General features: G+C 58.7%; 55 protein-coding genes (1 of these 55 running past the window's edge). 20 read left to right on the forward strand and 35 right to left on the reverse strand.

The annotated features are described in order from the left end of the window. Window positions 1-410 (reverse strand): transposase (locus tag LC354_RS04405; protein ID WP_223421634.1); only part of this gene is annotated, 410 nt, incomplete at its 3' end. A gap of 299 nt (window positions 411-709) precedes the next feature. Between LC354_RS04405 and LC354_RS04410 the strand changes: the two genes are divergently transcribed. Further along, on the forward strand, window positions 710-3,826 hold the full coding sequence (locus tag LC354_RS04410) for an ATP-binding protein (protein WP_223421635.1): 3,117 nt from the start codon (window positions 710-712) through the stop codon (window positions 3,824-3,826). 266 nt (window positions 3,827-4,092) lie between these two features. On the opposite strand, the gene LC354_RS04415 is transcribed toward LC354_RS04410, so the two are convergent. The 9 genes from LC354_RS04415 to LC354_RS04455 all read right to left on the reverse strand — a co-directional run bounded on the left by LC354_RS04415 (window position 4,093) and on the right by LC354_RS04455 (window position 14,378). After that, window positions 4,093-5,790: a thiamine pyrophosphate-binding protein gene (locus LC354_RS04415; protein ID WP_399202943.1), complete on the reverse strand. Its 1,698-nt coding sequence runs from the start codon at window positions 5,788-5,790 to the stop codon at window positions 4,093-4,095. A 244-nt stretch (window positions 5,791-6,034) separates the two neighbouring features. Beyond that, on the reverse strand, window positions 6,035-6,478 hold the full coding sequence (locus tag LC354_RS04420) for a GAF domain-containing protein (protein ID WP_223421636.1): 444 nt from the start codon (window positions 6,476-6,478) through the stop codon (window positions 6,035-6,037). Next, on the reverse strand, window positions 6,475-8,067 hold the full coding sequence (locus LC354_RS04425; RefSeq protein ID WP_223421637.1) for an ABC transporter substrate-binding protein: 1,593 nt from the start codon (window positions 8,065-8,067) through the stop codon (window positions 6,475-6,477). Before LC354_RS04425 ends, LC354_RS04420 begins: the two co-directional genes overlap by 4 nt. A 38-nt stretch (window positions 8,068-8,105) precedes the next feature. Continuing rightward, window positions 8,106-8,846 (reverse strand): ABC transporter ATP-binding protein, encoded by a 741-nt coding sequence (locus LC354_RS04430; protein WP_223421638.1) that lies wholly within the window; start codon window positions 8,844-8,846, stop codon window positions 8,106-8,108. Further along, a complete protein-coding gene (locus LC354_RS04435; RefSeq protein WP_223421716.1) occupies window positions 8,843-9,700 on the reverse strand; it encodes an ABC transporter ATP-binding protein in 858 nt (285 codons plus the stop codon). Before LC354_RS04435 ends, LC354_RS04430 begins: the two co-directional genes overlap by 4 nt. After that, window positions 9,700-10,608: an ABC transporter permease gene (locus LC354_RS04440; protein WP_223421639.1), complete on the reverse strand. Its 909-nt coding sequence runs from the start codon at window positions 10,606-10,608 to the stop codon at window positions 9,700-9,702. Before LC354_RS04440 ends, LC354_RS04435 begins: the two co-directional genes overlap by 1 nt. Continuing rightward, window positions 10,609-11,670 (reverse strand): ABC transporter permease, encoded by a 1,062-nt coding sequence (locus LC354_RS04445; RefSeq protein ID WP_223421640.1) that lies wholly within the window; start codon window positions 11,668-11,670, stop codon window positions 10,609-10,611. Next, a complete protein-coding gene (locus LC354_RS04450) occupies window positions 11,671-13,266 on the reverse strand; it encodes an ABC transporter substrate-binding protein (protein ID WP_223421641.1) in 1,596 nt (531 codons plus the stop codon). 50 nt (window positions 13,267-13,316) lie between these two features. Beyond that, window positions 13,317-14,378 carry a dipeptidase gene (locus LC354_RS04455; RefSeq protein ID WP_223421642.1) on the reverse strand — a complete coding sequence of 354 codons (1,062 nt, stop codon included), beginning with the start codon at window positions 14,376-14,378 and terminating at the stop codon, window positions 13,317-13,319. A gap of 108 nt (window positions 14,379-14,486) precedes the next feature. Between LC354_RS04455 and LC354_RS04460 the strand changes: the two genes are divergently transcribed. Continuing rightward, a complete protein-coding gene (locus LC354_RS04460; RefSeq protein WP_223421643.1) occupies window positions 14,487-15,395 on the forward strand; it encodes a LysR substrate-binding domain-containing protein in 909 nt (302 codons plus the stop codon). 2 nt (window positions 15,396-15,397) lie between these two features. On the opposite strand, the gene LC354_RS04465 is transcribed toward LC354_RS04460, so the two are convergent. The 3 genes from LC354_RS04465 to LC354_RS04475 are packed head-to-tail and all read right to left on the reverse strand — an operon-like array spanning window position 15,398 to window position 17,462. Further along, window positions 15,398-16,192 (reverse strand): metal ABC transporter permease, encoded by a 795-nt coding sequence (locus LC354_RS04465; protein ID WP_223421644.1) that lies wholly within the window; start codon window positions 16,190-16,192, stop codon window positions 15,398-15,400. Continuing rightward, entirely contained in the window at window positions 16,192-16,947 is a 756-nt protein-coding gene (locus tag LC354_RS04470) for an ATP-binding cassette domain-containing protein (RefSeq protein WP_223421645.1), read from the reverse strand. The genes LC354_RS04465 and LC354_RS04470 overlap by 1 nt, the downstream gene beginning before the upstream one ends. Further along, window positions 16,944-17,462 carry a Fur family transcriptional regulator gene (locus tag LC354_RS04475; protein WP_399202949.1) on the reverse strand — a complete coding sequence of 173 codons (519 nt, stop codon included), beginning with the start codon at window positions 17,460-17,462 and terminating at the stop codon, window positions 16,944-16,946. The genes LC354_RS04470 and LC354_RS04475 overlap by 4 nt, the downstream gene beginning before the upstream one ends. A gap of 56 nt (window positions 17,463-17,518) precedes the next feature. On the opposite strand from LC354_RS04475, the gene LC354_RS04480 reads away from it, so the two are divergent. Further along, on the forward strand, window positions 17,519-18,538 hold the full coding sequence (locus tag LC354_RS04480; protein ID WP_263289320.1) for a zinc ABC transporter substrate-binding protein: 1,020 nt from the start codon (window positions 17,519-17,521) through the stop codon (window positions 18,536-18,538). A 35-nt stretch (window positions 18,539-18,573) separates the two neighbouring features. On the opposite strand, the gene LC354_RS04485 is transcribed toward LC354_RS04480, so the two are convergent. From LC354_RS04485 to LC354_RS04505, 5 genes are read right to left on the reverse strand one after another with little or no spacing between them, the layout of a single operon-like run. Continuing rightward, the gene (locus LC354_RS04485; RefSeq protein WP_223421647.1) at window positions 18,574-19,851 is read right to left on the reverse strand and encodes an amidohydrolase family protein; all 1,278 of its coding nucleotides are present in this window, start codon (window positions 19,849-19,851) and stop codon (window positions 18,574-18,576) included. After that, window positions 19,851-20,795 (reverse strand): ABC transporter permease, encoded by a 945-nt coding sequence (locus LC354_RS04490; protein WP_223421648.1) that lies wholly within the window; start codon window positions 20,793-20,795, stop codon window positions 19,851-19,853. Before LC354_RS04490 ends, LC354_RS04485 begins: the two co-directional genes overlap by 1 nt. A gap of 4 nt (window positions 20,796-20,799) precedes the next feature. After that, a complete protein-coding gene (locus LC354_RS04495) occupies window positions 20,800-21,849 on the reverse strand; it encodes an ABC transporter permease (protein ID WP_223421649.1) in 1,050 nt (349 codons plus the stop codon). After that, window positions 21,839-23,380, reverse strand: coding sequence for an ABC transporter ATP-binding protein (locus tag LC354_RS04500; protein WP_223421650.1), 1,542 nt, complete (start codon window positions 23,378-23,380; stop codon window positions 21,839-21,841). Before LC354_RS04500 ends, LC354_RS04495 begins: the two co-directional genes overlap by 11 nt. Before the next feature lie 6 nt (window positions 23,381-23,386). After that, window positions 23,387-24,394 carry a BMP family protein gene (locus tag LC354_RS04505; RefSeq protein ID WP_223421651.1) on the reverse strand — a complete coding sequence of 336 codons (1,008 nt, stop codon included), beginning with the start codon at window positions 24,392-24,394 and terminating at the stop codon, window positions 23,387-23,389. A 276-nt stretch (window positions 24,395-24,670) separates the two neighbouring features. Between LC354_RS04505 and LC354_RS04510 the strand changes: the two genes are divergently transcribed. The 4 genes from LC354_RS04510 to LC354_RS04525 all read left to right on the forward strand — a co-directional run bounded on the left by LC354_RS04510 (window position 24,671) and on the right by LC354_RS04525 (window position 28,628). Beyond that, window positions 24,671-25,732 carry an extracellular solute-binding protein gene (locus LC354_RS04510; protein WP_399202953.1) on the forward strand — a complete coding sequence of 354 codons (1,062 nt, stop codon included), beginning with the start codon at window positions 24,671-24,673 and terminating at the stop codon, window positions 25,730-25,732. Between the two features lie 66 nt (window positions 25,733-25,798). Next, on the forward strand, window positions 25,799-26,911 hold the full coding sequence (locus tag LC354_RS04515; protein ID WP_223421652.1) for an ABC transporter ATP-binding protein: 1,113 nt from the start codon (window positions 25,799-25,801) through the stop codon (window positions 26,909-26,911). After that, a complete protein-coding gene (locus LC354_RS04520) occupies window positions 26,911-27,777 on the forward strand; it encodes an ABC transporter permease (RefSeq protein ID WP_223421653.1) in 867 nt (288 codons plus the stop codon). Before LC354_RS04515 ends, LC354_RS04520 begins: the two co-directional genes overlap by 1 nt. Next, complete coding sequence (locus tag LC354_RS04525) at window positions 27,774-28,628, forward strand: ABC transporter permease (RefSeq protein ID WP_223421654.1); 855 nt, start codon at window positions 27,774-27,776, stop codon at window positions 28,626-28,628. Before LC354_RS04520 ends, LC354_RS04525 begins: the two co-directional genes overlap by 4 nt. Before the next feature lie 23 nt (window positions 28,629-28,651). On the opposite strand, the gene kynA is transcribed toward LC354_RS04525, so the two are convergent. The 3 genes from kynA to LC354_RS04540 form a co-directional block, all read right to left on the reverse strand. Continuing rightward, on the reverse strand, window positions 28,652-29,485 hold the full coding sequence (gene kynA / locus LC354_RS04530; protein ID WP_223421655.1) for a tryptophan 2,3-dioxygenase: 834 nt from the start codon (window positions 29,483-29,485) through the stop codon (window positions 28,652-28,654). 42 nt (window positions 29,486-29,527) lie between these two features. Then, complete coding sequence (locus LC354_RS04535) at window positions 29,528-30,247, reverse strand: META domain-containing protein (protein ID WP_223421656.1); 720 nt, start codon at window positions 30,245-30,247, stop codon at window positions 29,528-29,530. Window positions 30,248-30,381: 134 nt separating this feature from the next. Further along, window positions 30,382-31,179 (reverse strand): glycoside hydrolase family 25 protein, encoded by a 798-nt coding sequence (locus LC354_RS04540; RefSeq protein WP_223421657.1) that lies wholly within the window; start codon window positions 31,177-31,179, stop codon window positions 30,382-30,384. A 282-nt stretch (window positions 31,180-31,461) separates the two neighbouring features. On the opposite strand from LC354_RS04540, the gene LC354_RS04545 reads away from it, so the two are divergent. Both LC354_RS04545 and LC354_RS04550 read left to right on the forward strand, forming a co-directional pair. Then, entirely contained in the window at window positions 31,462-31,770 is a 309-nt protein-coding gene (locus tag LC354_RS04545) for a hypothetical protein (RefSeq protein ID WP_223421658.1), read from the forward strand. A 9-nt stretch (window positions 31,771-31,779) separates the two neighbouring features. Continuing rightward, window positions 31,780-32,232, forward strand: a complete 453-nt coding sequence (locus LC354_RS04550; protein ID WP_223421659.1) for a hypothetical protein — start codon at window positions 31,780-31,782, stop codon at window positions 32,230-32,232. 108 nt (window positions 32,233-32,340) lie between these two features. Here the strand turns inward: LC354_RS04550 and LC354_RS04555 are convergent, their stop codons facing one another. The 4 genes from LC354_RS04555 to LC354_RS04570 all read right to left on the reverse strand — a co-directional run bounded on the left by LC354_RS04555 (window position 32,341) and on the right by LC354_RS04570 (window position 35,624). Continuing rightward, entirely contained in the window at window positions 32,341-33,621 is a 1,281-nt protein-coding gene (locus tag LC354_RS04555) for a TRAP transporter large permease (protein ID WP_449649478.1), read from the reverse strand. Then, window positions 33,608-34,219 (reverse strand): TRAP transporter small permease, encoded by a 612-nt coding sequence (locus tag LC354_RS04560; RefSeq protein WP_223421661.1) that lies wholly within the window; start codon window positions 34,217-34,219, stop codon window positions 33,608-33,610. Before LC354_RS04560 ends, LC354_RS04555 begins: the two co-directional genes overlap by 14 nt. Beyond that, a complete protein-coding gene (locus tag LC354_RS04565) occupies window positions 34,212-35,255 on the reverse strand; it encodes a TRAP transporter substrate-binding protein (RefSeq protein WP_223421662.1) in 1,044 nt (347 codons plus the stop codon). Before LC354_RS04565 ends, LC354_RS04560 begins: the two co-directional genes overlap by 8 nt. Window positions 35,256-35,399: 144 nt before the next feature. Then, the gene (locus LC354_RS04570) at window positions 35,400-35,624 is read right to left on the reverse strand and encodes a hypothetical protein (protein ID WP_223421663.1); all 225 of its coding nucleotides are present in this window, start codon (window positions 35,622-35,624) and stop codon (window positions 35,400-35,402) included. Window positions 35,625-35,665: 41 nt separating this feature from the next. Here LC354_RS04570 and LC354_RS04575 point away from each other — a divergent pair, with 41 nt between their 5' ends. Beyond that, the gene (locus tag LC354_RS04575; protein WP_223421664.1) at window positions 35,666-36,397 is read left to right on the forward strand and encodes a maleate cis-trans isomerase family protein; all 732 of its coding nucleotides are present in this window, start codon (window positions 35,666-35,668) and stop codon (window positions 36,395-36,397) included. Between the two features lie 209 nt (window positions 36,398-36,606). Here LC354_RS04575 and LC354_RS04580 read toward each other — a convergent pair whose 3' ends face one another. Next, on the reverse strand, window positions 36,607-37,401 hold the full coding sequence (locus LC354_RS04580; RefSeq protein ID WP_223421665.1) for an adenylate/guanylate cyclase domain-containing protein: 795 nt from the start codon (window positions 37,399-37,401) through the stop codon (window positions 36,607-36,609). A gap of 33 nt (window positions 37,402-37,434) precedes the next feature. Continuing rightward, on the reverse strand, window positions 37,435-37,686 hold the full coding sequence (locus LC354_RS04585) for a hypothetical protein (protein WP_223421666.1): 252 nt from the start codon (window positions 37,684-37,686) through the stop codon (window positions 37,435-37,437). A gap of 366 nt (window positions 37,687-38,052) precedes the next feature. Between LC354_RS04585 and LC354_RS04590 the strand changes: the two genes are divergently transcribed. Further along, window positions 38,053-39,729, forward strand: coding sequence for a hypothetical protein (locus tag LC354_RS04590; RefSeq protein ID WP_223421667.1), 1,677 nt, complete (start codon window positions 38,053-38,055; stop codon window positions 39,727-39,729). 76 nt (window positions 39,730-39,805) lie between these two features. Here the strand turns inward: LC354_RS04590 and LC354_RS04595 are convergent, their stop codons facing one another. Next, window positions 39,806-40,639: a cyanophycinase gene (locus tag LC354_RS04595; RefSeq protein ID WP_223421668.1), complete on the reverse strand. Its 834-nt coding sequence runs from the start codon at window positions 40,637-40,639 to the stop codon at window positions 39,806-39,808. A 355-nt stretch (window positions 40,640-40,994) separates the two neighbouring features. Between LC354_RS04595 and cphA the strand changes: the two genes are divergently transcribed. From cphA to groL, 5 genes are all read left to right on the forward strand, one after another. Then, window positions 40,995-43,628, forward strand: a complete 2,634-nt coding sequence (gene cphA / locus LC354_RS04600; RefSeq protein ID WP_223421669.1) for a cyanophycin synthetase — start codon at window positions 40,995-40,997, stop codon at window positions 43,626-43,628. 56 nt (window positions 43,629-43,684) lie between these two features. Beyond that, complete coding sequence (locus LC354_RS04605; protein WP_223421670.1) at window positions 43,685-44,500, forward strand: phosphocholine cytidylyltransferase family protein; 816 nt, start codon at window positions 43,685-43,687, stop codon at window positions 44,498-44,500. Window positions 44,501-44,605: 105 nt separating this feature from the next. Further along, window positions 44,606-44,740 (forward strand): hypothetical protein, encoded by a 135-nt coding sequence (locus tag LC354_RS27665; RefSeq protein ID WP_263289321.1) that lies wholly within the window; start codon window positions 44,606-44,608, stop codon window positions 44,738-44,740. 180 nt (window positions 44,741-44,920) lie between these two features. Continuing rightward, window positions 44,921-45,208: a co-chaperone GroES gene (locus LC354_RS04610; RefSeq protein ID WP_223421671.1), complete on the forward strand. Its 288-nt coding sequence runs from the start codon at window positions 44,921-44,923 to the stop codon at window positions 45,206-45,208. Between the two features lie 46 nt (window positions 45,209-45,254). Continuing rightward, the gene (gene groL, locus LC354_RS04615; RefSeq protein WP_223421672.1) at window positions 45,255-46,898 is read left to right on the forward strand and encodes a chaperonin GroEL; all 1,644 of its coding nucleotides are present in this window, start codon (window positions 45,255-45,257) and stop codon (window positions 46,896-46,898) included. Window positions 46,899-46,997: 99 nt separating this feature from the next. On the opposite strand, the gene LC354_RS04620 is transcribed toward groL, so the two are convergent. Genes LC354_RS04620 through LC354_RS04650 form a run of 7 tightly spaced genes read right to left on the reverse strand, consistent with a single transcriptional unit; the run spans window position 46,998 to window position 53,745 of the window. Next, window positions 46,998-47,627 carry a LysE family translocator gene (locus LC354_RS04620; RefSeq protein WP_223421673.1) on the reverse strand — a complete coding sequence of 210 codons (630 nt, stop codon included), beginning with the start codon at window positions 47,625-47,627 and terminating at the stop codon, window positions 46,998-47,000. Then, window positions 47,624-48,157, reverse strand: coding sequence for an isopentenyl-diphosphate delta-isomerase (gene idi / locus LC354_RS04625; protein WP_223421674.1), 534 nt, complete (start codon window positions 48,155-48,157; stop codon window positions 47,624-47,626). Before idi ends, LC354_RS04620 begins: the two co-directional genes overlap by 4 nt. Beyond that, window positions 48,154-49,338 (reverse strand): geranylgeranyl diphosphate reductase, encoded by a 1,185-nt coding sequence (locus tag LC354_RS04630; protein ID WP_223421675.1) that lies wholly within the window; start codon window positions 49,336-49,338, stop codon window positions 48,154-48,156. Before LC354_RS04630 ends, idi begins: the two co-directional genes overlap by 4 nt. Before the next feature lie 4 nt (window positions 49,339-49,342). After that, window positions 49,343-50,602, reverse strand: a complete 1,260-nt coding sequence (locus tag LC354_RS04635) for an MFS transporter (protein ID WP_223421676.1) — start codon at window positions 50,600-50,602, stop codon at window positions 49,343-49,345. Continuing rightward, the gene (gene chlG, locus LC354_RS04640) at window positions 50,599-51,498 is read right to left on the reverse strand and encodes a chlorophyll synthase ChlG (RefSeq protein ID WP_223421677.1); all 900 of its coding nucleotides are present in this window, start codon (window positions 51,496-51,498) and stop codon (window positions 50,599-50,601) included. Before chlG ends, LC354_RS04635 begins: the two co-directional genes overlap by 4 nt. Window positions 51,499-51,553: 55 nt before the next feature. Continuing rightward, window positions 51,554-52,966 (reverse strand): transcriptional regulator PpsR, encoded by a 1,413-nt coding sequence (gene ppsR, locus LC354_RS04645; RefSeq protein ID WP_223421678.1) that lies wholly within the window; start codon window positions 52,964-52,966, stop codon window positions 51,554-51,556. Continuing rightward, window positions 52,963-53,745 carry a cobalamin B12-binding domain-containing protein gene (locus tag LC354_RS04650; RefSeq protein WP_223421679.1) on the reverse strand — a complete coding sequence of 261 codons (783 nt, stop codon included), beginning with the start codon at window positions 53,743-53,745 and terminating at the stop codon, window positions 52,963-52,965. The genes ppsR and LC354_RS04650 overlap by 4 nt, the downstream gene beginning before the upstream one ends. 304 nt (window positions 53,746-54,049) lie before the next feature. On the opposite strand from LC354_RS04650, the gene bchF reads away from it, so the two are divergent. From bchF to LC354_RS04670, 4 genes are all read left to right on the forward strand, one after another. Next, window positions 54,050-54,550: a 2-vinyl bacteriochlorophyllide hydratase gene (gene bchF / locus LC354_RS04655; protein WP_223421680.1), complete on the forward strand. Its 501-nt coding sequence runs from the start codon at window positions 54,050-54,052 to the stop codon at window positions 54,548-54,550. After that, the gene (locus LC354_RS04660) at window positions 54,547-55,833 is read left to right on the forward strand and encodes a ferredoxin:protochlorophyllide reductase (ATP-dependent) subunit N (protein ID WP_223421681.1); all 1,287 of its coding nucleotides are present in this window, start codon (window positions 54,547-54,549) and stop codon (window positions 55,831-55,833) included. Before bchF ends, LC354_RS04660 begins: the two co-directional genes overlap by 4 nt. A 61-nt stretch (window positions 55,834-55,894) precedes the next feature. Continuing rightward, entirely contained in the window at window positions 55,895-57,454 is a 1,560-nt protein-coding gene (bchB, locus tag LC354_RS04665) for a ferredoxin:protochlorophyllide reductase (ATP-dependent) subunit B (RefSeq protein ID WP_223421682.1), read from the forward strand. Further along, window positions 57,444-57,671, forward strand: partial view of a magnesium chelatase subunit H gene (locus tag LC354_RS04670; RefSeq protein ID WP_223421683.1) — the start only. The gene runs 3,333 nt beyond the window's last position; the window shows 228 of its 3,561 coding nt (coding positions 1-228); the start codon lies at window positions 57,444-57,446; the stop codon falls past the right edge of the window. Before bchB ends, LC354_RS04670 begins: the two co-directional genes overlap by 11 nt.

A 57,671-nucleotide genomic window follows, 5' to 3' on the forward strand; every position in this document is an offset into this window, starting at 1 on the left:
TCAGACAGAGCCGCCCGGTTCTCTGCGGTCGCCAGTCCCTCGGTCTCGAACCGGCCCATCTGCGACGTGGATGCGGCATGCGCATCGACGGCACGGCCACCGACAACCTGGCGCATCACGGGATCGAGCGCGAGACGGTCGGCGTCATTGACGTCCCCGTATCCTGCCAACCGGCCGTAGACCGATTGCCGAAACAGCCCGTCGAGCCGGTGGATCGTGTTCTTGCCACGGCGATTATCGCACAGGGCAGCAGACGCCAGATTGGACAGACCGAGCGCGTCATCAAGCTCGCGCATCACCAGAAGGCCGCCATCCGAACTGAGCTGAGCGCCCCGGAATTCCAGCCGCACGCGAGGGTCAAAATCCACACGATCTGCCCGCTGCAAGCCCGCACCCTCTGGGTGATCCATGAAACACATCCTCCGCAGCAACCAACGCCATGATATATATAGAAAATATCACGTTCAAGACAGCGAAATCAGAGATCTACTTGGGGAATGCGGGCTGCAAAATAGCTACCCCCAATGAGTGTAATTGCCGGTCATTGATTCATGTTACGGTAGCAGACAATTCTTAGACTCGTTAACTTTTTTGTAACCTATCATCCCGTGGTGCGTCGGGAACAAACGAACGGGGGCGATTTCGGGCCCTGAAAAGACTCAAGAGAAGCGCAGCCCAAAATCCGGTCTGCAAGGTGACGGAAGGCAATGTGAACAAGATCATAACCGGAGAAAAACGCTGGATTGCGAGCTTTATGCTGGATTTGGTCGGCTCGACTGCGCTGACCGAAAAAATCGGGCCAGAGCAGGCGTTTTTGGTCATTGAAGAAGTTGTAAAACAGGCTGTCGAAACGATTGAAGCTTTTGGCGGCTATCCGGTCAATTTTGCGGGCGACAGTGTTTTCGCCATTTTCGGCGCCCCCGTCGCGATCGAAGATGCGACATTGAATGCCTGCCGTGCGGCCGTGAAATTACAATCCGATCTGATGGCGGAACAGAACGAAATCCGGACCAGATTCGGGGTCTCTCCGGAAATACGAATTGGCATAGCGGGCGGTGAGGTTCTGGTGGCCGCCCTCGGGGTCGCGGACAGTCTCAAACTCAATGCCCTGGGCAGCGCCGTGAACATTGCAGCACGGGTACAGACCTTGGCGCCGCCCGGCGAGATCTATTGTTCGCAATCCGTCATTGATGAAATCGAAGGTTTTGTGAAAACCGACTTCGTCGGCGCGGAAATGTTGAAGGGGATCGAAACACCACAGAATATATATCGCTTGGTGGAGGTGCTGGAGCGTAAGTCAAATCTCGATGCCCGTCTGGCCCGCAGTTCTGCCGATTATGTCGGGCGTACCGCGGAGATCGCGCAACTCAGCGACTGGCTGACGTCGCAGGCATCGTCCCCCACGGCCTTTTTGGTCAACGGCCCCGCCGGGATCGGAAAATCGCGCATGGTGCGTCAAACCCTTGACGCCTTGCCAGCCACCCTGAAGGTCGCGATCGCCTATTGTACTCCGGGCGACGCGCAGGCGTCCTTGCGACCCGTTTTGAACCTGATCCGCGACGCGGCGGCAGTGGACGAAATCGCGAGTACCGAGCACTTGTCCGATTGGATGCGCAACCTGCTGCCCGCCGGAGAAGCGCCGAACACGGATCTGATCGACATGCTCTCGCGCTCCGGTATGCGGGCGGTCGAACGGGCCGAACCCAACAACGCACTTGATATCCGGCGCCAGATCAACGCCCTATTGCGTGCCTTATCGGCGGATATCCAGCGGCGACTGGTGATCGAGGACATCCATTGGCTGGATCCCCTGAGCCGCGAACTGGTCGCCGGCCTCTTTTCCGAAGCGGATCCCGGAACGCGCCTCTTGCTGACCAGCCGTGAACCCGAAACCCTTGGTATTCCTCCAGAACTTGTGTCCACCTTGCGCGTTGGCCCGTTGACCGAGGCAGATATCGCCGCGTTGATCGACTCTGCGTTTTCCGATCTCTCGGCCTCCGATACGGTCAAGCGGATAATTTTCGAAAAATCCGAAGGCAATCCGCTGTTTGCCGAAGAACTGGTGCGCCACCTGACACCGGAACAGGCGTCCGACACAGAATTGACATTGCCACCCGGTGTGACGGGCGGGTCGATCCAGAACCTAGTTTTCAGCCGCTTTGACAAGCTGGCCTCGGAAGACAAGGCTGCGTTGAAACAGGCCGCCATCATTGGCCGGGTCATCAAGAAACGACATCTTGAGCACATCACGGGCAGTCCGGAAGCCGCCGCGCGCGTCTTTGATGTGGCCGCAACACATGGGCTGATCGATGCCGCCCCCAACACCGAGCATCAGCGTTTTGCGCACGTCCTGATCCAGGATGCGATTGAACGGAGCATTCCAAGTCTGGAGGCGCAGCAGATGCACCTGCGCGCCGCAGAGATCCTGCTGGAAACAGAAGCCGATATCAGGGATGATCTGGCGCCCAACGTGGCCACGCATTTCGACCGCGCTGGGATGCCGGAACAGGCCATTGCATATTACACGAAGTCCGCCAAATCGGCTTGGCAGGTCTATGCGCTTGATGCTTGTCTGGCGCATTTGGGCCGGGCGGAAGTGCTTTTGGATACGCCCGATGTTTCGATCCCCGATGACCTCTACGCGGATCTCATGATGACCTATTGCCGCGTGCTCGATATTGCGGGCGATTGGAAAAAGCTGATCACCCTGACAGAGAAACAGATGGACCGGCTGTCGCGCCTGAGAGATCGCCGCCCCTTGTCGATCTGCCTGACCATGCAGGCGAAGGGGAGCAATGAGATTGGCCAGTTCGACGCCGCCATGCAGCAGGTGGAGAAGGCCCTTGCCATCGCGGAGGAAGATGGCGACGAAAACGCGATGGCGGTGGCCAAAACCGTCAAGATGGACGTGCTAAACGACTCTGATGACGGTGAGCTTGAAGATGTTCTGCGGCTGTTTGAAGAAACCCGCGCCTATGCAGAGTCGGCTCAGGATCCGCACATGGCGCTGCTCCGGTTTTATGAAATGTCGACCTGCTATCGCAGGCTCGGCGACACACGCAAGTGCGCCGAGTTGGTCGAACAAATGGTGCAATACGGCCGCGATCACAATGACAGCCGCGCTTTTACCTTTGGCGAATGGTCCCGCGCGCTTTTGCTGACCATGGTCGAAGATTACCCCGCCGTCAAAGAGGCCACGGCACACAGCATGCGCAACGCACTGCCCGGAACCTTCGACTATACAACTGCGCAGGTGCTCAACCTCGGCGCGCGGCTGTTGACCGGGGACAAGACGATCACCAGTGATTTCCTCGAAGAGGTTTACAAAAAGCGGGTTGAATGCGGTGATATTTCGGTGGCCGTCGTGACGGCATTCTATTCTGCGAGCGTGCATTTCATAAACGGAGAAATTCGCGCTGGCTGGGCGCGACTGGAGCGTGCCGAAGCGCGCATGGAAGGTGGGGTCGAACGCGGTCTGCGCGCACAGTTTTTCATCAAGAAGGCCGAGCTTTTACTGACGATACGCGGCGTGTTTCCAAGCCCGACGCCGATACCTCAGCTTGCGCTTGCAGAAATGCCGATGGCCATGAAGTTAAGGATGCAGTCTGTTCGCATGGCCAGCGAGATTTATGATCGCCTCGATCGAGAGTTCGATTTTCCCGACGGCTTCCACCGCGCGCGGATAGAAATGGGGCGCGGTCTTGTTGCCAAGGCGCGCGGGAGGCGCGCCAAAGCTCAGGCCCACTTCCAGACTGCGCTGACACTATTTGAGCAACAGGAATTCGACACCCTCACTAATCATGTACGAACCTTTTTGAACTCCTGACGACACCATTCTGAGAGCACTTTCTGAAACTGTGGTCTAGTCCGGTTTCGCCTTTTTTAACATAACAATACTTATCTGATATTTTTAGTGTAATAGTGCATATTCAGTTTAGATTGCCTCAGAAATTTATCCAGTGATGCAATCCAAAATGAATGTGCCAGTATATAATCTGGTTTATCTATTATTTCTTGATACTTACGGGACACTTATAATGCGTCACATCATCAGGGTCGTTATCCCGGTTATAGGGAATGCGCATCAAGCATTCAGTCGGCTTTGGCGCTGCTGCGTCCTTGTTCCGTCGCTTGGCTGAGTGTTTGCGTGGGTGTCAATGCTTCGGGGTCTACAACCAGTTCGATCAGGTATCCGCCTTGTGCGGTGCGAGCCCGCTCCAAGGCAGCGGGAAAGGCCTCCGTTGTATCCACGCGTTCGCCAGACACACCAAACGACGCCGCGTATGCCACGAAATCCGGATTGAACAGGTCCGTCGCCATTTTGCGGCCCGGATGATTGCGTTCCTGATGCATCCGGATTGTGCCCAACATGCCGTTGTTGACGACCAGATAGATGACATCGGCATCATACATCCGGGCCGTCGCCATTTCCTGTGCGGCCATCAGAAAACAACCGTCCCCCGAGATGGAAATGACGGGCCGGTCGGGCGCGGTGATCTTGGCGGACACGGCGGCGGGGACGCCGTAGCCCATTGATCCGCTTGTGGGCGCCAATTGTGTGCGATAGCGGCAATGGCGGTGAAAACGGTGCGGCCAGACGGTGTAATTCCCTGCCCCGTTCGTCAGGATCGTATCCTTTGGCATCGTGTCGGTTATGTGCCGGATCACTTTGGCCATGTTCAGCGTGCCGGGTACGTCCGTCGGGTGTTGAAACGCCTCGTATTCAGCGCGTTGCAGGGCAACCCATTCGGCCCAACGGACCTTGCCATCTCCATCTGGCAAGACTGCAAGGGCTGCAAAAAACGCGGGCGCGCCGGACTGGATCGCCACTGTCGGGTTATAGACATGGCCCAGCTCTTCGCCACTGGGATGAATATGCACAAAATCCATCTGCGGCTCCGGAATATTGATCACTTCATAGCCTTGCGTCGTCATCTCGCCCAGCCGGGACCCGACAACGATCAGCAGATCGACCTCTTCGGCGATGCGTTTGCGCAAATTCGGCAAAGGCGCGATCCCGAGCACGCCCACATAGTTGGGATGATCGTTGTCGATGTAATCCTGACAGCGGAAACTCGTGGCGACCGGCAGGCCGGTGCGTTCGGCAAAAGCTGCTGCATCCTGCGCGACCTGCGCGCTCCAGCCCGGTCCGCCCACCAACAAAAGTGGTTTTTGCGCCTTGGCCAAACGGGCGCCAAGATCCGCGATCAACTCCGGGTCCGGCGACGGTTGCGGCACCGGGTGCGGGGTCAGGTCGGCAACCGAAACCGTCTCTGACAGCATATCTTCCGGCAGTGCCAGCACAACGGGTCCGGGGCGCCCGGACAGGGCCGTTTTCCAGGCACGGGACATGTATTCCGGAATGCGGGCGGCATCATCTATTTGCGCCACCCATTTGGCCATCTGTCCGAAAACCTGCCGGTAATCCATTTCCTGAAAGGCTTCCCGATCCACCATTGAGCGGCCAACTTGCCCGATCAAGAGGATCATGGGAGTTGAATCCTGAAACGCGGTGTGGACCCCATTCGAAGCATTGGTCGCCCCCGGCCCGCGGGTCACGGCACAAATGCCCGGCTTGCCGGTAAGTTTGGCATAGGCATCCGCCATATTGGCCGCCCCGCCCTCCTGCCTGCACACGATGGTCTTGATGCTGTCGGCGTGATCATGCAGGCCGTCCAGAAGGCCAAGAAAGCTCTCTCCCGGAACACAAAAAACCGTATCTGCTCCCAATATCTTGAGTTGGTCAGCGAGAACATGTCCGCCCGTGCGTGGTGTCTGCATTTCGGTCATTCTTTGTCTGTTCCTTCCTGTCTTGCCGTAAGCGCGTTCAGGCCGCTCCAATCGTCTTTCATGTCTACAGTGACATAGCTTGTCCGCCCGCTCACCAAGAAGACGACGACCGAGCCATCAATATGCGACATCTGATCTGTTTTCAGGACTGTTGAATGGTTGTGCAAGCAGACCCCACAATTGGCTACCCATAATCAGTGAGGCAGCGGACGCACCGTGATGACAATCGCAGGACTGACACGGTTCAAAACGCGTAGCTTTCCATCGCGTTTACCAACTCAGTGCTGCTTTGCGCGCAAGCCGCCTGACATGATGCGATCTTTTGCGGTGAGAAATAATGTGCCGCGTCAAGGATGTTGACCGTTCCGATCACTGCGTCCGTCTTCACCGGGATATTCAGCGCGGAGCCGCAGCCAAGGCTTTCAATCAAGGCATGATCCGGAAAATAGATCGCGAATTCAGGGACCGTGTTGGCGACGAAAATCTCGCCGCGTTCGACCACCTGCGTCGTCCACGCGCCCTGCGCCATAAGTTTGGTGCCAGAGACGGGATAGGCCTCTGGATGCGATGAAAAAACGCGCCGCGCAAGACCCGCAGCGCGATCCAGAACAGTCACGGTAAACAACCGCCCCCCTGTTTGCGCATGCAGGGCGCGAAAGATTTCTTCGGGGGGCGGTGTCGTGGTCATTCCTTTTCGACCAGACGATAAAAGACGTAATCCGAGGTCGCGCCGTTGACGAAGCCCTTGATATTATCACGCATTGCGACCTGCTTGATCGCCTGGAACATGATGACATAGGGGGCTTCAGCCTGGGTCTCCTGTTGCAGTTCAAGATACATCTCCAACCGCTTCTCCGCGTCCTGCTCGCCCAAGGCCGCCATCGTCTTGGCGTTCATTTCAGCCGGGGGCATCCACGCATTGCGCCATGTGGTAGTCGAAGCGTATTTGTCGTCCGAATTGTCGGCATTGTAGGCAAAGGCCTTGGCATTGGAATGCGGGTCCATGAAGTCAGGACCCCAATAGAGCAGCATCGCCTCATGCGTCCGGGCACGGTATTTGGTGATGACCTGCGCGCCGGTGCCCGCAACGATCTCAAGGTTGATCCCACCTTCCGCAAACGAGGCCTGCAAGGATTGCGCCATGTCCACAAACGGCGCGGCAGAGATCACGTCTAGCGTCACGTTGATCGGCAGTTCGACCCCGGCCTCAGCCAGAATTTGCTGCGCCTTTTCGGCGTCATAGCTGTAGGGCGTATCTGTCAACGCACCGGGGAACCCATCAGGCCAAAACGCCTGATGCACCTTCATCTGCCCTTTAAGCAGGCTGTCGGCCATGCCTTCGTAATTCACCAGATAGCGCGCTGCTTCCCACACTGCCGGGTCGGTCAGCGCATCGACCTTTTGATTGAACGACACCCAATGTACCGCCGCCTGCGGATATGTCTCGACAACCACGCCTTCGGCGCCCGCCAAGCCACTGACCTGGTTGGGATCGAGGTTTTTGGCCATATCGACGTCGCCTGCTTCAAGCTGCAGGCGTTGCGAAGACCCTTCGGGGTTGTGCTGAATCACCACGCGGTCCATCGCGGGCGCACCCTGATAATAATCCGGATTTGCCTGAAGAATCAGAATTTCAGCCGGGCGATAGCTGGCCAGGCTGAACGGGCCGGTGCCTGCGGAATTATTGTTCATCCACGCGTGGCCCATATCCCCGTCGACCTCGTTGGCCATGACGGTTTTCATATCAACGACGGACGCAGGGCGTGCGGCCAACACGTTCAACACGAAAGACGGGGCGAAATCTCCAACGTAGCGCACAGTGATTGTGTTGCCGTCGGTCGTGACCATTTCGGCGATGTTTTCCGCGGTCCAACCGAGTTGGGTCAGGATGAAAGACGGCGCTTTATCAAGTGCGACCACCCGGGTCCATGAGCCAAGCACATCTTCCGCTGTCAGCGGATTCCCGGAATGAAACGTCACCCCGTCGCGCAGGGTGAACGTCACCGTTTTTGCATCGGCGTCGACGGTCCAATCCGTTGCCAGCGCCGGAGCCAGCACAGTGGTGTCCATCGCATCGTACCGCACCAGCGTGTCGTAGGTATTCGCCACGTACTCGCCCGAGCTGAACTCATAGGCCGAGGCCGGGTCAATCGTCACGATGTCGTCGATGTTTTGTGCCACGACCAGCATGTTGGGCGGCGTTTCCGCCCAAACCGGGGTAAGCGCGAGCGTGCCTGCCAAAAGGCTTGCCGCCAGAACAGATTTCAGATGAGACATCAAAGTCCTCCAAGGCAGAGTTTCAAATCATCGCGCCCTTAAATCGACGCTTGCAGCAAATGCTGCGCATAAGGATGCGTAGCTTCCATGCGCTGCAAGGCGGCCACATCCATAATCTCGACAATTTCACCGTCCTTCATCACGGCCAGCCGGTCACACATGTGACCCACCACAGACAGATCATGGGAGACCATCAAATAAGTCAACTTATGTTCCTGCCGGAGATCGGCCAGCAGGTTCAAAATTTCCGCTTGCACCGAAACATCCAACGCCGAGGTCGGCTCGTCCAACAGCAGGAGCGCAGGTTCCGGAGCCAGCGCCCGTGCAATCGCCACGCGCTGTCTCTGCCCGCCCGACAGTTGGTGCGGATAGCGAAAGCGGAATTTTTGGCCCAGCCCCACATCATCCAACAGCTTGACGACACGTGCGTCAATTTGTTTGAAACCGTGCAAGTGCAACGTTTCGCCCAGTACCTGATCCACGGAATGACGCGGATGCAATGATGCATAGGGGTCTTGGAACACCATCTGTACCGTCTTGAAAAATGCCTTTGGCCGTTTTTTCGTAAGTGCCGTCTGCTGCACGGTGATGCGGCCCGACCAGTTGGGTGCAAGCCCGGTGATCGCCCGCAGGATCGTTGATTTTCCCGATCCGCTTTCCCCGACCAGCCCAAAGCTTTCGCCCTGTGCCACGTCGAATATGGCCGCTTTCACGGCCTCCACGCGATTACGGGCGGTGCCAAACCAGACGTCAAGGTTTTCAATTTCCAGCATGTTCATACGCGACCACTCACGCTGGGTGCTTCAGACCACGCCGGGTCCCGTTTCAGCACCTCCAGCCGGTCGCGCGGCGCATCGAGCCGGGGCAGAGAGTTCAGCAACCCGCGTGTATAGCTGTGCTTGGCCTCGTGAAGTTTGTTCGCCTCACAGACCTCGACGATCCGACCGGCATACATGATCAGCACGCGGTCGCAAAAATCAGCCACAAGGTTAAGGTCATGACTGATGAAGATCAGACCCATGCCGCGTTCCTTGACCAACCCGTCCATAATGTCGAGAACCTGCCGCTGCACCGACACATCCAGCGCGCTCGTGGGTTCATCCGCGATCAGAATTTCAGGGTTCGGGATCAGCATCATCGCGATCATGATCCGTTGCCCCATGCCGCCGGACATTTCGTGCGGATAGGCGCGCATCACGCGCTCGGCGTCGCGGATCGACACGGCGTTCAGCATCTCGATCGCCTTGGCATAGGCTTCGGATTTGGAGGTCTTGTTGTGCAGCCTGTAGGCTTCGATGATCTGATCGCCAATGGTTGTCACCGGATTCAGCGAGAACTTCGGGTCCTGCATCACCATCGAAATCCGCCGACCGCGGACGGCGCGCATTTCCTTTTCAGTTTTTTTGAGCAGGTCGACGCCATCCAGATTGATATGGTCCGCCGCGACGATACCTGGTGATCGGATCAAGCGCAGGATTGCGCGGCCGGTCATCGACTTGCCCGATCCGCTTTCGCCGACGATGCCAAGCCGTTCCCGGCCAAGCGAAAAGGACACACCGCGCACCGCGTCAAACACACCCTGACGGGTCGGGAACTTTACCCACAGGTTTTCAACATCCAGAAGGTTTTCCATCATTCACCCGCCTTCGGATCAAGCACATCGCGCAGCCCGTCACCCAGCAGGTTGAAGGCCAGAGACACGGTAAAGATTGCAAGGCCCGGCATGGTGGCCACCCACCAGTGATCAAGGATGAACCGCCGCCCCTCCGAGATCATTGCGCCCCATTCCGGGCTGGGCGGTTGCGCGCCCAGACCCAGGAAGCCAAGGCCTGCCGCCGCCAGAATAATCCCTGCCATATCAAGCGTCACCCGCACGATCAGGGATGAAATGCACAGCGGCCAGATATGTTTGGTGATGATCCGCAGCGCCCCTGCCCCCTGCAACTGGATGGCAGAGATATAGTCGGAGGACCGGATCGTCAGCGTCTCGGCCCGTGCAATTCGCGCATAGGGCGGCCATGCGGTCAGCGAGATCGCGAGCACGGCATTTTCAATCCCTGCCCCCAGTGCCGCCACAAAGGCGAGGGCCAGAACCAGCCGGGGAAAGGCCAGAAAAATATCAGTGATCCGCATCAGGACGACATCGACCCACCCCCCGACATAACCGGACACCGTGCCCACCAGCAGCCCGACCACTGGTGCAATCAACGCCACCAAGGCCACGATATACAGCGTGATCCGCGCGCCATAAATCAGCCGCGACAGGATATCCCGCCCTAGACTGTCGGTACCAAAGATATGACCCGGCGTGCCCAAGGGTGCCAGCCGGTTGCCAAGATCCTGCACAAACGGATCATGCGGAGAGATCAGCGGTGCGGCCGCCGCGATCAGGACCAACAACAGCAGAATGATCAAACCGATCATCGCCATCGTGTTGGATCGAAACGACAGCCAGCCCTGATAGAGCGCCGACATTTTGGCATGCCGCCGCGAGGTTGGCGTGTCTGTCAGCAACCACGCGCGCAAGTAGTGTTCGGCCATCTATTTGGCCCTCGGGTCAAAGACCTTGTAGAGCAGGTCAGAGAAGATATTGAGCAGGATGAAGATCAGCCCCACCACGACCGTCCCGCCCAGAACAGCGTTCATATCCGCGCTCAGAAGGGCGGTGGTGATATAGCTGCCGATGCCCGGCCAGGAAAAGATAATCTCGGTCAACACGGACCCTTCCAGCAGGTTTGCGTAGCTCAGCGCGATCACGGTGATCAATTGCACGCGAATGTTCTTGAACGCGTGTTTCCACACCACGTCCCATTCCGACATACCCTTCACGCGGGCGGTCGTGACATATTCCGCGCTCAGCTGTTCCAGCATGAACGAACGCGTCATGCGACTGATATAGGCCAGCGAGAAGTAGCCCAGCAGCGAAGCAGGCAGAATGATATGGCTGAATGCGTCTTTGAAAACGTCCCAGTTGCCGTCGAGCGCCGCGTCAACAAGGATCAGACCCGTGACGCTTGGCACGACATCGACGTAGAAGATACCCACCCTGCCCGGTCCGCCGACCCAGCCGAGAATGCCGTAAAACACCAGCAGGCCCATCAGACCCAACCAGAAGATCGGCATCGAATAACCCACGAGGGCCAGAACACGCGCCACCTGATCAATCCACGATCCCTTGCGTACGGCGGCCAACACGCCCAGCGGGACGCCCAGAACGATGCCAATGATAATGCCCAAAGTGGCAAGCTCGAGCGTGGCTGGGAAGACGCGCGCAATGTCTTCGGCAACGGGCCGCGCGTTCAACAGGGAGATGCCAAAATCAAGGTGGATCACGTCCCAGATATAATAGAGGAATTGCACGATCAGCGGCTTGTCGAGGCCAAGCTCAAGGTACACGGCGTCATAGGTGGATTGCGACGCCCGCTCGCCCACAATGGCCAACACCGGGTCAATCGGCATGACCCGACCGATAATGAAGGTGATGAACAACAGACCCAGCAGCGTCACCGCGATCGAGCTGAGGGTCATCGCCGTGGTCTTTATCCATTGCGGAAAAAGAGGCCCCCGGGGGCGCCTCTCGGTGTTGTTGTCGGTCAGCGCCATTTACTTGGTGACCTGCCAGTACGCAGCGGCGGTCACAGCCTGACCTGTAGACCAATTCTTGACGTTGTCGCGCAGGGCCGATTGCTCGATCTGCTGGAACATCATCACGAAGGGGGAGATTTCACGGAACTCCTCCTGGATATCGAGGTACATCTGGACGCGCGTATCCCGATCACCCTCGGTCACAGCGGCCTCGACCTTTTCGGTCAGCCCGCCCGTATCCCAACCGGTGCGCCATGCCAGAAGGCCTGTCGCGTTCGCTTCGTCCGAGTTGTCGGGATTGTAGGCAAACGTGCCCGCGTTGGTCTGTGGATCAGGATAGTCCGGACCCCAGGCACCCAGATACACATCCAGTTCACGCGCCCTGTAACGGCCCAGGATTTGCGCGGCCGTGCCGACGGTGATGTTCACCTTGATGCCAGCCTGCGCGGCAGCGTTCTGGAAGGATTGGCCAATCTCGATCCGCTCTTGTGCTTCGCGCACGCCAATCTCGACTTCGAGGTTCTCGACACCCGCGGCGGCCAGCAGTTCCTTGGCCTTCTCGATGTTGTACGTGAACGGGTTTTCGTCGGAGGCACCCAGATAGGTCGCGGGCAGGAAGTTCTGGTGGATCGTGTACTGCCCCTTGAGGAAGCTGTCGCGCATACCTTCGTAGTCGATCAGGTATTTGAACGCCTGACGGACCTCTGGCTTGGACAGTTCAGGATGCTTCTGGTTCAGCGCCAGATACATCAAACGGCCCTTCAGTTCGTCCGCAATCACGACACCATCGGCAGAGGACGCACCGGCGATATCTTCGGGGTTGAGGTTGCGCGCGATATCGATATCGCCACGTTCCAGCAACAACCGCTGCGAGGCGCTCTCAATGACGTGGCGCACGATCACGCGCTCCATCGCGGGCGCACCGCCGTAATAGTCTGGGTTCGAAGACAGCGTGACACTCTCGTTCGGCTTCCAGCTGTCCAGCTTGTAGGGGCCCGAGCCTGCCGAATTGGTCTTGAGCCAGGTGTTGCCCATGTCGCCGTCGACCTCATTGGCCATGACGACTTGCTTGTCGACGATGCCGCCGATGGTGGCGGTCAGACAGTTCAGCACGAAGGACGTCGCATATTTCTTGTCCGTCGTGATCATCAGCTGGTTGCCATCGGCCTTGATCGTCTCGGTCACGTTTTCGGGCGTGAAGCCGAACTGCGTCAGGATGAAGGCCGGCGTCTTGTTCAGGATCACAGCACGTTGCAGCGAAAACGCGGCATCTTCGGCTGTGACAGGGTTGCCTGAATGGAATGTGACGCCCTCACGCATGGTGAAGGTAATCGTCTTGCCGTCTTCGGACACTGTCCAGCTTTCGGCCAGATCGGGTTGATACCCGGCAGCCAGATCGTTCGGGTCAAGATTGACCAACCGACCATAAACATTGCGGCTGATATCGGAGCCCGCAAATTCAAAGCTCTCGGCGGGATCAACGGTTGTGACGTCGTCAATGCGGTGCGCAATGACAAGCATATTGGCCGGCGTTTCAGCATGGGCGGTAAAGGACGTAACCCCGACAGCAAGGCAGATCGCCGCACTCGTCAGTAGTCTGTTAAAGGCATTCATTTTCAGAACCTCTCCTGTTGCATTTCATTCGTCTGTTCTGGCTTTGGGAGTTATTCCCCCCACGTTTTTTCCAGCACACGCAGCCAGTTCTCGTGGCAAAGTTTTGCCATCAGCGCATCATCATAGCCATTTTGCGCCATCGCGTGCCTCAATTCGGGCAGTTCTGCACAAGAGGTGAGCCCCTCGGGCACAATTGCCCCGTCGTAATCCGACCCGAACCCGACCCGGTCTTCGCCCAAATGTTCGATCAGGTGATCGAGATGCCTCAGCATTTGTTCCAAGGGCACATCAGGCAGCATTCGTCCGTCCGACCTCAGAAAGGCCACGGCGAAGTTCAAGCCAACCATACCATCGCTCTCGCGAATGGCCGCCAACTGTTTGTCTGTCAGGTTCCGCGAGTGCGGGCAGATCGCGCATGCGTTGGAATGGGTGGCGACGAGCGGCTTGGTGGAATGGCGCGCAACATCCCAGAACCCGGCCTCGTTCAGATGCGACAGATCCAGCATGATGTTCATCTCATCACAGCGCCTGACGAGCCGAAGGCCATGATCCGTCAGCCCTGCCCCGATATCGCCGGAGCTTGGGTACCGGAACGGCACGCCATGGCCAAAGATTGTCGTTCTGCTCCAGACCGGCCCGATGGACCGCAAACCGGCCTGATAAAGCACTTCGAGCGTGTGAAAATCAGGGTCAATGGCCTCCGCGCCTTCGATATGAAAGATCGCGGCCATTTTCCCGCTGGCCAAGGCTGCCCGGATGTCAGCACTGGTCCGACAGATGGAAAGCGCTCCGCGTCGCTCAAGATCAAACAGGATCGCCGCCTGCGCCATGACCACCGGAAACGCATCTTCCCAGTCGATAGGATCCGGCAAAGGCAGGTCATAGGTAGGCTTCATCATTTCTTCGAATTTGAAATCCCGATCCATCGGTGAGGGCACATAGACCGCGAAAAAGCCACCTCCAAAGCCACCGGCCCGGGCGGATGGAATATCGATGGCACCGTCACGCCCGGTCAAAAAGCTCTCGGATGCGGACAAGCCGCCTTCCTGAAATAATTTGAGCAAGACATCGTTGTGGCCATCAAAAATGGCAGGACCAGATTTTGTTTCCAAAGTATGCACACTCCAACTTGCGGGCAGCTTACGTCATATTTTCTCATAGACGACTCCGTATTCGATGATAAAAGCTCATGGAGCTATGAGATTATTGCAGAGGGTCCGATGGCGGAAAGAACATGGCACAGCCTTCCGGAGTACGAAGCCCTGCGTGCGTTGATGGAAAGCGGAACAACGTCCAAGGCCGCCGTGCGTCTGGGCCTGTCGCAATCTGCGGTCAGCCGGTCCATTTCCAGTCTCGAGGCCCGTTTGGGGCGCCTCCTTTTTGAGCGTGACGGCGGCAGATTGCGGCCAACCTCCGAAGCCGCGCGCCTGAACAAACGACTGGACCCCCTTTTCGAGGCTCTCGACCGTATCGACGGCCCACCGGAACCGGCACAGGAGACCCTCAGGCTGATTGCGCCCCCAACGTATGCCCATCGATTTCTGGTGCACCACATCGCGACCTTCCTGACGGCCAACCCGCATTTCTTTGTCAGCCTCGAAGTCGCCTCGTCCGAGGAAATCATCCGCAGTATTCAAGAGCAGCGCTTTGATCTTGGCCTCATGGGGGTCGAGATGTCGCGCGAAGGTGTAACGCTGACACCTTACCGTGTTGCTACGGCCGCTTGCGCAATCCCGGACGCGCATCCGCTGGCCGCGCTGGAGGTCATCCGACCACAAGACCTGCACGGGCAACGATTGATCGCGCTGAGCCATCGCCACGCCCGGCGCGCGCAGCTTGACAAGGTTCTGACAAACGTGCGCAGCGTGCCCCGCATCGTTGCCGAAGCCTCCACATCCTTTGCAGCTGTCGATCTGGTCCGGGAGGGTCTGGGCGTCACAGTCGTGAACCCCTTCCCCGTTGCGCAATACAGGTCTGACGATGTCAGCTTTCGCCTTTTTGACTCTCCGATCAAATACAGCACCTATTTCGTGACATCCGAACATGCGCCGACACCCGCCATCGCGCGTGCCTTCATCCGACATTTGCGCCTTCACACCCTCAAGACACCCTTTACCGACAAGGCCTGAGTCTAGCGGGCAGGAACGAGACCCTTGAGCAGGCTGGACAGTAAGAACACCAGCGCCGCGACGCAAACGATGGACGGACCGGCGGGTGTATCCAGCACAAAAGCCGCGCGCAGACCAATCGTGACGGACAAGATGCCGATCACGCCAGCGGCCAGTGCCATCCCTTCGGGTGTCCGGGACAAGGGGCGCCCGGCAGCGGCCGGAATGATCAGCATGGCAGCGATCAGCAAGACCCCCACCACCTTGATCGCCACGGCCACGGTAATGGCCAATGCGAAGGTCAAAACCAGTTGTTCGCGTTTCGGGTCGATGCCGCTGGCATAGGCCAGATCTTCGTTCAGGGTGGACGTCAGCAGGGCAGACCATCGCCAGCCGATCAACGCCACGACAAGCGCCGCCCCACCCCAGATCACGGCCAGGTCCCCGCGTGAGACAGCCAGAATATCCCCAAACAGATAGGCCATCAGGTCGATCCGGATGCCGGACAGGAATGAAACCGCGACGAGCCCGAAGGCCAGCGCCGAATGTGCAAGCACTCCCAGCAGCGTGTCCATCGCATAGCCCCGGCCCGACAAGAAGCTGACCGTCATGGCCATGAGCAAGGCGACGGTTATGGTGCCGATGAAGATCGACATAGAGAAGGCCAGCGACAGGGCCACCCCAAGGATAGCCGCATGGGCCGTCGCATCGCCAAAATACGCCATCCGTCGCCAGACCACGAAACAGCCCAGGGGAGCCGCGGCAATGGCCACACCGATCCCCGCCAACGCGGCGCGCACCATGAAATCATCAAACATCAGTGCGTCGTCTCCGAATGATCGTGATGCGCGTGGCCATGGTCGTGATCATGACCATGGTCATGGTCGTGGCGGTAAAGCGCCAACGCCCCGCCCGTTCCCGTGCCAAAGAGCGCGCGATATTCTGGCGCGGAGGCGACAACCGCCGGCGTGCCTTCACAGCAGACATGCCCGTTCAGGCAAATCACCCTGTCGGAGGCGCTCATGACAACATGCAATTCGTGGCTGATCATCAGCACCGCACAGCCTGTGTCCTGCCGGACCTGTTCGATCTGCTGATAGAACGAAGCCGAACCGCGCTGATCCAAACCCTGCGTCGCTTCATCCAACAGCAAGAGGTCCGGCTTGCCGATCAATGCCCGCGCCAAGAGCACCCGTTGAAACTGGCCCCCCGACAATTGCGACATCTGCGCCTTGGCCAGATCCGGCACTCCCGCTTGCGACAATGCCGCATCAATCTCGGACGACGCAACGCCGCCCGGCAGCCTCAGAAACCGCGCAACTGTCATTGGCAATGTCTCATCGATATGCAGCTTTTGCGGGACATAGCCGACCCGGACGCCCTTGCCACGGGTCACCCGTCCCGCAGACGGTTTCACAGCGCCGATGATCGCACGCAGCAGGCTGGTCTTGCCGGAACCGTTTGGGCCAACGATGGTCAAGATCTCTCCGGGGTTCACATCAAGCGAGACATGCGACAGCACCGTCCGGGCGCCATATTTGACGCTCAGGTTTTCGACGTGAACGAGGCTCATGCGTCGGCCTTGAGTGCGCAGGAAGGGCAAACGCCTTCGGCTTCAACGACCGTGCGTTCAATGCGAAACCCGGTCGCGCGGGCCGCATCCCCCAAGGCGCTTCGGCCCGGCGCGGAGTGTGTTTCGGCGACGGCGTCGCACATGCGGCAGATCATGAAGGCGGGCGCATGGGTCTGCCCGGGATGGGTGCAGGCGATAAACGCATTCAAACGCTCGATCTTGTGCGCCAGCCCGTTCAGGACCAGAAAATCAAGGGCGCGATACGCGACAGGTGGCTGCGAGCCAAAACCATCTTCGCGCAACCGATCAAGGATCGCATAGGCCCCGAGCGCCCGATGTTCCTGCAACAAGATCTCCAGAACCTTGCGGCGCACGGGCGTGAACCGCAGCCCATCCTGCGCACAGCGCGCTTCGGCCGCAGCCAAGGTGTCACTGACACAGGCGGTGTGATCGTGATGCGCAAATCCAAGAGGCGCGTCAGGGACCGGCATTTTTTTATCCGACTCACTTGTCATGTTATTACATTTTAATTATCCATCGTGGAATGTTATAAAATCACATAGGTGAACCGATGTCCAGAAAGCTGATGATACTGACTTTGACCGCCTCACTGATGGGCGGCACCGCGATCGCAGATGTTCCGCGCGTCGTAGCTGACATTGCGCCTGTTCATTCGCTGGTTGCACGTGTCATGCAGGGTGTCGACGCGCCTGATCTCATCATTCAATCCGGCGCCAGCCCGCATGAATACAGCCTGCGCCCATCAGAGGCCGCAGCCTTGCAAGACGCTGACCTCGTCTTTTGGATCGGCCCTGACTTGACGCCGTGGCTTGAAGAGACGCTCAAGACACTCTCCCCCGACGCGACGACGACCCCGTTGATGGAAGCCGACGGCACGCTCGAACTTGAGTTTCGCGAAAACGCGCTCTTTGAAGGACATGACCATGGCGATGATGATGACCATGATCACGAAAAGGCCGAAGGGCATGACCACGATGCCCATGCCGACGAAGAGCACAACCACGCAGAACATGCCCATGACGCGCACGAAGAAGCCGGGCACGACGATCACGGCCATGGGGCACATGACCCTCATGTCTGGCTGTCTCCCCAGAACGCTGCAACCTGGCTGAATGTCATCGCCGCACAACTCTCTGCCGCGGATCCGGACAACGCAGGGGCTTATTTCGCAAATGCAGCTGCCGGTCGCAGTGAGATTGACACCTTGATCGATCAGGTCAACACAAAGCTGGCCCCCCTCCGCGGTGGACAGTTTATCGTCTTTCACGATGCTTATCAGTATTTTGAAGTGGCTTTCGACTTCCCGGCTGCGGGTGCCATTTCACTCAGCGACGCGTCCGATCCAAGCCCGGCACGTTTGGCTGAAATCCGGGCGCGGATTGCGGACCAAGGCGTGAATTGCGTTCTGGCGGAACCGCAGTTCAACCCCGGCCTTGTGGATACCGTTCTGGATGGAACCGACGCCAAGACCGGCATCCTCGATCCGCTTGGATCGGGCTTGGAGCTTGGGCCGACGCTCTATCCCGCGCTTATTGCCAGCCTTGCCGACACATTGACCGAGTGTTTGTGAACTGACGGCTGCAAACATAAGCGGGCCAAGGCTTCCTAGTCCGCTTCATGCCGCCTCCGGACAGACGCAGGCCGGGCGGCAAGCGTCAGTGTGGCCTCCGGCCTGGGCGTCTGGCTGATCACTTTGCCGTTCGCGATCACATGAAGGCGCGTGGCGCGTAGGCGCAACGCCTCGATCGGAGCGCCCGCATCCAGGATCACCAGCGACGCCTTGGCCCCCACATGCAGCCCATAATCGGGCAAGCCCATGGTTTTTGCGTTGTGGGTCGTCACCATGTCAAAACATATGCGCATTTCTTGCGGGCTGGTCATTTGCGCCACATGCAGTCCCATAAAGGCCACATCCAGCATGTCTGCCGTCCCCAGCGAATACCATGGGTCCAGCACGCAATCCTGTCCCCACCCGACGTTGATCCCCTGGGCCAGCATCTCTTTGACGCGGGTCAGACCGCGCCGTTTCGGGAACGTGTCATGCCGCCCTTGCAGCACGATATTGATCAGTGGGTTCGGGATCACGTTCACTTCGGCCTCCGCGATCAGCGGCAGCAGCTTGGAAACATAATAGTTGTCCATCGAATGCATCGAGGTCAGGTGCGACCCCGCAACCCGGCCCTGAAGGCCAAGGCGCTGCGTCTCGTTGGCCAGCGTTTCGATATGCCGCGACAGCGGGTCATCCGTCTCGTCGCAGTGCATATCGACCTGCAAACCGCGCACCGCCGCAATCTCACACAGCTCGGTGACCGAAGCCGCACCGTCCGCCATGGTGCGTTCAAAATGCGGGATGCCGCCGACAATATCGACGCCCTTATCCAAAGCGCGGATGGTGTTCGCACGTGCGGTCGGATCGCGGTAAAATCCATCTTGCGGGAAGGCCACGAGTTGCAGGTCGATATAATCTTTGACCTTGTCACGCACCTCAAGCAGCGCCTCGACCCCCAACAACCGATCATCGCAGGTGTCCACATGGCTCCGGATTGCAAGCAAGCCCATGCTGGCTGCCCAATCGCAGTAGCTCAGCGCGCGTTCGACGACCTCGTCATGGGTCATGACCTGCTTGAGCTCGCCCCAAAGGCCGATCCCCTCCAGCAAAGTGCCCGACGCGTTGATCCGGGGCAAACCGTATGACAACGTGGCGTCCATGTGAAAATGCGGGTCCACAAAGGGCGGGCTGACCAGATCGCCGGTCGCATCGATGATCTGCCCTGCCTGCGCCTCGCCAAGTTGATCCACCGCCGTGATCTTGCCGCCCTTGATCCCGATATCGGCGACCCGCCCGTCCGGCAGGCTGCCGCCTTTGACGATCAGATCGAACATCAGCGTTCTCCTTTGTTGAAAGGCACCATCAGGGCGGCAGGCACTTCGGCCCGGCGCGACATGACGACCAGTGCCAGAATGGACAGGATGTACGGCATCATCAGGAAAATCTGATATGGGATCTGGGTGCCGAGGCTGGTCTGCTGCACCCGGATTTGCAGCGCATCGAAGGCCGCAAACAGAACCGCGCCCAACAGTGCTTTGCCCGGACGCCACGACCCGAACACGACCAGCGCAATACAGATCCAGCCCCGCCCGTTCACCATCTCGAAAAAGAAGCTGTCAAAGGCCGACATCGTCAGAAACGCGCCCCCAACCGCCATCAATCCGCTGCCGAACATGACGGCCCCCATGCGGATCGCCGTCACCGACAAGCCCTGCGCCGCCACCGCTGCAGGGTTTTCGCCCGCAGCACGCACCGCAAGCCCCAGCGGCGTACGGTAGAGGACCACGGCCACCACTGCGACAAGGATGAAAGCCAGATAGGTCAGCGGGGTTTGAGAAAACAGCGCAGGCCCCAGCAGCGGGATATCGGACAAGATTGGGATCTCATAGGGCTGAAACGCTTGGATTTTCGGCGGGCTCGTGACCTCTGGCAAGGCGAGCCGATAGGCGTAATACGTTGATGAGGTTGCCAGCAAGGTGACACCCAATCCCACCACGTGTTGCGACAGGCCAAACGGCACCGTCAGGATACTGTGCAGCAGGCCAAATCCCATGCCAACAATCATCGCAACGCACACGCCAACCCACAGGCCCGTGCCGGAATAGACCGCCATCCAACCCGCAAATGCGCCGGCGACCATGATGCCTTCGATGCCAAGGTTCAAAACACCCGCCCGTTCGCAGATCAACTCGCCCAATGTCGCAAAGATCAGCGGGCTGGCGATGCGGATCGCAGCGGCCCAAAAACTGGCGGTGAACAGGATTTCGATAATCTCCATCGCTCTAATCCCTTACCACGCGAAACCGCGCCAGCATGATCGCCAGAACCATCAGCAACAGCGCGACCGCCAGCATGATATCCGCCAGATAGGTCGGCACGTCCGCCGCGCGGCTCATGCTGTCTGCACCCACAAAGATGCCTGCAACGAACAGCGCCGCAACCACAACGCCCAGCGGATTAAGCAGCGCCAGCATCGCCACGATAATCCCGGTGTAGCCAAAGCCCGGCGACAGATCGAGCGTCAGACTGCCCTTCAGCCCCGCCACTTCGGAAAACCCCGCAAGCGCCGCCAGCCCACCGGACAACAGCGCCGTTTTGACCAGCACAAGGTTGATCGGAATGCCCGCGAACGCGGCGGCCTGTTTGTTCAGACCAACGGCGCGCATCTCATAGCCCAATGTGCTGCGCGTCTGGATCACCCAGACACCAACGGCCGAAATGAGCGCAAGGGCAAATCCCCAATGCAGGCGCAATCCTTCAAAAATCCGTGGCAGACGCGCCTCTGGGATCAGGCGCGCGGACTTGGGCCAACCCATGCCCATCGGATCCTTGAGCGGCCCTTCGAGCAGCATCGAGATGAACAAAAGAAAGATAAAGTTGAAAAGCAGGGTCGTCACAACCTCATCCACCCCGAAACGGGTTTTCAACAAGGCGGGGATCAACAGCAAGAACGCGCCCGCCAGAATGCTCGCCAGGATAATCACCGGCAGGAGCGCAGCCGAGGGCCATGGCAAGAAACCAGTGCCCAGCAAGACGGTCATCAGCGCCCCGGCATAAAGCTGCGCCTCGGCCCCGATGTTCCAAAATTTGGCACGAAAGGCGACGGCAACCGCAAGCCCGGTAAAGATCAGCGGTGTCGCCCGGTTCAGCGTCTCAAGCAATGCAAATTGCGAGCCGAACGCCCCTTTGAGGATCAACCCCAAAACCGAAAACGGGTTCGCCCCGGCGAGCATCGCCAACAGCGATGCGATCACGATCGTCGTCGTCAGCGCCAGCGCAGGCGGAACCAGCTTGCGCCCCAGACTTGGGTTCTTGATCGGCTCAAGACGCATGGGCGACCTCGTCTTCAAAACCTTGCCCGGCCATCCAAAGGCCAAGCTGCGCAGGCGTCATCTGCCCACGATCAAACGCGGGCGACAACCGCCCGTCCGCAATCACATGGATCACATCCGACAGGGCCATGACCTCATCCAGATCTTCGGAGATCAACAGCACTGCGGCTCCGCGGTCGCGCGCCGCGAGCAACTGGCTGTGCACATAGTTGACCGCCCCGATATCCAGACCGCGCACGGGTTGGTTGGCAAGGATCACTTGCGGATTGGCCTCGAGCACGCGCCCAAGGATCAGCTTTTGCATGTTGCCCCCCGACAGCAAGCGGATCGGCGTATCTGCTCCCGGGCACCGCACGTCGTATTTGTCGATGATGGCATCCGCAAACGCCCGCGATTTGCCCCAGTTGAGCCAGCCGCGTGTGCTGAAATCAGCGGATTTGTACCGCTCCAGAATCGCGTTTTCGGTCAGATCGAAATCGGCGATGGTGCCCGTCTTGTGGCGATCTTCGGGGATGCGGGCGATACCGCTTTGCACGGCCGCCCGCGGGGTCCAGTTGTTCACCTCGGCGTCGGCCAACAGAACCTGCCCCTGCGCCGGGCTCACCAGCCCGCCCACGACATCCGCCATCGCGGCCTGCCCGTTGCCCGACACGCCCGCAAGCCCGATGATCTGCCCTGCCCGCAGTGCCAACGACACCGAGCGCAAGCCCGGCGCATTGCCAACGTCCGGCGTCGTGACATTACGCAACTCAAGCAGGGCCGCGCCAGGGGTGGATTTCGCGACCTTTGGCGGCGTCGCCTCGGTGCCCATCATCATGGCCGCAAGGGCCTGCTTGTCCGTATCGGCAATCCGCACGCCGCCCGCCATCTTGCCGTGGCGCAGCACCACGACCCGGTCGGCAATCGCCATCACCTCGTGCAGCTTGTGCGAAATGAAGATGATCGACAGCCCGTCGGCAATGGCCAGCCGCAGGGTGGCAAAGAGATCATCGGTTTCCTGCGGGGTCAGCACTGCTGTGGGTTCATCCAGGATCAGGATGCGTACATCGCGGTAGAGCGCCTTCAGAATCTCGACCCGTTGCCGCTCTCCGACCGAAAGCGCGCCGACACGCGCGTCGGGCGACACCGCAAGGTGATACTTTTCGGACAGCGCCGTAATGCGCGCCCGTGCCCCTGCCCTGTCAGACCTCAGGCTCAGCAACGACCGGACACCCAGCGTGATATTTTCCTGAACCGTCAGATTGTCGGCAAGGGTAAAGTGCTGATGCACCATCCCGACACCCGCATCCAAAGCCGCCCGAGAATTTCCGGGGGGAATGGTTTCGCCAAAAACACGCACCGTGCCGCTGTCAGCCGTGTACTGACCGAACAGGATATTCATCAGCGTCGTCTTGCCCGCTCCGTTTTCGCCCAGCAAAGCGACAACTTCGCCCTGGTTCAGCGAAAGGCTGACCGCATCATTCGCGGTCAGCTCTCCGAAACGCTTGGTGATCGCGTCGAGCGACAGGGCCTCGACGGGGGTGCTGCACATGGCGGATCAGGACGACGTCGGCTCGTCGTCGTTGATCGTGACCGTGAAGGCCCCCGATTTGATCTCTGCCTCACGTTGTTTGACCAACTCCATCGCAGCGGCGGGTACCTTTCCTTCGAACGTGCCGAGCGGGGCCAGTGACGTGCCCCCTTGGTTCATGAACGAGTAGACTCCATAATCTGCAGCGGTGAACGTGCCCGCCTGTAACTCGGCGATGGCTTTGTCCAGGGTCGGCTCAAAGTGCCAGATCGCAGAGGCGACCACGGTGTCGGGATATTCGGCCTGCGTATCGATGACGTTGCCGATCGCCAGAATGCCTTTCTCCTTGGCGGCATCTGACACGCCAAAACGTTCCGCATACAAGATATCAGCGCCGTTTTCGATCATCGCAAAGGCTGTTTCCTTGGCCTTGGGTGGATCGAACCAGCTGCCGATAAAGCTGACCTGAAATTTTATATCGGGGTTCATTTCCTTTGCACCGGCCATAAAGGCGTGCATCAGACGATTGACCTCGGGGATCGGGAAGCCACCGACCATCCCGATATTCCCGGTCTCCGTCATGGATCCCGCAATGATTCCAGATAGATATGATGCATCCTGAATGTAGTTGTCGAAGATAGCGAAATTCGGCAGCGCCGCGTCTTCCTTGAAGCTTGAACCCATCAGAAAGGCCACGTCCGGATACTCGGCGGCAACTTCGCGGGCTTCGGCTTCTGCACCAAACACCTCGCCGATGATCAGCTTGTTGCCAGCTTCGGCATATTCGCGGATGACCCGGGCGTAATCGGTGTTACTGACGTTCTCCGAAAACGTATATTCGATATCGCCACGTTCCTGAGCGGCCAGTGCCGCGATGTGAATACGGCTGACCCATTGCTGTTCGACAGGAACGGTATAAATTCCGGCCGTCTTGATCGGTTCAGCCGCAAACACGGGCCCCGCGCCCAGGATCAGTGCGGATGTAGCCGTCGTCATCAAAAAGTGCCGGCGGTTCAGATTGTTGAATTTTGTCATTTTTGGTCCCCAGTTGGTTGGGTGCGAGTAACACGCTATTTTATCAAACGGTCAAGAAATTATCTGGCCTACCACCAACCGATGACTGCCGAATGCCCTCGCACCGCCCAAAAAGTAACCCTATCATGCAAGCACAGCGGCCAGCAGCCATGACGCAAGGCGCGAAAATTAGATCGCTGTTCTGCATAGACAAATCAAACCGATTTTGACTTATTGGTGTTACAAGCCCCTGCTCTAAAGCGCCAATGGGGCACATCCCGACAGTTGGAGAATTCGATGAAAACCGCATTTGTTTCGACCGTAGTGGTCGCATCCGCGCTGAGCATGACAGCCGCGCAAGCCGAGACGCTGAGACTTTTGACATGGGGCGGCTACGCGCCCGAAGAAGTCATCGCCATGTTCGAGGCCGAAACTGGCCACACCGTCGAGGTCACGACCTCGAACAACGAAGAAATGATCGCCAAGCTGCGCGCAACCAACGGCGGCGGGTTCGATCTGGCCCAACCCAGCCAGGACCGCATTACCAGCGCGCAAGAAGAGTTCGGCATTTACAAACCGATTGATATGTCACGGGTTACGGCGGATCAATTCATTCCATCGATGCTGAGTGCCACAGCCGCCAACACCACATTCGAGGGCGAAGTCTTTGGTTTGCCACATGTCTGGGGCACCAGCGGGCTGGTTGTGAACACCGCGATGGCGGGCGACGTACAGGACTACGTGGATCTGTGCGATGCAGCCCTGGCGGGTAAGGTATCCTACCGCCTCAAGCGCCCGACGCTGATCGGTTTTGCCTACTCCATGGGCCTCGATCCCTTTGCGGCTTATGGTGACACCGCAGCCTATCAGGACATCCTAGATCAGGTCGAAGCGAAGCTGACCGAGTGCAAGCCCAACGTCAAAACCTACTGGGATGGCGGCGACGAGATCAAGAACCTGCTCCGCTCTGGCGAGGTTGTGGCCTCGATGGCGTGGGACACGGGCGGCTGGCAGCTGAACGCGGACAATCCTGACATCACGTTTGTCGCGCCCGAAGCCGGTGCCTTGGGCTGGATCGACACCTTTGTGCTGCCCGCGCGGGGCCGGGCTGACGATGCGGCCTATGACTGGATCAACTTCGTGATGCGTCCCGACGTTGCCGCGATGATCACAAATACCGCTGGTAACTTTACAGCCGCCGTTGGTGGCGACGCCGGTGTCAGTGCAGACCTCAAGGCGCGTTATCAAGGCAGCTTTGATCAGGCCGCGATCGACAACATCAAGTGGTATCCACCTGTGCCTGCCGGACTTGAGGCACTTGAGGGCGCAACGCTCGACCGTATCAACGCCGCCAACTAAGGCGACCATACCCAAGAAAAAGGGGCGCCGTTTGGTGCCCTTTTTTGACCTTGCGAGGCTGACCACGTGCTCCCTGCCCCTCCCGATCTGATCTGCCGAGACATCACCAAGCATTTCGACGCGTTCCGCGCTGTTGATCATGTGAATTTCGAGGTGCCGCAAGGCTCGTTCTTCTCGATCCTTGGCCCGTCGGGCTGCGGCAAGACAACCTTGCTACGCATGATTGCAGGGTTCCAGGAGCCTACATCCGGCGATCTGCTGATCAAGGGCAAGTCGGTGATCGGCGTGCCCCCCAACCGGCGTCCTGTTTCGATGGTTTTTCAGCATCTGGCGCTGTTTCCGACGATGAACATCGGCGACAATGTGGGCTTTGGCCTGCGCCAGCGTGGTGTGGCCCGGGCCGAGATCCGCAGGCGGGTTGACGATGTGCTTGACCGTGTCGGCTTGCCGGGCGTGTCTGCGCGCCGCGTCGATCAGCTGTCTGGCGGGCAAAAGCAACGGGTCGCGATCGCACGTTGCATGGTGCTGGAACCAGACGTGCTGCTCTTGGACGAACCGCTTGGCGCGCTGGATCAAAAGCTGCGCGAGCATATGAAGGTAGAGTTGAAATCGCTGCAGGCAGCGTTCAATACAACATTCGTCTACATTACCCACGACCAATCCGAAGCCCTCGTGATGAGTGACAATGTCGCCGTGATGAACAAGGGCCAGTTCGAACAGATCGGCCCGCCCCAAGAAGTTTATCACCGACCCGCCACAGCCTTTGTCGCGGGCTTTGTCGGAGATGCGAACACGTTCGAGGCCAAGGTGACAGCCGTCAACGGTTCAATGCTGACCCTCGCGACGCAGACCGGGGCGCAGATGAACGTCTCCGCGCCCCAGTCCGGTTTTGACACCGGTCAACGCGTCGACGTGTTCCTGCGGCCAGAAGCGATAGAACTCGTCGCGTCCGATATGGCCGCGCAGAATGGCGACAACATCAGCCCGGGCACCGTCACCTCTGTCCTGTTTAACGGGGCCAATAGCGCCCTGACCGTACGGGACACCGCCACGGGGGCCATGATCAACGTGGCCTTGCCGCAAACCGGCGCGTTTGCGGGCATCGGCACGGGCGATACAGTGTACACGCGCTGGGACCCGACCAAGGCGCGCTGCTACGCGGCCCCGGGGGTCAAGTAATGTCATCTGACGCATCGCGCCTCGGGTTCTACCTTTTGCTTGCACCGATCCTGCTGTGGCTGGTGGTGCTGATCATTCTGCCTCATGTGGGTCTTTTCGTGGTGTCCATCAGCGAAAAGATCGGCCCGCGCGAATACGAGATTGGCATGGGCAACTATGCCGCATTCTTTCAGGAGCCGCTGTTCTGGCGGACCTTTGCGCGCACGGCGATCATGTCGATCCTTGCCACGGCGCTGACGCTGATCCTTGGCTTTCCCATCGCCTACTACATCGCAAAACTCACCCAAGGCCGCACCAAGACGACGCTGTTCTTGATGTGCATGATCCCGTTCTGGGTGTCGGAACTGGTCCGCACCTTTGGTTGGATGATCCTGCTGCGCGAAACGGGTGTCATTTCAAACGGGTTGCAGGCGCTGGGGCTGGTCAGCGGGCCGGTCGAATTCCTCTACAACGACGCCGCGATCATGGTCGGGCTGGTCTATACGTCGATCCTGTTCATGGTCGTCCCACTTGTGACAACGCTCGACAGCCTCGACAACAGCCTGATCGAGGCCGGCTATGATCTGGGTGGGTCCAGCACAGCGGTCATGCGCGAAATCGTGATCCCCCATGCCATGCCCGGCATCGTGTCGGGCTGCATCGTCGTCTTCATGCTGTCACTGGGCAATTACCTCACGCCGATCCTGCTGGGCGGCAAGGACAGCCTGTGGTTTACCGGGATGATCTACACCCAGTTCATCACCCGATTTAACTGGGAGCTTGGGTCTGCCTTCGGCTTCTTGCTGCTGATCCTGTCATCGCTGGTCGTATTTCTGGGGCTCAAGCTGTCGGGCCAATCCTTGTCTGAAACCATGGGGCGCTCATGATCCCGACAGTGCCACAGCCGGTTTTTGCGAAATGGTGCTACCGCGCCTATGTGGTCGCGTTTTTCATCTACCTCGCGCTGCCCCTCACGGTCGTCGGCGTGTTCGCCTTCAACAACAGCGTCTTCCCGTCGCTGCCCTGGGAAGGCTTTACGCTGGCATGGTTTTTCGGGACCGAAGCGCCCTATATCGGCGTCTTTCACGAACGTTCCATCCTGCGCGCGATTGGCACATCGGCCGTTGTGGCGCTCTGGGTGTCCGGGTTGGCGGTGACGGTGGGCACCTGCAATGCCTTCCTGTTTGTGCGCCACGAGTTCCGAGGCAAGGCGTTTTTGTACATCCTGATGCTGCTGCCACTGATCATCCCCGGTGTGATCCTCGGCATCTCGATCCTCGTCTTCTCCAGTTCCATCGCAAACACGCTCGAAGACGCCACGGGCCTGTGGTTTGACGGTTTGCGGCCCGGCCTGATCCTCGTGATCCTCGGCCAGTTTTCATTCATCACGACCTTCGCCACGCTCGTAATCTCCGCCCGTTTGCAAAAATTCGACCCAAGCCTCGAAGAGGCAGCACTGAACCTTGGCGCAAGCCAGTGGGGGGCCATCCGGCAGATCACCTTGCCGTTTCTGTTGCCCGCCATTGTGGCCTCGGCGGTGGTGTCCATTCTGATGAGCTTTGAGAATTTCAACACGACGCTGATGCTGGTCGGGTCGGACTCGCCCCTGACCATCGCGATGTTTGACAAACTCAAGCAGGGCTCGACCCCGGTGCTGAATGCGGTGTCGCTTTTGCTGATCGCGGTCTCGGCAGCCCTGGGGCTGATCTCACTATTGTTTCAAAGCAACAAGCAGTGAGGCGGGGCGCATCAGGATGCGCCTTACAGACCGCCCCGCAAATTCCACAGTTCCGGAAACAGTTCGACCTCCAGCATGCGGCGCAGGTATTTCACACCGCTCGTGCCCCCGGTGCCGCGTTTGAACCCGATTATCCGTTCGACCGTCGTGACGTGGTTGAACCGCCAGCGGCGAAAATAGTCCTCAAGATCGACCAGCTTTTCCGCCAGCTCGTAAAGCGTCCAGTATTTGACCGGGTCCTGATAGACCTTGGTCCAGGCGGCCACGATCGCGTCATCCGACTGATGCGGCTCTGCCATGCGGAACGCATCCTCAGGCAAGACGATGCCCAACTCCTTTTCCAAGGCGCGCAAAGCCACATGATAAAGCGATGGCCTCTCAAGTTCCTTGGTCAACTGAGCGTGCAGGTCAGGGCGATGTTCGTGCACCTTGAGCATCGCCCTATTCCGGTTGCCCACGAAAAACTCGATCAGACGGTATTGATGAGACTGGAAACCAGATGACGCGCCCAGATCTGCGCGAAACGCAGTATAGTCGCTGGGCGTCATGGTACGCAGCACATCCCATGCGTTGTTGAGCTGCTCGAAAATTCGCGACACCCGCGTAATCATCTTGAACGCTTCGCCAAACCGCTCTGCCTGAATGTGGCCACGGGCGGCATCAAGCTCGTGTAAGGCCAGCCGCATCCACAACTCGGATGTTTGATGCTGAACGATAAACAGCATCTCATCATGGGCCTCTGACAACGGGCCCTGAGCGCCCAGCAGCTGATCCAGACCCAAGTAGTCGCCATAACTCATGTCGTTTTTATACGACATCTTTGCGCCATCCGTGGCGGGATCGTATGCGTCAGTCATGGCCGTCCTGCTCTTGCTAGATTTTCTGGAACTTCAAATCGGTCAGTCTGCATCACGCCGCGCAAATGTGGCCAAAAGTGTTCCCTCATCATCAAACACCGCCATCAACAGGTGATAGGATACCAATTGCTGTGCCGCGCCCAAGGCCTGGAGCAGTCGTGTTTCGGTTTCCATCTGCGCCTCCGGACACATTTTCCGTGTCGTCGCCAGAGGCGAGAATACGGGCGCGTCCACGCTGAGCTCATATCTACCGTTAAAGGCGTTGCATCCGCCATTGCCTGTAACGGCGTTGTCCGGCTTGAAGGCGATCCATGCTTCTGCGCCCGGGCTTTCGCCTGCGAAATCGCGCAAGCTCCATTCCGACCCTGCGATCGTGGCGAGGCCGCCACCGGCCCGGAACTGGTCTTCGTTCGCGCCTTCGATCAAAAACCACCCGGCGGCCCATCCAATGGTGCGGTCATAGCCAATCCGGCACCAACGGGTCTTGCGTCCGGCCTCCCGTTCCGTTTCGGTCGCGGTCTCCCAGTCGGCCAGAGACAATCCCCCGATACATCCCAGATTCGCGATGCCAACGCCGTCCGACGGTATCGTTGCGATGACAGGACCAGACACCGACGGGGCGGCGCGGAGATTCAGAACACTGCCTTCGGCAACACCCGAAACACTAAAGAAATCGGGGCCGGCGGCCTCTGCCATGGCAGGGCCGTTCACCAGAAACCCGAGGCAGACAGCCGCCGCCAGAGTGCCCTTGAGGTTTGACATGATCGGATCCTTTAATGTCTGTTTCTGTCTGTAACGGGCGGGGTCATGCGTTGCTGGAAACTACAGTGCGGCATCATTTTACGCCAACCGTTTTATCGCGGCATCGCCCGAAAGCTGGATTGGCCTTGGCCCCCTCACTTCGGCCAGGCCCGCCATTGATCCAGCGTGCCTGAAAAAACGTTGATGTCGACAGGTGTCGCAACCCCCGGAACGACGCCCGTGCCGGTGTATTGCCAGAACGTCCAACTCTGACCCGGATAAGTCTTGCGCGGAGGATCAGCAACGGAGCGCAACCAGAACTCGGTATTCTTCAGCTGGCCGATATTGCTGTCACGGTAGAAATCAACGGTGGTATAGATGACAGGACGCTTGCCATAGTGGCGCTCAAGGATATCCAGAAAATGCTTGGCCTCCTCCCGGATTTTCGTTCCGGTCGGACGGAAGCGGCATGTCTTGGATTGATGGTTCCACTCCATATCCAGCACCGGCGGCAACGCTGTCGGGTCCTTCGGCACATGGCGCATGAACCAGCGGGCCTGTTCCACAGCGGGTCGGCAGAAATAAAAGTAGTGATAGGCACCATGGCGCACGCCCGCCGTCTTGGCGCCGGTCCAATGGGTGCGGAACATCGGGTCGAGGATATCGCCGCCTTCGGTCGCTTTGAGATAGGCGAAAGACACACCCGCCGCCCGCGCCATGGGCCAGTCGATGTCGCCCTGCCACCGAGACGCGTCGATCCCGTGGACCGGATAGCGCCTTGGCCGATCGCCAATCCCCTCATGCGGGTCCACGTCACCAAAGGCAGGATAGGTGCGCAAAACCTCCTGGCGGCCAAGGTCGGATTTCACATCCGCTGTTTCAACCCGCGCGGGGCCGGAACACCCCCATAGCACGATTAGACACACACCAAGGGCCATGATCCGGCTCAGCATCGCGACAACCCGCCGTCAGGCACGCACACCGGATAGGTCACACTGACTGTCAAACTCTGCTCCTTAGAAAATCCAGTCGTACGGGGCGGGCAATTACTGGATTGGACGCATCCAAACAGTCCCACACACCGGCGTCAACACCGCACAGAACCGCGACGGTGCTCCAAGCGATTTCCATACGGTTCGCTGACGGTCCACCGTTGTAATCATGGCGAAAGACATGTCAAAGTCTCAGCGCATCGACGGCACAGTCGGGATGAACAAAACAAGGAAGAAAACCTGATGGCCACCAAAGCGGAACTGGAAAAAGAACTTGCCGCCCTGAAGCAGGAACTGGAGCAAAGACGCGCGGCCGACGTGGCCGCGGCTTTGAGCTCTGACGCCCCGCGCGATCACAATGGCGATGAGACCGATGACGATGCCCTTGGATTGAAAAAGGTGCTGAAAGAACACGGTATGGATGCGGAAAGCATAGAAAGCCTTGGCGGAACCCTGCTCGAAGAGCTGAAAGCGCTGCAAAAGGAAAGACCGCTGACCATGGTATTGGCCGCCTTCGCCCTTGGGCTCGTGGTGGGTCGCGTGTCAAAATAGGAGAAAATCATGAATCGGATCAGCCGTAGCGTCACCACGATTTATCGTACCGAACGCCTGATCGCCCGCAGGCGTCTGGCTGTCATTCAAAACCAGACGATCCTGATGGCTTTGGCCGCTTTGGTGGCGGTGATCGGATTGGCCCTGTTTAACCTGTGCTTTTACCTGCTTCTCAGTGCGTGGCTCTCACCAGCGGCAGCGGCCGGTATCCTGGGAGTTCTGAATGTCGTGTTGGCAGCCGTTTTGGCGTCCAGCGCGGCGCGCATGAATGTCGAACAGGAAATCGCATCTGCGGTCGAAGTACGCGACATGGCCATTGCGGATCTCGAAACGGAAATCGAAAGCATTGGCGGGGACATGCGTCAGGTCATTGGCGTGCTGAAGTCGGTCCCGAAAGATCCGTTCGGTTCACTGATGACGGTTTTGCTGCCCATTTTGACAGCCCTTCTGAAAAAGAAATAGCAGCATCGCCCCGTTGATTTGACGGGGCGCTGTTGGAAACGGAATCCAACCAAAAGCTCCACTGCGATCTAAGTCAGCAAATTTGGCAAGACAGTTTGAGATAGGTGGTCAAAACAGCACATTCGGAAAGATCGCGATAAGGGCCACAACGAACAGGATGCACAGGATAAAAGGCAAGACACCTGCAATCACGGTGCCCACATTGCCTCGCCCACGGACGCTTTGGGTGACATAAAGATTCATGCCAACCGGTGGTGTGATCAGCGCAAGTTCGCACATCAGCACGAGGAAAATCCCGAACCAGACGCTGTCATATCCAATGAAAAGGACGATAGGCAGAACGATTGGAATGGTCGCGATCATCATGGCAAGAGCATCAAGGAAGCAGCCAAGGACCATGTAAAGACATACCAGCAGCAAGATCATGACAACCGGCTGCACATCAAAAGACGACACAAAACCTGACACCTGTGCCGGAACGCCCAGAACCCCAAGGATAAAGTTCAAGTAGAAGGCCGCGATCAGGATCAGCAACGTCATGCCGGTTGTTGTGACGCAAGACAGAAACGACTCGCGCAGCATATTCCAATTCAGCGTGCCGTAGAACGCCGTGAGCCCGAGCGATGCGATGACACCAACCCCCGCCGCCTCGGTCGGGGTGGCAAATCCAAGATAGATTGACCCCATGACAAGAACGAAGATCACGACAGGCGGGACCAGATCGATCAGGCGCTGGCGGCGTTCTGACCATGGCGCCATTGGCTGTGGCTTGCCCGCGATGGCGGGGTTCCAGAGGCACGCGATGATGATCACCCCCATGAAGGACGACGCCAGAACGATGCCTGGCAGAATACCAGCAGTGAACAGCGCACCGATGGATGTGTTGGTGATGGCCCCGTAAATGATCAGATTGATCGACGGCGGGATCAGAATGCCCAGCGTGGCCCCCGATGCGACGCTGCCCGCGACCCAGCTTTCCTTGTAGTTCTGCTTGCGAAATGTGGGAAAGGCGACCGTCCCGATCGTGGCGGCTGTGGCCACCGAAGAGCCAGAGATCGAGGCAAAGACCGTGGACGCCACGATATTGGTATGCAGCAAGCCCCCCGGTAACGGGCGCGTCCAATCTGCCAACGCGCGATACATGCGTTCGGTCACGCCGCCGCGTACAAGGATTTCCCCCATGAGCACGAACAGCGGGATCGCGACAAGAAGGAAGTTGTTCAGCGTCCCCCACATCATCGTCCCGAAGGGCCGGATCATGGCATCGCCGAAAAACAGATATGCGCCAGTCAGGGCAACAAGGAACAGGGCGGTGGCAATGTGCAGCCCGATGAACAGCAAACACAACAGCATGCCAAAACCAATGGCAGCGCCTTCAATGCCCAGCATCATCAACCTCTTTCTTGTCGTTGCCGACGTAGTTGCTGACCTCTTCGTCGATGGTCACGGGCCCGTAGAACCGAGCGACGGATGACCTGTCGCGGATCAGCAGATAAATGGCATGCCCAGCCGTCAGACATGCGGTGATGGCAAAGAAAGCGGTACCGACAACCCAAATGGATTGTGGTACCCACAAAGGGGTTTGAAGCGGTGTGTTGGTGATGGAGCCAAAGCGCAGCGTCGTTTGCAACTCGGCCCACGCATGCCACGTCATGAAGATCGCAAGTCCGGCAATCGCAATCTGTGCCAGCACATGCAATGCGTCCCCAACGACTTTGGGAAAGAAGCGAAAGAACAGATCGATACGCGGATGACCACGGCGCAACAAGGTCAGCGCCATCCCCAGCGATCCGACGAAGGCCAGCACATAACCACCAATCTCATCCGTGCCCTGCACGGAGATGCCGACAAAATCACGCCCGATGATGTCGATGAAAATGAGGACGGCCAAAAGGGCGACGGCCCCCCCTGCACAAAGCGCAAGAAGAACCGCCAGTTTCTCCGCAACCACGAGGAATCGTGGCCGCATATGGGTCGTGTTACTCAAGGCTCAGGCCGCGCGCGGCACCGACGGTCTCGTTCCAGATACCCTTGCAGCCCGGATAGGAGGCTTCGCACTTCTCTGCCCATTCCGGCAGAACCGCAGAGACTGAAATCTCGGCGACCTTGGCTTTGTCTTCGTCCGTGACGGGCACCAGCGTCATATCGTAAGAGGTATAGAGACCACCTTCAGGACATTCGCCACCCGTCGAACAGGATTGCGCGGTGCCGTTCGTGGTGATCGCAAGCTCCCAAAGCGCGGCCTCCATGTCCGCCATCGCGGTGTCATACGCGGCGCGCTCGGACTCGCTCAGGCTGTTTAGCCACTCAAGATTGACCATATGCGCCTGAATGGAGCCAGAGACGGAGAGCGGATAAAGATGTGTCGTCACCTCCGGCCATTTGCCGGTATTGGAGGATGTCGGCGATGTCACACCGCAAGACGCAACACCACGTTGCAGAGCGGGGTAGACTTCGGGGAAGGACAAGGTCACCGGCGTCGCACCAAGGTTTTCCAGAAGTGTAGACATGGACGCCGTGAAAGAGCGCACTTTCAGCCCATCAAGATCAGCCAGCGACGTCATATCCGCATTGCACAGGAACACCTGCGGACCAAATGGCCAGATCGCGGCGGCCTGCACGCCAAACTTTTCACCCAGACGCGCGTTAAATACATCACGGTAGGCGTCTACGGCGTCTTTGAGGTCCGCCATATTCGTCGACACGCCAATCAGGTCGATGCCTTCGAGAAACGGATCATCCTTTGCGACGCTGCCAACCTGAATGGTCGCCATATCGAAGGCGCCCGAGCTGAGAAGGCGCAGACCATCGGCAAGGTCTATCCCGACCGCCTGAAATTCGCTCCGGGAGACTGTGAAACCGGATGCGTCCAGCGCATCCATTCCGGCCATTTCCGGCGCGAACTGCGCGCGCCCTTCCTGGTTTTGCGTCAGGATCCGCATGTCTTGCGCTGACGCAGATGTCGCGACCGTCATCGCCATGGCGCCACCAAGAGTGGCGATCGTGGATCGTAAATTTTGCATTGATCAAACCTCTTTTCCGACAAACAGTGAGACAGTTCCAAACTGGAATGAGCCCATTCTGAGAACAGCAAGCACAAGATTCTTACGCCAAAGCAAGAAAATTTTTTTTCTAAAAATTGGTATGAAAAAATTCTTTTTCATGATTTATCGCTTCATTTCTTTATCTTTTTCAGTGCTTTGTAATGATTTTCTAACCTCGGTTCGCTGCATCATCTTGGCAAGCTGATGAAATTCGCCACATCGAACGCCCAACATTTCAGCTTCATTTTCAAGTGTTGCCGTGGAAACATGCGGATTGACGACGCTGCGCAAAGCTCTGGCCCGGATGTCTGGCGTCGCTTGCTTGACGAAACGATATACAGCGCTCACTCAGTGACGTGAAAACCCCTTTGGAAATGGAAGAACCCGGTATGAGTGACCAAAGCAAACGCGTCGGGATGTTGACGCCGTCGTCGAATACGGTTCTCGAACCCTATACATCCGCGATGTTCGCACAGCTGAACGGTGCGGCAAGCGTGCATTTCGGGCGGTTTCGTGTCGTTGAAATCTCCATGGGCGCGGCATCGCAATCGCAATTCACGCTTGCCCCCATTCTGGAGGCCGCTGAACGATTGGCAGAGGCGCGCGTCGGCTGCATTGCGTGGAACGGCACATCAGCGTCCTGGCTCGGCCTGGACAAAGACCGCGACCTGTGCGCCCAGATCGAACAGACGACAGGCTGCAAGGCGACGTCGACCGTGCTTGCCTACGAAGATCACTATCAGCGCGCAGGCATCAAGAAGCTGGGATTGGTTACGCCCTACCTCAGCGAAGTTCAGGATCGGATCATCGAAAACTACGGTGCACGCGGCATTGACGTCGTCGCTGACCGACGGCTTGAGGATCGCGGGAATTTCAGCTTTGCCGAACACGGGACCGATGTCATTGCCGACATGGTGCGCGACGTTGCGCGCGCCAAGCCAGAGGCCATCGCAGTCCTTTGCACCAACTTTCGGGGTGCCCCGATTGCAGCGGACCTTGAAGCCGAACTTGGCATTCCGGTCATCGATTCCGTTTCCATCACCGCCGCGCAAACCCTGAGGATCATCGGGATCGATCCTGCCCGCGTGACGGGTTGGGGCAGTATTTTCCAAACACTATAGGTCGCACATACCCGCTTCCGTAATCCCGTCGCGCCGTCATGTGGGAGCGGGCAAACGGAAAACGGGAATTTGGGCTTTCAACCCGTCGATCAACTGATCGCCGCAAGGTTCAAGCCTATGCGTTTTCCCGCAGGCGTTCTGCGTCTGCTGGTCGATAAGAACGGGCACGTCCAAAACCTTGCATTGGCCTTCAAGTCTCGCCGCAAGGTTCACCGCATTCCCGTAGACCGTAAAGGACTGCCGCTCGGACGAGCCGTCTCAATGGCTGCGTCCGCCGGGCCAGCGATGCGGATGGGCGCGTTGAACGTGACCAGAAAACCGTCGCCCAGATAGGATATGACGATGCCCCCCTGTGCGGCGACCGCATCGGTAGCGGCGGCCAGAAATGCGTCAAGCACGCCGATGACATGTTCGGGCGAATGGCGCGCGGAAAACGCTGTAAAACCCGCGATGTCCATGAACAACGCGGTACCCGTGGTGCGTTGCGGTTTAAGTGGGCCATCGTTTGCGATCAGCGTTCTGGCGATCTCGGCGGGTACATATTTTCCGAACAATGCGCTGATATGTTCACGTGCGCTGCGCTCGCGCCGCCATTCCATCTCAGAGGCCACTTGCGCAAAGAATACCCCCCACGCGCGGTAGACCACAACGGCCAAGGCAAGCGCCGCAAACATCAGCATGGCCGTTTCCTCGATCCGGTTGCCGCGTGCGATAAAGTCGATGGACAGAAAAACATCTCCGTAATCCGCCCGCGTGGCATTCGCAGGGATGTCCGCCCAGGACAGGGCCCGATCCATCCCGGTAATCACCCACATAAACGCCCCCCACCAACCGATCACGCACATCGCCCCGGTCAAAAGCACCAGTCGGCCAGACAGGCTGAGGCAACAGATCGCAACGAGCGGGAACAAAAAATAGACGCCGTATGCCCGGGCTGCGATGATCTGCGGTACATCGTCCGCCCGGCTGATCGGGATCAACGCAAAGCTTGCGCAGATCGACAATATATCAACGGTTTAGACCGCTTACTTCATCCTCTAGAAATCAAACCGCGTGCCGATGACGCTCAGATGGGCAACTCCGACACCGGTGAAAAACAACAAGATCAAAACGGTCGCCAACCGTTGCTCAAACCCGGTAAAGAGGAACGGCGCGCCGACATACCACATAAAGGCCAGCCCCGTGACAAGTGTGCGGCACGCGATGGCTATGCGTAGGCCGCGTTGTTCTGCCCTGATCAGGCAGGCGGCGGATTCGGTGGCAAATGAATCAGGATCTGTCGCGGTCATTGCGTTACCTTGATGGATTTTGCGCGCCATGGCGAACCGGAGTACCGAGCAACCGCTCCTCTATTGTTTGACCCATTCCCAATGTCGGACCGCCTTCGCTGTGTCGGAGCTGTCCATCCGGGTCAGACCCAGATGAGGCGATTTGGACCTTTATTTCGCAGCGCGGAGTCTCGTAAAGTTTTCAATGACAGGATTGAGCGTTCCAAGCGGAGTCGAAAAAGGATGAAGTCCGGAGTCGAGAAGACCACCCCCCATCGACATGGCAATGAACCGACACAGTCTCAGCCTTCAGCAGAGGATGTTCAGACGCAGTTGGCGAGGATGCTCGAAGGGACGTCGTTTCGCGCCAGTCGGCGGCGCCGTGAAATGCTGCGGTTCATTGTCGACGAGACCCTGGCCGGTCGCGGTGACCGCCTCAAAGGCGTGACCGTGGCTCAGGCCGTCTTTGGCCGCGACGAAACCTTTGATCAGCAGTCCGATCCGGTCGTGCGTCTCGAAGCGCGACGTCTGCGTGCCGACCTCGACAGCTACTATGTCGATATTGGCAGTGATGATCCTGTTCGCGTGACGGTGCCCAAGGGTGGCTACGTCCCGCATTTCGCCTGGCAGAACCACGACGCGCCCGCGCGGCCAAAGGCGCCCGATCCACAGAAGGTGCCGCCTTCGTTGATGGACGAGACCGTACCGCCCGCAACACCTGCAGCGGCCACGGGCACTCGCCGCAAACGCCTGACACTTGCCGCGGCCCTTCTGGGACTTGGCGGAGTGCTGGCGATCGGCCTCGCCCTTGTCGGATGGCCCGTCGCGGTGACCAAAGCCGCAACGGAACGGACGCCCGCGATCATCGTGCTGCCTTTCGAGGCGTTCGGAGACAATGACGACATCGCGCTGATCGCATCCAGCGTGACCGAGGAACTGATCGAAAACCTCATGCTCTTTCAGGATTTCCGGGTCTACTCGACGACGAGCAGCTTTCGCCAAATTCCGGGTACGGACGCGGAAGCGCTTGGTCGCAACAAGGGTGTGTCCTTTGTCGTAACGGGTGTCATGCAATCGCAGAACGGTCAGGTGCGCCTTCGCGCTCGGCTGGTCGACACGCAAACGGGCGAGGTGCGCTGGAGCGGCAGCTATGACGAACCACTCAATCCCAGCGATCTGCTCGGAGCGCAACACGAACTGGCGGTGGCGATCTCGACCGAACTCGGAGAACCATACGGCGCGGTGAACGAAGCCATCGCACGGCGTATGGCGCGCGAAAGCACACCCAGCATGCCCAGCTACGCCTGCATCCAGCGCGCCTACGCGTATAGGCGCAGCTTCGAAGATGCGCTCTTTGCGCCGGCCATGGCCTGCCTCAAACAGGCTGTCGTGCGCGACCCGGATTATGCAGATGCGTGGGCGATGCTCGGCTGGCTGCATCTCGACTCAGTGCGCCATGACATCGCGCCACAGGCCGAGCGCTCGGATGAAATGGCCGCGGCGTTTGCGGCTGCCTCTCACGGCGTTGCGCTGGAGCCTGGCAACCCCCGAACGCTTGCAGCACTCTCGGCCATCAGTTTCTACCGGGGCGACTATGCGGCGGCGGAAGATCTGCAACGCAAAGTGCTGGCACTGAACCCCTACGATCCCGACACGCTGGCCCAGCTTGGCTGGCGCTTGGCAGTCCGCGGCAACCGGGAGGGCCTTGAATATCTCCAGCAGGCCATCGCGCGCAGCAACCATCCTCCGGGTTGGTATTTCCACCTGATCGCGGTTTACGCATATCTCGACGGCGATTACACCCGTGCGCTTGACGCGGCCAGTCAATCCGCGGCCTCTGGCTCTCCCATGGCAATGTCCTTCGCGGCAATGAGCCATGCAAAGCTCGGCGACATGGAGGCGGCGGGTGCAGCGCTTGCAACCATGGCCGAAGGATCGCCCTTGCTTGGGAGCGACCCGGCCGCCGCCTACCGCATGCATCACGCCAGCGAAACGATCATCGAGGCTTTGGTCGATGGGTTGCGCGCGGCGGGCTGGGTTCCACCGGACGAAGTGACGCAATGATGCCGGGATCCGTCCTGACAGCTGTTTCAGCCGAACCCGATCGGCCCGCATTCCAAACGCCGAACCTATCTGCTCTTCAACTGGGGATCAAACTCGGCGGCGGCGCGATCGGTCCGGGGTCTATTACTTTCCGGGCCTTCAGATCGTAAACGACACCAGGGGTCAGGACGGAATAGATCACATTGGTGAGGGCAAAGGGTTTGCCGTTCTCGACGTATCCCACATGGTTGATTTCGATCGCGCTGCCGTCGATCACGATGACTGTGCCCGTACCGATCACGCGGGCTTTGGTTTCGTCCTCGATCAGCAAGCCCGTGTTTTCTCCGATACCTAGGCCCAGCATCGCAGGATTGGTTGAAACCGCATGCACGAGACGTGAGATGCGGGACCGTTCGATAAAATGGGTGTCGAAAATGGTGTCATGGATCAATCCCAGCCCTTTGGTCATTTCGATCCCGCCTTTGCGAAACGGGCGGAAATTGTTGTTTTGAAATATCATGCCTTCGGGAATGACGGCGGCACCGGCCGACGTCCCCGCGATGACACACTGGCCTGAACGGTAGCGCTGCAACAGCGCCTTGTGCAGTGGCGTGCCACCGATCAAGGAGGACAGTCGAAGTTGGTCCCCTCCCCCGAACATGAACAGCGTCGCCTTGTCTACGATCTTGGCGAGCACCGCTGACCCGGCATCCGGGCGTTCCCCGATATGGACGATATCTACCGTTTCAGGGCCAAAACTCGAAAACAACTTTTGATAGTCACGGCCGCGCTCCTTGGGTTCTTCGCTGGCCGTCGGCACGATAACGATGCGCGCCCTGGCACCCCCGGCCAGTGCGATCATCTCTTGGAAAATATCCGAGTTTTCGGATTTCTTTTCATTTCCACCAATCGGAATCAGATAGCGAGGCATAGGCAATGGCTCCAGGTGTTATGCAGTCTCTTCATCGCCATGGGCGCACGCGCATGCTGCTGGCAATGATCGTCAAGCCGTGTTAGTTTGATATAGATATCTTGAGAAAGCTGACGCCGTTTCTTGTCAGCAAGACCTGCCCCGTTCCAGTTTATCCGTGCCGCGCGACCACCTGCGCGCGTGCGGTGTGTTTGAACGTATGAAACAGCGAACAGATTTCGAAACGCGCCGGGTCCAGTCACCCTGAGCGGATACATGCACCGTTTATCGTCAACAAGACAGCTACAATACGCTTTGCTCATGCAAATTGAGTCTGGCGTCCACAATGCGCCCGAAGTGCGCAGAAGGTCATGACATGAAAGTCCTCGAGCACCGGGCCCTTCGGGGACCGAACAGGTACAGCCGTTATCAGGCGATCTTCATGCTTTTGGATATTGGGGCCTACGAGCAGCAACCCTCCGACACGATAGATGGCTTTACCGACCGCTTGATCGCGCTGATCCCGACGCTGCACAACCACGGCTGTTCGGTCGGGGGTCCGGGCGGGTTCATCCAGCGCCTGCGACGCGGCACCTGGATTGGTCATATTGCTGAACATGTTGCACTGGAATTGCAGTGTCTGGCCGGAATGGAAGTTGGTTTCGGCAAGACCTACGACACCAACGACGATGGGATCTACAAGGTTGTTTATCGCTACCGGGTCGAATCGGCGGGCCTGAAAGCCGGTGAGGACGCCGTCGCTCTGGTACAGGCCATGGCAGAAAATCGACCATACGACATTGATGCGGTCATCGCTCACCTCAAGGACTTGCGCGAAAGCGACCTTCTTGGCCCTTCGACCAATAGTATCGTGGAGGAGGCAAAGCACAGGGGCATCCCCGCCATTCGTCTCAACAGCGACAGCCATGTTCAACTCGGATATGGCGCCAAGCAACGTCATATTCAGGCAACGATGACTGATCGCACCAGCGCAATCGGCGTCGAAATCGCGGACGAGAAATTCAGGACCAAGGAGCGTCTCAGCCGGGCTGGAATCCCCACGCCGGACGGCAGGGTTGCAACCTCGTTGGGGCAAGCGACCGGGATTGCCGACGATCTTGGCTATCCTGTCGCGGTCAAGCCCGAGATCGGCAATCATGGACGTGGCATATCGGCCCGCGTGTCCGATGCAAGCGAGCTTGCAACAGCCTTTGTGTCCGCTGTCGCGATTTGCAGCAGTGTCATTGTTGAAAAGACAATGACAGGTTTTGATTTCCGCGTGCTTGTCATCGATGGAAACCTGGTCGCCGCCGCCCGTCGCGAACCCGCACATATCGTGGGGGACGGGACGTCCACGGTTCAACAGCTTATCAATCATGTAAACGCGGACCCGCGACGCGGCATTGGACATGAACGGGTGCTGACCGCCATATCCATCGACCATATGTCCCAACGTCTGCTTGCCTTCCAGGACCGCACACTCGACGACGTCTTGGCCTCCGGGGAGAAACTGTATCTGAAATCAACTGCCAATCTCAGCACCGGTGGAACGGCCTGTGACGTCACCGATCACGTGCATCAGGACGCTCGGTTGATGTGTGAACGGGTGGCGCGCATCATCGGCATGGATTGCATCGGAATAGACATCGTGGCCCCCGGTCTTGATCAGCCGCTCTCGCACGGGTCCGCCGGGATCGTCGAAGTAAACGCGGCCCCCGGATTCAGGATGCATCTGGCGCCCACCGAAGGACAGGCCCGCAATGTCGCCAAACCCTTTGTCGACATGCTGTTTCCGCCTGCGTTGGATACTCATGTCCCCATCATTGCGGTGACGGGCACAAACGGAAAGACGACAACCGCGAAACTGATCGCCCATACGCTCAAGTACAGCGGCCATATGGTTGGTTTCGCCGGGACGACGGGCGTCGCCATCGATGGCGTCGAAATCGTCGCCGGGGATTACAGCGGCCCCGAAGGCTCCAGCATCGTTTTGAGAGAGCCAACAATCGACCATGCCGTTCTGGAAATCGCCCGCGGAGGTATCATTCGGCGGGGCTTGGGTTTTGACACCTGTGATGTCGGCGTATTCCTGAACGTCGGCGAAGACCATATCGGCACCGATGGTGTGGAAGATCTCGAAGAGCTGTCCTTGGTCAAGGCTACGGTCATCGAGGTCGTCAAAGATACCGGCGTATCCGTTCTCAATGCGGACGACCCCATCGTCGTGGGGCTTGCAGGCAGGGCTGGTGGCAAAATCATTTATTTTTCGCTCCAGCCCAAAAACGAAACGATCCGGCAGCATCTGTCGACGGGCGGAACGGCCGTCGTCTTGCAGGATGGCAACCTCGTCATCCACTCCCCCGAACCCACCATACACGTATCCTCCGTCCTCGAAGCGCCGATCACCATGAGCGGTGCCGCCATCTTCAACATCGCGAATGTTCTGGCCGGAGTGGCAGCGCTGCACGGTCTGGGTCTGTCCGTCGACATGATCCGAAACGGCATCAGCACGTTCCACCCCAGCGCGTCCCAGAACCCCGGGCGCATGAACCTGATCGACTTTGTCACGTTCAAGGTGATCGTCGACTACGGTCACAACACGCCTGCGGTCCAGGCCATGGGACACGTTCTGCCGCACCTGACCAAAGGGCAAAAGATCGTCGTGGCCCATGGCACCGGAAGCAGGGTCGACACGCAATTGCGGGCGTTTGGTCTGGCCCTGTCAGAGGTGTACGACAAAATCATTCTGGCCGATGCCGACCCACGCGGACGCAAACCCGGCGCAACCTCAGAGCTTGTGCGTTCCGGTGCGGTGGACAATGGATTTGCGCCCGGCGCAGTGGACATCATCAATAACCCGGACACGGCCCTGGCACGCGCTTTCGAAATTGTACAACCCGGTGATCTGATCGTGGTGCAAGTGAACGAAGTGGAGCCGATGCTCCGCGCCGTCATGGCACATTTTGCGCGGATCGCGGGCCCCGCCCGACTTCCCGAGGCGGTGCCCTGAGACACAGGAGGCCAATCGACCCCTTCGTCCTCGGATAAATTTAGGAGACGCACACCATGACTTACGACAGTTACCGCCCCCCGATGGCCGTCATACTCGCAGACGGCATGAACGCGCGTCTCGGTCCGATGACCGACAGCACTGCCGCCTGCATGCTGTCGGTCGGCGGGTCCGTCATTCTTGAGCGTATGATCCGAAATTGCCTCAGCTGCGGTATTTCGCGGTTCGTGCTGGTGCTCGGCCACAGGGCCGACGACATCACGCAGTTTGTCACCAAGGCCTTTCGAGGGGTACGCGTCACCTATGTGACCAATGATCGATACCGCGACAGCAACACCGCCCATGCACTGAGTTTGGCCGCGGCTGCGATCGGGAGCTCCGAATTCATCAGAATCGATGCGAATGTCGTGTTCGACGCCAAAATCCTGCGCCAATTCACTGACAGCGACTTGCCTAACGCCTTGTGTATCGATCGCAAAAGCGCCGACGGAAAAATGAAGGTCGTCGCTGACGACCAAAATCACGTCCGTGCCTTGGGCAAATCCGTTGATCCTGAAACGGCCCAAGGAGTGTCCATCGGGATCGAGAAGATCAGCGCCAAAACCGCGCCGCTGCTCTTTGCTGAAATTGCGCTGATGACGGAAAACGCCGCAAATCTTAATATCGATCTTGAAGCCGCATATGGGCAATTGATCGAAAAGGGAACGGACATATATGCGTTCGATGTCACCGGGCTGAACTGGACGAATATCGAGACAACCGAAGATTTTGACACCGCTAACGCGATCTTCCGATCACCTATCACCACTGTATCACGTGGCCAGCAACGCGCGTTGGACGAAGCCTCCGAAGACGGGCCCGGTCCGACGTGAAGCGACACAGCAATCCACCGCGCGCCAGCTTGTGGCGACCGGTGCGTACCGCAGCCAGACCTTGCCATTTCGGCCTTGGATCGCTGCATTTTGAAAGGACAGACAATGTCTAAAGGCAACAACAAACGTGGCAACAAGGAAGCCAAGAAACCGAAACAGGAAAAGCCAAAGGTCTCCGCGACGGCCAACTCTCTGGCAGGCAAACCAGCACTGGCGATCGGTGGCAAAAAGGTGAAGTAAAACAGATTTCCAGGTCACAACGGCCAGACGGACCGACCCGAGAAAAATATAATTCGGCCAGCTCTTGCAGAGATCCGTCAGGATAGCCACTTTTCAAACATTGGCACTCAGGTGTGGCGAGTGCCAATGCGTCCCTACGCACGCCACCCCTACCCGGAAATCTCGAGAAGGAGCATTTCCATGACGTTTACCCCTCTACATGACCGCGTCCTGGTCCGCCGTATCGAAGGCGATGAAAAGACGTCGGGCGGCCTGATCATTCCCGACAGCGCCAAGGAAAAACCGCAGGAAGGCGAAGTCGTTTCCGTCGGTGCCGGAGCCAAGGACGAAGCAGGCGCGCGGATCGCGATGGACGTCAAGGCCGGCGACAAAATCCTTTTCGGAAAATGGTCCGGAACTGAAATCAAGATCGACGGCGAAGAGCTGATGATCATGAAGGAAGGCGACATTCTCGGCGTCATGGCCTGACCGCCGCCAAACCCTTTCCCTCCGCTTTTCAATTAGGAATATCGACATGTCTGCAAAAGACGTCAAATTCGGCACACAGTCCCGTGATCGCATGCTCAAGGGCATCAACACCCTCGCCAACGCCGTAAAGGTCACACTTGGTCCCAAAGGGCGCAACGTGGTCATCGACAAATCATACGGTGCACCGCGCATCACCAAGGACGGTGTGACGGTTGCAAAAGAGATCGAGCTTGAAGACAAGTTCGAGAACATGGGCGCACAGCTCGTCAAGGATGTCGCCTCGCGCACCAATGACGAAGCGGGCGACGGCACCACCACAGCGACAGTTCTGGCACAAGCCATTGTCAAGGAAGGCATGAAATCGGTTGCGGCCGGCATGAACCCGATGGACCTGAAACGCGGCATCGATAAGGCCGTGACCGCCGTCGTGGCCGAGGTCAAGGCCATGTCGCGGCCCGTGGGCGACACGGCCGAGATTGCCAAGGTCGGCACGATCTCTGCAAATGGCGAAGCAGCCATCGGCCAACAGATCGCGGATGCCATGGCGAAAGTCGGCAACGAAGGTGTCATCACCGTCGAGGAAAACAAAGGTCTGGATACCGAGACCGAAGTGGTCGAAGGCATGCAATTCGACCGCGGTTACCTCAGCCCGTATTTCATTACGGACACCGCCAAGATGACGGCGACCCTCGAAGACTGCGTTATCCTGTTGCACGAGAAAAAACTGACGTCACTGGCCCCTATGGTGCCCTTGCTCGAAGCCGTAATGCAGGCGAACAAGCAGCTTTTGATCGTTGCCGAAGACGTTGACGGAGAGGCGCTCGCAACGCTCGTCGTGAACAAGCTGCGCGGCGGTCTGAAAGTGGCCGGTGTCAAGGCGCCCGGTTTTGGCGATCGTCGCAAGGCAATGTTGCAAGACCTCGCCGTGCTGACTGGTGGACAGGTGATCTCGGAAGAGCTGGGCATCAAGCTGGAAAGCGTCACCCTGGACATGCTTGGCGATGCCAAGAAGATCACGATCACCAAAGACACCACAACCGTGATCGACGGCGGCGGTGACAAGGCGGCGATCGCGTCACGCGTGACCCAGATCCGCGCCCAGATCGAAGACACCACATCCGATTATGACAAGGAAAAACTGCAAGAACGTCTGGCTAAACTGTCGGGCGGTGTTGCGGTCATCAAGGTTGGCGGTGCCACCGAGATCGAAGTCAAGGAGCGCAAGGACCGGGTCGATGACGCCCTGAACGCAACACGTGCAGCCGTCCAGGAGGGCGTCGTGCCGGGGGGTGGCGTCGCGCTGGTTCACGCGGGCAAAGTGCTCGAAGGGCTCAAGGGCGACAACGCCGATCAGGATGCAGGCATCAAGATCATCCGCAAGGCGCTTCAGGCGCCCCTGCGCCAGATCGCTGAAAATGCCGGCGTCGATGGCTCGGTTGTAGCCGGAAAGGTTCTTGAGAACAAAAGCAAGACCTTTGGTTATGATGCGCAGTTGGACCAATACGGCGATATGCTGAAGGCCGGCGTCATCGACCCGACCAAGGTTGTTCGGATCGCACTGGAATACGCAGCATCCGTTGCGGGCCTGCTTGTGACCACAGAGGCGATGGTGGCTGACAAGCCCGCCAAATCGGGCGGCCAAGGGATGTCCGATATGGAAAGCATGGGCGGTATGGGCGGCATGATGTAAACAAACGCTCCAAGATTGACCCGCGGGCGCAAGCCTGCGGGTCGGTCCCAGGACGGGCCATCGCCACAGGATGCCACCCTTCGGCAAGCCACATCATCCCTACTTCTGGGGCGTTATATCCTTGAGACCGAGCAGAACAGCAGCACCGATCATCAACCCGCCGCACAGCCGGTTGATCATGGTGAACGACCATTTGGCCAGACGCGCCATAGCCCGGTCCGCCGCCCAGCCCCACGCCAAGAGCGTCAGGCCGTCGACCACCAGATAGGTGGCTCCCAGAATCAGCAATTGAGGCCAAACCGGAACGTCCGGGGTAATGAACTGCGGAAAGAGGGCTGCGAAAAACACGACCGCGAAGGGGTTGGTCATCGAAGTCACGAACCCCATGCGATAAAGTCGTCCCGGCCGTCCGGAGGCCGCACTGCGCCCCGCGTGCGGCGTGTCGCGCGACAGCATCAGGCTCAGCCCGATCCACACCAGATAGGCAACGCCAAACCATTTGATCCAAAGAAACGCTGTGGCCGAACTGGCGATCAACGCGGCCAACCCGAATGCGGCCGCCGTCATTTGCAACACATTGGCACTCAGATCACCGGCAATGACCCATGTACTGCGCCTCAGCCCGTGTTTCATCGCGTTCGAGACGATCAAAAGCTGGCTGGTGTCCGGCGGTGTCGCAAAAAAGACCGCCACGGCGGCGAGATACAGCAGATAGGTTTCGGCGCTCACACTTCGACCAGATCAGCACCGAAAATGGTGGCGGCATGCTCGGCCATGTAAATCCGTAGCCATGGGGTAAAACGCTCCGGGCTGCGCGCAATACGGGCCTTCAGCGCGTCGAAATCAACCCATTCGGTTGCCATGACTTCATCCGGATTTGGTACAAACGCAAATGGATCGGGCGCATGGCCGACATAGACGTCAACAACCTCGTGCTCGATCAAGCCGCCGCCCACTTCGGCGCGATATTCCAGATGGTGGCGATTTCGCAGCGGCAGACCCTTGATGCCCAACTCGTCATCCAGACGGCGCACGGCGCAATCCCCGGGCGCTTCGTCCCAATCGGGATGGGTGCAGCAGGTGTTCGCCCACAGGCCCGGCGTGTGATACTTCCCCATCGCCCGTTGCTGCAACAAAACCTCCCTACCCCGCAGGATAAAGACCGACACCGCCTTGTGCTTCAGCCCGCGTTCGTGGGCCTCCAGCTTTTCAACCGGGATGAGGGTGCCATCGACCCAGGCGGGGATCATGATGCTCATACGTGGTTCGCTTTCACCAGCCCTGTCAGGTGGGCCATGTTCTTGATACCGATCTTAATGTGGGCCATGGGCCGCGCCGCGACCAGCTTTTTATTCATATAAGCCTCAAATGTCAGCTTTTGAACATCTACATCATGACACAAGGACACAAACCGCTCGCGCCGGTCGTCTGAACGGTAATACGCGTTTTGCATGGCACCCAGAACCTTGAAGACCTGCTTGTGCTCGCGCATGAAGGCCTTTCGTGCCAGCCCCAGATTGACGATCCGCCCGGTCGCGATCGTTGCGGCGGCGGCTGTGGCGGCGACACGACCGCCAAACATGGCGTAGTAGATGCCCTCGCCCGAGGACGGTGCAACAACGCCGGCTGCATCACCCGCCAGAACGACGTCATTCGCGTTGTCCCAGAACCGAAGCGGCTGCAATGGAATGGGCGCGCCTTCCTTGCGCAGTGTCTTGCACTCTGACAGTCCGGCGGACGCGCGCAATGCTGCGGTCGCATCCTTCAGGTCCACATCGGTGACGATTGTTCCCATGCCGACGCTGGTCGTATTTCCATGTGGGAAAATCCACCCGTAGAAATCCGGGCTGATGGCCCCGTCATAAATCACGTCGCAGCGCGTCGGATCATAGGTGTCGTTGGCCGCAGGAGCCTCGATGATTTCATGATAGGCCAGCACATACGGGATCTTGTCGCCGCCGGGCACCTCCTGGCGTGCCACCTTGGAGCGCGCACCGTCCGCACCGATGATGATCCGGGTTTGCAGCTTGCGCTCCTCTCCGGTTTCCTTGTCCCGGTAGATGACGAAGCGTTTGGCATTGCCAGCCTCACGCTCGATCCGCAGATAGGTGCCGGTGAACATCTCCGCCCCGGCTTCAACGGCCCGCTGGCGCAGGAACGGATCGAAATCCTTGCGATCGACCATGCCGACAAAGCCATTCTCGATCGGGATGTCCACATGCCGCCCGCTGGGCGAGACCATGCGCGCGGTGTTCACCTTGGCGACCAGCTGATCGTCGGTGATGTTGAAATCCTGCATAAGGCGCGGCGGAATAGCACCGCCACAAGGCTTGATCCGACCATCGCGGTCGATCATTGCAACGGAATGGCCTGAGCGCGCCAAATCTTCGGCGGCTGTGGCGCCTGAGGGCCCACCACCCACAACGACTACATCATACAAGTGTCTATTCCCCCGGAACCAAGGTTGCATCATTCATATCAGACGCCGCACGCATCACCCGCGCTGCCACAAGGGCCGCGATGAGGAAAAGTGCAGCTTCGAGCGTGAACACCGACGCATAGGCGGCGGCATCCGGTAATATCATTCGGGTCAAGTCCAGCATGCTGGTGGCGATCAGCCCGGCCAGGCCCGCGGCAATCGCCTGGGCCGCCCCAAAGACGCCCATCCGCGTGCCCGCGGCTTCGGCATGTGCTGCGGCCAGTTGCATCATCGATCCGACGGCACCCACAACGAACAAACCGTTGCCAAGACCCAAAACGACGGTGCTTGGCACCAAGGGCAGACCCGTAGCAAAGCCCAAAAGGCCCATCGCGGACAGGACACAGCCCGTCACGGCCCAGAACCGGAGACTTCCAATCGCGAAATGCGACAAGACACCAGCCGCGATCATCCCCAGCAGCGCCGCGCCATCCTTGCCACCGGACAGCTTGGTGCTGTCCTCCGGGCTGAGGCCGTGAATATGCCCAGCAAAGGGTTCAAAGATCAGCTCGGACAGGAAAAAGGCGAGGATCGACAGGAAAACAAAACCCGTGAACTTGCGCGCAACGGGATCAGACCATGTGATCCGCAAGCCTTCCATCAGCGGCATATCTTCGACCACAGGCGCAGGCGGCAAATGCCGCTCAACCCGCCAAGTGGCAATGACGCACAACAGGCAGGCGATCGCACCCACAACGGCAACCACAGCCACCAGTCGGGCCGGGCTGTAAGGCTCAAGCGCGATACCCGTCCCGATGGAGGCAAAGATTGCGCCCGCAATCAGGAGCAGCCACGCCAATGTGGCCGATGCCCCCTTGCGCGGGCCGGTGACGCTGGCCAGCAGCGCCAGAAACGACGTGCCTGCGGCACCAATGCCCAGTCCGATCGCGGCATAGGCAGTGATCCAGATCGCAAAGGCCCACTGTATCGAGGTCTCGGCCACCTGAATACCCCACGCAGCGCCGACGACACCCATTGCCACAACGGCGATACCGCCGAGGATGAACGGCGTTCGCCCCCCTTTGATATCAGAGCGATGGCCCCAGACCGGTCGGGTCAGTTGCACGCCGTAATGGAGCGCGACGAGCAGACCCGGCAGCAAGGCAGGCAAGGCCAGCTCTACGGTCATCAGCCGATTGAACAGGTTCAACGGCAATGCGGCCAAACCGCCGATGGCCGCGTTCACCAGGCACAAACGTACCAATGTCATCCAACCAACGCTCATCCCAACCCCCTCAGGGCAAAGGCCGCAACCATCATGCCGGCCACATAGAGCGTAACGCCCGTGCCATTATACCAGGGCGCCTTGGCCCTTGGGTCTTTGAACATGACCGTCATCGCCCAGAATTGCAGATACAGAACGGTGAAGATGCCCGCTGCGTGGGTGACTTGCCCCCACAGTGCGAGCAAAACCATTACGATGATCTGCGGCACCGCCATCACGAGGCAGGCCACCTGTGCCGCCTTGCGCGGACCAAGGGTGACAGGCAGGGAATTCACGCCCATCTGCCGGTCACCTTCAAGCGCCTTGAAATCATTGAGGGTCATGATGCCGTGCGCGCCCAATCCGTAAAGCAGGGCGATCAACAGCACTTCCGCACGGGGCGCGCCGGCGCTCAGCACCGCCGCACCCGTGATCCAGGGCAATGTCTCATAACTCAGGCCCACAAGGCCCGGACCCCACCAGCCGGATCGCTTCATCCGCACAGGTTCAGCGGAATAGGCCCAGGCGGCCAGAACGCCGACAACAGTCGCCGCAAAACCCCAGGGCCCCAACTGCCAGCCGACAAACAACGACAGAACTGACATGCCCAACGCGATCCACAGCCCCCAACGGCCCGGAATGCGCCCCGATGGAATCGGACGATCCGGTTCGTTGATGGCATCTACGTGACGATCGCACCAGTCATTGGCGGCCTGGCTCATCCCGCACACGATGGGACCGGCCAGCAAAACACCCAGCAGCACCAGATACCATTGCCCGGAAGGCGATACACCAGAAGAGATCACGCCGCACACATAGGCCCACATCGGTGGGAACCACGTGATCGGTTTGATCAAACGAAGGGCAGCCGCAGGGTCAGGATAACGGCGCACGGTCAAAGGCTGACTAACATCCATGTGTCAACTATGTCTGACACTTTGAGTCGGCGCAAGTGTCAGGCTGCTGTGTCAGTCACTCTTTTGCCAACAGCCCGTATTTGCGTAGTTTGACATACAAAGACTGGCGCGAAAGTCCGAGCATTTCAGCCGCCGCAACGCGATTGTTGCGCGTCAGGTTGACGGCTGTTTCGATGCAGATCTTCTCCACCACGTCCGTCGTTTCCGCCACGATATCTTTCAGCGACGCAGATCCGACAAGATTCATCACGTTCGCGCTCGGATCATTTACCGTCGGCTGACCCTCTGCCTTGCGAACACCCTCAAGGCGGCTCACATCACGCAGAATCAGAGCAATGACGGGGTGTTCGGGGTCCTTTAGGCGCGTCGCCGACATTTCGACCGGCACCCGCGCGCCAAGGTCATTGACCAATCGCGTCGCATAGGCCCGCATGTAACCGGACCGGCCGGTATTTTCCAAAAGCACATCCAGGTCGACCTGACCGCGCGCCATGAAATCCGATAGTTTGACGCCAATCACGTCGCCCTTATGCGCCGCGCCAATCAGATTGAGGAACGCGTCGTTCACCGACAGGACGGCGCCCTGAGTATCCGTAAACACGATACCGTCGGTCGTTTGCTGAACCAGAGCCGTCGCGTGGCTGCTTGAGGCCTCCTCGGATGCGGACACGTCCGCATCGTCCAGCAGGCGACACATCAGAATACGCTGACCGCCCGCCCGGAACACGAAAGGCACCAGTGACAGGGCCTGGCGGGTACGGGTCGCCCGCACGGTAACCGGACCTGCGTCATTCGACAGCGTCGCGTTCATTAAACTGCTTACAAGTTCACTGCCGGACCGATCCGAAAACAAACTCGCAAAGGTGGCGCCGGTCAATGCGTCCGGCTTCATCCCCAGCAGCGTCGCGGCCCGGCCGTTGGCATCCTCAACCCGGCCCGTCTGGACCGACACAAAGACCACGGCGTCCTGCACATTGGCCATGACCACGCGGTAGCGGGCATCAAACTCGCGCCGCGCCTCATAGCCCTGTTCAAGAGCGATTTGCGCCTGCACCAATTGCTGCTGCGTTTCCGCAATGGGGCGCAAATCCCGACCCAGGAGCAAGGCCGCATTTTCATGGCCAAACCGGTGAAAGGTATAGCGGACGGGGTACTGCCATACCGCGTTGTCCGAGTGGTTCAGCTCAAGCGGTTTCCTCGGAACGCTACCTTCCAGATATTTCGCATGCGCTGTATTGAACTTTTCCACGCTTTCCACGGTCAGAAAATCGACGATGGGTCGGCCTTCCCAGTGGCGGAGATTTCCAAGAGTGGCGTCATTGGCGTTCAAAACCACGGAAAGAACGATGCCCTGCTGCGACACAACCAAGGCAATGTCAGAAGCAGCCCCTATTATACTACTTAGGAACTCAGGCTCAATGAGCGGAACAGATCCGCTCGTCCAAAAATTACTGCCGCGGGAGGTCATCGTCCACCTAGTGCCTTCTGTCGTTTTGCGCAGAAGCTCACCACGTCTTTCACAAAGTTTGTGACCAAATCTACGTCCGTATATTCTTTGATCCCACCCAGATCACCTTTGATCGGACCCCCGAGGGCGAGCACGGGTGGAGCAGTGGCGAGGGCGCGCACCTTATCGACAGTTCTGGCAACATATTCGAGCGGTGCACCGCGCGCGCATGAAAATAGGACCATATCGGGTTGATCGAACTTGATGCGCTCTTCTATCTCTTTTGAGCTTTCGCAGAAGGCAACGCTTGCATCACACCCCAGACGGCGCAACTGGCCTCCGGCAACAGTCGCGCCCAGGAAATGCTGTTCACCTTCTGGTACGACGACCAAGGCGCTCAATACTTCCGCAGCGTTGGCGGCAGATCGACACGTCGCGTCCACTGATGCTTCGATCAGAAGAGACTGGAGGCGCAATGACCCAACCGTGACTTCTGCAAAATCTATATCGGACGTCACCCAAAGCTCACCGAGACACACGGCCGTCTGCGGGATATAAAGGTCAATCACAGTATCAACGGTCAAACGATAGCCACGCAACTCATGCATGACCTGTACGGGATCGAACCACTTCGGCGACAGGGTCGCGCGGACCAGATAGTCCAAGACGACACTACGTGCACCTGTTGCACCGACATTCTGCCTCTCGGACAGAAACTTCAGTACTTGAGAAGCGAGAGGTCCCGAGTCTTGGTCCTTTTTTCCCGAACCGAATTGTCCAAATGTGTCGTCATGCGTCATAAAACACCCCAATCGGCAGCAACGCAGTTGACGACTCTGGCGCTTCAGAGTCGCGGGTTGACTAAAACTGTCTGCCTGACAGGCCGGAATGTCAACTGTATTTGACAGTTTTCATGCCTTGAAGCCCGAATTTGCACTATAATGAACCGAGCGATAGCCCATATTTTATGAGACACAGCCATAATACACACGACCATGTCAGCTAAATCGAACAGCACACCGCTGCAGACTGTAAGTTTTAATTGACACTTTTCCTCTCGCGTCGGTACATTTGGTTCAGGAACTATCAACGAGGCAAGCGTTCATGTCCAATCGGACACATTCCAACCAGATACGAGCCGGTCTTTACACACCCGAAGAACGGGCGCGCCGTGACGCGACAATCTGGACTCCTGTTCAGGGCATCCTGGCACCGCTGCAGTTCCTTGTCTTCCTTGTGTCCTTGGGGTTTGTGATTCGCTATCTCTGGACAGGAAACGGATACGAGCTTGCCGCGTGGTCGATCGTGATCAAAACCCTGGTGCTCTATGTCATCATGGTCACAGGGGCAATCTGGGAAAAAGTTGTTTTTGGTCAATACCTTCTGGCGCCTGCTTTCTTCTGGGAAGACGTGTTTTCCTTTCTCGTCATTGCACTGCACACCGCCTACCTCTGGGCCCTTTTCACCGGCGCCCTTGCCCCTGTTCCGCTCATGTGGCTGGCCTTGGCGGCCTATGCGACATACGTGATCAATGCGGTCCAATTCATCCTGAAACTCCGGGCGGCCAGACTGCAGGCCGCCGCATTTGAGGGGGTGCACGCGTGACCGAACTTCCACGCCTTCCAGCCGCTGGCGGCTGCCGTGAAACACCGATTCTCAAACAACGCGGCCAACGCGAGGTCTTCTGCGGGCTGACCGGAATCATTTGGCTTCACCGCAAAATGCAGGATGCATTCTTTCTGGTCATCGGATCGCGCACCTGCGCCCACCTTTTGCAATCCGCCGCAGGCGTAATGATTTTCGCAGAACCACGCTTCGGGACCGCGATTCTCGAAGAGACCGATCTCGCCGGGCTGGCGGATGCCCAGGACGAGCTGGATAAAGTCGTCGACGAGCTTCTGGCCCGTCGCCCCGACATCAAACAACTGTTCCTCGTGGGGTCCTGCCCCTCCGAAGTGATCAAGCTGGATCTGGCCAAGGCTGCCGAGCGGATGACGCAACGACACGCGCCATCGGTGCGGGTTCTGAACTTCTCCGGCTCGGGGATCGAAACCACATTCACCCAAGGCGAAGACGCCTGTCTGGCGTCCATGGTGCCTGTGCTGCCCGACGATGATCAACGCCAGTTGCTTCTGGTTGGTGCGCTGCCCGACGTCGTCGAAGAGCAGGCAATCGGCCTGCTCGAAGCGATGGGCATCGGCCCGATCAAGGTTCTGCCCGCCCCGCGCGCCAGCGACGATCTTGGTGTCGGCAGTGGCACCGTCTATGCGCTGACACAGCCTTTCCTTGGCGACACCCATGACGCGCTGACGCGGCGCGGCGCTCGACACCTGCCTGCCCCCTTCCCTTTTGGCGAAGAAGGCACAACGGCATGGCTCGCCGCAATCGCAACCGAATTCGGCGTATCGCCAGAGCTTTTCGAAAAAGTGACGGCCGCACCGCGCGCCCGTGCCCGCAAGGCCATCGGCCAAGCCGCCGAGGTGCTGCACAACAAATCCGTCTTCTTCTTCCCCGACAGCCAACTCGAAATTCCCCTGGCACGGTTCCTGACCCGCGAATGCGGCATGCAAGCCATCGAGGTCAGCGCCCCTTTCATCCATAAAGGCATCGTTGGCCCGGATCTCGATCTGCTTGCCGAAGGGCCGACGATCTCCGAAGGACAGGACGTCGACAAGCAACTGGATCGTGCCAAAGACGCAAGACCCGATCTGACAGTCTGCGGGCTTGGCCTCGCAAACCCGCTTGAAGCCGAAGGGCTGGCCACCAAATGGGCCATCGAACTGGTGTTCACACCCGTCCATTTCTACGAACAGGCAGGCGACCTCGCGGGTCTCTTCTCGCGGCCTCTGCGCCGTCACAGCCTCCTCAAGCTGGAGGCCGCTGAATGATCCACTTCTTCATCTTGCCAAATAAACTCCGGGGTCTGGGGCAGCGCCCCAGAGGTCTCATATGAAACTCACTGTCTGGACATACGAAGGGCCGCCCCATGTGGGGGCCATGCGCGTCGCCACCGGCATGACGGGCCTGCACTATGTGCTGCACGCGCCGCAGGGCGACACCTATGCCGACCTGCTGTTCACAATGATCGAACGGCGCAATCACCGCCCGCCCGTCACCTACACGACATTTCAGGCCCGTGATCTGGGGGCCGACACCGCAAATCTGTTCAAGACAGCCGCCCAGGACGCCTATGACCGGTTCAAGCCCGAAGCGATCATCGTTGGAGCGTCCTGCACTGCGGAATTGATTCAGGACGATCCCGGCGGCATGGCTGAAACCATGGGCCTTCCCGTGCCCGTGATCCCGCTCGAATTGCCGTCTTACCAGCGCAAGGAAAACTTTGGCGCGGACGAGACGTTCTTTCAGATCGTCAAGGCCCTCGCCAAACCGATGGACCGCACGAAGCAGATCACGGCCAACCTGATTGGCCCGACGGCCCTCGGCTTCCGGCATCGCGACGACATTCAGGAAGTGACCGCACTGTTGTCCGATATGGGCATCAGCGTAAACGTCGTGGCGCCCATGACGTCCTCACCCAGTGACATTGCCCGCATGGGTGCGGCTCATTTCAACGTTCTGATGTATCCCGAAACCGCCGAATCCGCAGCCCGCTGGATGGAGAGGGAGCTTGGACAATCTTATACTAAGATTGTGCCGATCGGCGTTGGCGCGACCCGTGATTTCGTGAACGAAATGGCCGCGCTGACCGGTGTGGCCCCCTATATGGACGAAACCCGTCTGCGCTTGCCCTGGTATTCCAAATCCGTCGACAGCACGTACCTGACCGGGAAGCGTGTCTTTGTATTCGGAGACGGCAGCCATGTTCTGGCAGCCGCCCGCGTCGCGCAGGATGAAATGGGTTTCGAAGTTGTGGGCATGGGATGCTACAACCGGGAAATGGCACGGCCCGTTCGCGCCAAAGCCAAGGAAATGGGGCTTGAGGCCACCATCACCGACGACTACCTGGAAGTTGAGCGCGTGATCGAAGCGCTTCAGCCTGAAATGATCCTTGGCACCCAGATGGAGCGCCACATCGGCAAACGTCTCGGTATTCCCTGTGCCGTGATTTCCGCTCCAGTTCATGTGCAGGACTTTCCGGCGCGCTATTCGCCACAAATGGGAATCGAAGGCGCAAATGTGCTTTTCGACACATGGGTACATCCTCTGGTCATGGGGCTGGAGGAGCATTTGCTCCATATGTTCCGGGACGATTTCGAGTTTCACGATGCGGCCGGTCCGTCGCATCACGGTGGCCATGCGCCTGCGGCAAGCGTGGAGGGGGGGCCAGCCCCCCAGCCTGCGGCTTCCCCCCGGGATATTTCCAGCCAGGAGAAGATCACTGGTTCGGACGTCATCTGGTTGGATGATGCAGAAAAAGAATTGAAGAAGATTCCCTTCTTTGTGCGCGGCAAGGCCCGCCGCAATACGGAAAACTACGCGGCCGAGCGCGGCGTGGCCCAGATATCAATCGACACTCTTTACGAGGCAAAGGCCCACTATGCGCGATGAAACAGGCATTATCGGGCGCATGCCCGGCTACCGCGTGGTCATCCTCACTCTGGACAGCCACGCCGCGGGGCCCGCCCGCCGCGCCATGAAGGTGCTGGAGCGCGACTATCCCGGTCTGGATCTGCAAATCCACGCGGCCGCCGAATGGGGCGAAACGCCGGGTGCCTTTGAGGCCGCCGAAGAGGCGGTGCGTCATGGCGACATCATCGTTGCCAAC

This window comes from Tateyamaria pelophila, from assembly GCF_019966495.1.
GTDB lineage: Bacteria > Pseudomonadota > Alphaproteobacteria > Rhodobacterales > Rhodobacteraceae > Tateyamaria > Tateyamaria pelophila.

Excerpts from the sequence above, each read along its gene's own strand:
- LC354_RS04555 (WP_449649478.1), bottom strand. The coding sequence starts at position 33,621 with ATGCTGGGCATTGAAGGCGCTGCCATTGGTTTTGGCATGCTGTTGTGT.
- LC354_RS04595 (WP_223421668.1), bottom strand. The coding sequence starts at position 40,639 with ATGCCTCGCTATCTGATTCCGATTGGTGGAAATGAAAAGAAATCCGAA.
- LC354_RS04425 (WP_223421637.1), bottom strand. The coding sequence starts at position 8,067 with ATGTCTCATCTGAAATCTGTTCTGGCGGCAAGCCTTTTGGCAGGCACG.
- LC354_RS04505 (WP_223421651.1), bottom strand. The coding sequence starts at position 24,394 with ATGACAAAATTCAACAATCTGAACCGCCGGCACTTTTTGATGACGACG.
- LC354_RS04450 (WP_223421641.1), bottom strand. The coding sequence starts at position 13,266 with ATGAATGCCTTTAACAGACTACTGACGAGTGCGGCGATCTGCCTTGCT.
- LC354_RS04445 (WP_223421640.1), bottom strand. The coding sequence starts at position 11,670 with ATGGCGCTGACCGACAACAACACCGAGAGGCGCCCCCGGGGGCCTCTT.
- LC354_RS04585 (WP_223421666.1), bottom strand. The coding sequence starts at position 37,686 with ATGACCGCGACAGATCCTGATTCATTTGCCACCGAATCCGCCGCCTGC.
- chlG (WP_223421677.1), bottom strand. The coding sequence starts at position 51,498 with ATGGATGTTAGTCAGCCTTTGACCGTGCGCCGTTATCCTGACCCTGCG.
- LC354_RS04565 (WP_223421662.1), bottom strand. The coding sequence starts at position 35,255 with ATGCAAAATTTACGATCCACGATCGCCACTCTTGGTGGCGCCATGGCG.
- LC354_RS04490 (WP_223421648.1), bottom strand. The coding sequence starts at position 20,795 with ATGGAGATTATCGAAATCCTGTTCACCGCCAGTTTTTGGGCCGCTGCG.
- cphA (WP_223421669.1), top strand. The coding sequence starts at position 40,995 with ATGAAAGTCCTCGAGCACCGGGCCCTTCGGGGACCGAACAGGTACAGC.
- LC354_RS04475 (WP_399202949.1), bottom strand. The coding sequence starts at position 17,462 with ATGACAAGTGAGTCGGATAAAAAAATGCCGGTCCCTGACGCGCCTCTT.
- LC354_RS04485 (WP_223421647.1), bottom strand. The coding sequence starts at position 19,851 with ATGTTCGATCTGATCGTCAAAGGCGGCAGCCTGCCGGACGGGCGGGTC.
- idi (WP_223421674.1), bottom strand. The coding sequence starts at position 48,157 with ATGAGCATCATGATCCCCGCCTGGGTCGATGGCACCCTCATCCCGGTT.
- ppsR (WP_223421678.1), bottom strand. The coding sequence starts at position 52,966 with ATGACCTCCCGCGGCAGTAATTTTTGGACGAGCGGATCTGTTCCGCTC.
- LC354_RS04610 (WP_223421671.1), top strand. The coding sequence starts at position 44,921 with ATGACGTTTACCCCTCTACATGACCGCGTCCTGGTCCGCCGTATCGAA.
- LC354_RS04590 (WP_223421667.1), top strand. The coding sequence starts at position 38,053 with ATGCTGCGGTTCATTGTCGACGAGACCCTGGCCGGTCGCGGTGACCGC.
- bchB (WP_223421682.1), top strand. The coding sequence starts at position 55,895 with ATGAAACTCACTGTCTGGACATACGAAGGGCCGCCCCATGTGGGGGCC.
- LC354_RS04635 (WP_223421676.1), bottom strand. The coding sequence starts at position 50,602 with ATGAGCGTTGGTTGGATGACATTGGTACGTTTGTGCCTGGTGAACGCG.
- LC354_RS04510 (WP_399202953.1), top strand. The coding sequence starts at position 24,671 with ATGAAAACCGCATTTGTTTCGACCGTAGTGGTCGCATCCGCGCTGAGC.
- LC354_RS04500 (WP_223421650.1), bottom strand. The coding sequence starts at position 23,380 with ATGTGCAGCACCCCCGTCGAGGCCCTGTCGCTCGACGCGATCACCAAG.
- LC354_RS04650 (WP_223421679.1), bottom strand. The coding sequence starts at position 53,745 with ATGACGCATGACGACACATTTGGACAATTCGGTTCGGGAAAAAAGGAC.
- LC354_RS04420 (WP_223421636.1), bottom strand. The coding sequence starts at position 6,478 with ATGACCACGACACCGCCCCCCGAAGAAATCTTTCGCGCCCTGCATGCG.
- LC354_RS04495 (WP_223421649.1), bottom strand. The coding sequence starts at position 21,849 with ATGCGTCTTGAGCCGATCAAGAACCCAAGTCTGGGGCGCAAGCTGGTT.
- LC354_RS27665 (WP_263289321.1), top strand. The coding sequence starts at position 44,606 with ATGTCTAAAGGCAACAACAAACGTGGCAACAAGGAAGCCAAGAAACCG.
- LC354_RS04435 (WP_223421716.1), bottom strand. The coding sequence starts at position 9,700 with ATGGAAAACCTTCTGGATGTTGAAAACCTGTGGGTAAAGTTCCCGACC.
- LC354_RS04520 (WP_223421653.1), top strand. The coding sequence starts at position 26,911 with ATGTCATCTGACGCATCGCGCCTCGGGTTCTACCTTTTGCTTGCACCG.
- LC354_RS04545 (WP_223421658.1), top strand. The coding sequence starts at position 31,462 with ATGGCCACCAAAGCGGAACTGGAAAAAGAACTTGCCGCCCTGAAGCAG.
- LC354_RS04525 (WP_223421654.1), top strand. The coding sequence starts at position 27,774 with ATGATCCCGACAGTGCCACAGCCGGTTTTTGCGAAATGGTGCTACCGC.
- LC354_RS04470 (WP_223421645.1), bottom strand. The coding sequence starts at position 16,947 with ATGAGCCTCGTTCACGTCGAAAACCTGAGCGTCAAATATGGCGCCCGG.
- kynA (WP_223421655.1), bottom strand. The coding sequence starts at position 29,485 with ATGACTGACGCATACGATCCCGCCACGGATGGCGCAAAGATGTCGTAT.
- LC354_RS04460 (WP_223421643.1), top strand. The coding sequence starts at position 14,487 with ATGGCGGAAAGAACATGGCACAGCCTTCCGGAGTACGAAGCCCTGCGT.
- bchF (WP_223421680.1), top strand. The coding sequence starts at position 54,050 with ATGTCCAATCGGACACATTCCAACCAGATACGAGCCGGTCTTTACACA.
- LC354_RS04440 (WP_223421639.1), bottom strand. The coding sequence starts at position 10,608 with ATGGCCGAACACTACTTGCGCGCGTGGTTGCTGACAGACACGCCAACC.
- LC354_RS04605 (WP_223421670.1), top strand. The coding sequence starts at position 43,685 with ATGACTTACGACAGTTACCGCCCCCCGATGGCCGTCATACTCGCAGAC.
- LC354_RS04430 (WP_223421638.1), bottom strand. The coding sequence starts at position 8,846 with ATGAACATGCTGGAAATTGAAAACCTTGACGTCTGGTTTGGCACCGCC.
- LC354_RS04575 (WP_223421664.1), top strand. The coding sequence starts at position 35,666 with ATGAGTGACCAAAGCAAACGCGTCGGGATGTTGACGCCGTCGTCGAAT.
- LC354_RS04415 (WP_399202943.1), bottom strand. The coding sequence starts at position 5,790 with ATGACCGAAATGCAGACACCACGCACGGGCGGACATGTTCTCGCTGAC.
- LC354_RS04540 (WP_223421657.1), bottom strand. The coding sequence starts at position 31,179 with ATGCTGAGCCGGATCATGGCCCTTGGTGTGTGTCTAATCGTGCTATGG.
- LC354_RS04465 (WP_223421644.1), bottom strand. The coding sequence starts at position 16,192 with ATGTTTGATGATTTCATGGTGCGCGCCGCGTTGGCGGGGATCGGTGTG.
- LC354_RS04480 (WP_263289320.1), top strand. The coding sequence starts at position 17,519 with ATGTCCAGAAAGCTGATGATACTGACTTTGACCGCCTCACTGATGGGC.
- groL (WP_223421672.1), top strand. The coding sequence starts at position 45,255 with ATGTCTGCAAAAGACGTCAAATTCGGCACACAGTCCCGTGATCGCATG.
- LC354_RS04535 (WP_223421656.1), bottom strand. The coding sequence starts at position 30,247 with ATGTCAAACCTCAAGGGCACTCTGGCGGCGGCTGTCTGCCTCGGGTTT.
- LC354_RS04550 (WP_223421659.1), top strand. The coding sequence starts at position 31,780 with ATGAATCGGATCAGCCGTAGCGTCACCACGATTTATCGTACCGAACGC.